The 43,993-nt window shown below is 70.6% G+C and carries 41 protein-coding genes; 18 read left to right on the top strand and 23 right to left on the bottom strand.

What is annotated here, in order from left to right; all coding sequences use genetic code 11:
- Positions 1–3 precede the first annotated feature (3 nt).
- From GUY60_RS04655 to GUY60_RS04640, 4 genes are all read left to right on the top strand, one after another.
- Positions 4–1,344: an extracellular solute-binding protein gene (locus GUY60_RS04655; RefSeq protein ID WP_161694048.1), complete on the top strand. Its 1,341-nt coding sequence runs from the start codon at positions 4–6 to the stop codon at positions 1,342–1,344.
- Positions 1,341–2,219 carry a carbohydrate ABC transporter permease gene (locus tag GUY60_RS04650; protein ID WP_161694038.1) on the top strand — a complete coding sequence of 293 codons (879 nt, stop codon included), beginning with the start codon at positions 1,341–1,343 and terminating at the stop codon, positions 2,217–2,219. The genes GUY60_RS04655 and GUY60_RS04650 overlap by 4 nt, the downstream gene beginning before the upstream one ends.
- 79 nt (positions 2,220–2,298) lie before the next feature.
- Positions 2,299–3,132 carry a carbohydrate ABC transporter permease gene (locus GUY60_RS04645; protein WP_187369929.1) on the top strand — a complete coding sequence of 278 codons (834 nt, stop codon included), beginning with the start codon at positions 2,299–2,301 and terminating at the stop codon, positions 3,130–3,132.
- A 152-nt stretch (positions 3,133–3,284) separates the two neighbouring features.
- Entirely contained in the window at positions 3,285–3,926 is a 642-nt protein-coding gene (locus GUY60_RS04640; RefSeq protein WP_188132152.1) for a helix-turn-helix domain-containing protein, read from the top strand.
- A 71-nt stretch (positions 3,927–3,997) separates the two neighbouring features.
- Here GUY60_RS04640 and GUY60_RS04635 read toward each other — a convergent pair whose 3' ends face one another.
- Positions 3,998–5,023 carry a 6-phosphofructokinase gene (locus GUY60_RS04635; RefSeq protein WP_161694034.1) on the bottom strand — a complete coding sequence of 342 codons (1,026 nt, stop codon included), beginning with the start codon at positions 5,021–5,023 and terminating at the stop codon, positions 3,998–4,000.
- Positions 5,024–5,358: 335 nt separating this feature from the next.
- Between GUY60_RS04635 and pta the strand changes: the two genes are divergently transcribed.
- The 3 genes from pta (at position 5,359) to pyk (ending at position 10,215) form a co-directional block, all read left to right on the top strand.
- Positions 5,359–7,461 carry a phosphate acetyltransferase gene (pta, locus tag GUY60_RS04630; RefSeq protein ID WP_161694032.1) on the top strand — a complete coding sequence of 701 codons (2,103 nt, stop codon included), beginning with the start codon at positions 5,359–5,361 and terminating at the stop codon, positions 7,459–7,461.
- Between the two features lie 22 nt (positions 7,462–7,483).
- Positions 7,484–8,710 (top strand): acetate kinase, encoded by a 1,227-nt coding sequence (locus tag GUY60_RS04625; RefSeq protein WP_161694030.1) that lies wholly within the window; start codon positions 7,484–7,486, stop codon positions 8,708–8,710.
- Between the two features lie 74 nt (positions 8,711–8,784).
- Entirely contained in the window at positions 8,785–10,215 is a 1,431-nt protein-coding gene (pyk, locus tag GUY60_RS04620) for a pyruvate kinase (protein ID WP_161694028.1), read from the top strand.
- 116 nt (positions 10,216–10,331) lie between these two features.
- On the opposite strand, the gene GUY60_RS04615 is transcribed toward pyk, so the two are convergent.
- From GUY60_RS04615 to GUY60_RS04600, 4 genes are all read right to left on the bottom strand, one after another.
- Positions 10,332–11,471 (bottom strand): hypothetical protein, encoded by a 1,140-nt coding sequence (locus GUY60_RS04615; RefSeq protein ID WP_246234287.1) that lies wholly within the window; start codon positions 11,469–11,471, stop codon positions 10,332–10,334.
- A 94-nt stretch (positions 11,472–11,565) separates the two neighbouring features.
- Positions 11,566–12,111 (bottom strand): DUF6114 domain-containing protein, encoded by a 546-nt coding sequence (locus GUY60_RS04610; RefSeq protein ID WP_161694024.1) that lies wholly within the window; start codon positions 12,109–12,111, stop codon positions 11,566–11,568.
- 142 nt (positions 12,112–12,253) lie between these two features.
- Entirely contained in the window at positions 12,254–12,886 is a 633-nt protein-coding gene (locus GUY60_RS04605; RefSeq protein ID WP_161694023.1) for a DUF6230 family protein, read from the bottom strand.
- Positions 12,887–13,549: 663 nt separating this feature from the next.
- On the bottom strand, positions 13,550–14,524 hold the full coding sequence (locus tag GUY60_RS04600) for a tetratricopeptide repeat protein (protein WP_161694020.1): 975 nt from the start codon (positions 14,522–14,524) through the stop codon (positions 13,550–13,552).
- A gap of 341 nt (positions 14,525–14,865) precedes the next feature.
- Here GUY60_RS04600 and GUY60_RS04595 point away from each other — a divergent pair, with 341 nt between their 5' ends.
- Positions 14,866–15,507, top strand: coding sequence for a TetR/AcrR family transcriptional regulator (locus GUY60_RS04595; protein ID WP_161694018.1), 642 nt, complete (start codon positions 14,866–14,868; stop codon positions 15,505–15,507).
- Between the two features lie 139 nt (positions 15,508–15,646).
- On the opposite strand, the gene GUY60_RS04590 is transcribed toward GUY60_RS04595, so the two are convergent.
- The 10 genes from GUY60_RS04590 to GUY60_RS04545 all read right to left on the bottom strand — a co-directional run bounded on the left by GUY60_RS04590 (position 15,647) and on the right by GUY60_RS04545 (position 26,501).
- A complete protein-coding gene (locus tag GUY60_RS04590; protein ID WP_161694016.1) occupies positions 15,647–16,723 on the bottom strand; it encodes an alpha/beta fold hydrolase in 1,077 nt (358 codons plus the stop codon).
- Between the two features lie 119 nt (positions 16,724–16,842).
- On the bottom strand, positions 16,843–18,543 hold the full coding sequence (gene icmA / locus GUY60_RS04585) for a coenzyme B12-dependent isobutyryl-CoA mutase large subunit (RefSeq protein ID WP_161694014.1): 1,701 nt from the start codon (positions 18,541–18,543) through the stop codon (positions 16,843–16,845).
- Between the two features lie 86 nt (positions 18,544–18,629).
- The gene (locus GUY60_RS04580; RefSeq protein ID WP_161694012.1) at positions 18,630–19,694 is read right to left on the bottom strand and encodes an acyl-CoA dehydrogenase family protein; all 1,065 of its coding nucleotides are present in this window, start codon (positions 19,692–19,694) and stop codon (positions 18,630–18,632) included.
- Positions 19,691–20,821 (bottom strand): CMD domain-containing protein, encoded by a 1,131-nt coding sequence (locus tag GUY60_RS39660; RefSeq protein ID WP_312866183.1) that lies wholly within the window; start codon positions 20,819–20,821, stop codon positions 19,691–19,693. Before GUY60_RS39660 ends, GUY60_RS04580 begins: the two co-directional genes overlap by 4 nt.
- On the bottom strand, positions 20,818–21,792 hold the full coding sequence (locus GUY60_RS04570) for a carbohydrate ABC transporter permease (protein WP_312866182.1): 975 nt from the start codon (positions 21,790–21,792) through the stop codon (positions 20,818–20,820). Before GUY60_RS04570 ends, GUY60_RS39660 begins: the two co-directional genes overlap by 4 nt.
- Complete coding sequence (locus tag GUY60_RS04565; protein WP_161694010.1) at positions 21,789–22,619, bottom strand: carbohydrate ABC transporter permease; 831 nt, start codon at positions 22,617–22,619, stop codon at positions 21,789–21,791. The genes GUY60_RS04570 and GUY60_RS04565 overlap by 4 nt, the downstream gene beginning before the upstream one ends.
- Positions 22,616–24,028, bottom strand: a complete 1,413-nt coding sequence (locus tag GUY60_RS04560) for an ABC transporter substrate-binding protein (protein ID WP_161694008.1) — start codon at positions 24,026–24,028, stop codon at positions 22,616–22,618. The genes GUY60_RS04565 and GUY60_RS04560 overlap by 4 nt, the downstream gene beginning before the upstream one ends.
- A gap of 267 nt (positions 24,029–24,295) precedes the next feature.
- Positions 24,296–24,634: a DUF3817 domain-containing protein gene (locus tag GUY60_RS04555; RefSeq protein ID WP_161694006.1), complete on the bottom strand. Its 339-nt coding sequence runs from the start codon at positions 24,632–24,634 to the stop codon at positions 24,296–24,298.
- 78 nt (positions 24,635–24,712) lie between these two features.
- On the bottom strand, positions 24,713–25,222 hold the full coding sequence (locus GUY60_RS04550) for a MarR family winged helix-turn-helix transcriptional regulator (protein WP_161694004.1): 510 nt from the start codon (positions 25,220–25,222) through the stop codon (positions 24,713–24,715).
- A 10-nt stretch (positions 25,223–25,232) separates the two neighbouring features.
- Positions 25,233–26,501, bottom strand: coding sequence for an MFS transporter (locus GUY60_RS04545; RefSeq protein WP_161694002.1), 1,269 nt, complete (start codon positions 26,499–26,501; stop codon positions 25,233–25,235).
- Positions 26,502–26,579: 78 nt separating this feature from the next.
- Here GUY60_RS04545 and GUY60_RS04540 point away from each other — a divergent pair, with 78 nt between their 5' ends.
- On the top strand, positions 26,580–27,569 hold the full coding sequence (locus tag GUY60_RS04540) for an ArsR/SmtB family transcription factor (RefSeq protein ID WP_161693999.1): 990 nt from the start codon (positions 26,580–26,582) through the stop codon (positions 27,567–27,569).
- 119 nt (positions 27,570–27,688) lie between these two features.
- Entirely contained in the window at positions 27,689–28,750 is a 1,062-nt protein-coding gene (locus tag GUY60_RS04535; RefSeq protein WP_161693997.1) for a glycoside hydrolase family 6 protein, read from the top strand.
- Positions 28,751–28,801: 51 nt separating this feature from the next.
- On the opposite strand, the gene GUY60_RS04530 is transcribed toward GUY60_RS04535, so the two are convergent.
- The 3 genes from GUY60_RS04530 to GUY60_RS04520 form a co-directional block, all read right to left on the bottom strand.
- The gene (locus GUY60_RS04530) at positions 28,802–30,631 is read right to left on the bottom strand and encodes a glycosyltransferase family 2 protein (protein ID WP_161693995.1); all 1,830 of its coding nucleotides are present in this window, start codon (positions 30,629–30,631) and stop codon (positions 28,802–28,804) included.
- Between the two features lie 133 nt (positions 30,632–30,764).
- A complete protein-coding gene (locus tag GUY60_RS04525) occupies positions 30,765–30,959 on the bottom strand; it encodes an acyl-CoA carboxylase subunit epsilon (RefSeq protein WP_161693993.1) in 195 nt (64 codons plus the stop codon).
- Between the two features lie 11 nt (positions 30,960–30,970).
- Positions 30,971–32,257, bottom strand: coding sequence for a cytochrome P450 (locus GUY60_RS04520; protein ID WP_161693991.1), 1,287 nt, complete (start codon positions 32,255–32,257; stop codon positions 30,971–30,973).
- 226 nt (positions 32,258–32,483) lie between these two features.
- Between GUY60_RS04520 and GUY60_RS04515 the strand changes: the two genes are divergently transcribed.
- The 4 genes from GUY60_RS04515 to GUY60_RS04500 all read left to right on the top strand — a co-directional run bounded on the left by GUY60_RS04515 (position 32,484) and on the right by GUY60_RS04500 (position 36,242).
- A complete protein-coding gene (locus GUY60_RS04515) occupies positions 32,484–33,545 on the top strand; it encodes a type III polyketide synthase (protein WP_161693989.1) in 1,062 nt (353 codons plus the stop codon).
- Positions 33,546–33,591: 46 nt separating this feature from the next.
- Positions 33,592–34,809: a cytochrome P450 gene (locus tag GUY60_RS04510; protein ID WP_161693987.1), complete on the top strand. Its 1,218-nt coding sequence runs from the start codon at positions 33,592–33,594 to the stop codon at positions 34,807–34,809.
- The gene (locus tag GUY60_RS04505) at positions 34,806–35,342 is read left to right on the top strand and encodes a cupin domain-containing protein (RefSeq protein ID WP_161693985.1); all 537 of its coding nucleotides are present in this window, start codon (positions 34,806–34,808) and stop codon (positions 35,340–35,342) included. Before GUY60_RS04510 ends, GUY60_RS04505 begins: the two co-directional genes overlap by 4 nt.
- A 102-nt stretch (positions 35,343–35,444) precedes the next feature.
- A complete protein-coding gene (locus GUY60_RS04500; RefSeq protein WP_161693983.1) occupies positions 35,445–36,242 on the top strand; it encodes a hypothetical protein in 798 nt (265 codons plus the stop codon).
- Here GUY60_RS04500 and GUY60_RS04495 read toward each other — a convergent pair.
- The 3 genes from GUY60_RS04495 to GUY60_RS04485 all read right to left on the bottom strand — a co-directional run bounded on the left by GUY60_RS04495 (position 36,222) and on the right by GUY60_RS04485 (position 38,543).
- A complete protein-coding gene (locus GUY60_RS04495) occupies positions 36,222–37,742 on the bottom strand; it encodes a DHA2 family efflux MFS transporter permease subunit (protein WP_161693981.1) in 1,521 nt (506 codons plus the stop codon). The two genes, GUY60_RS04500 and GUY60_RS04495, sit on opposite strands and share 21 nt — an antisense overlap.
- A gap of 166 nt (positions 37,743–37,908) precedes the next feature.
- Positions 37,909–38,202, bottom strand: a complete 294-nt coding sequence (locus tag GUY60_RS04490; protein ID WP_161693979.1) for an MTH1187 family thiamine-binding protein — start codon at positions 38,200–38,202, stop codon at positions 37,909–37,911.
- Positions 38,199–38,543 (bottom strand): DUF3817 domain-containing protein, encoded by a 345-nt coding sequence (locus GUY60_RS04485; protein WP_161693977.1) that lies wholly within the window; start codon positions 38,541–38,543, stop codon positions 38,199–38,201. Before GUY60_RS04485 ends, GUY60_RS04490 begins: the two co-directional genes overlap by 4 nt.
- A gap of 196 nt (positions 38,544–38,739) precedes the next feature.
- On the opposite strand from GUY60_RS04485, the gene GUY60_RS04480 reads away from it, so the two are divergent.
- The 4 genes from GUY60_RS04480 (at position 38,740) to GUY60_RS04465 (ending at position 41,451) form a co-directional block, all read left to right on the top strand.
- Complete coding sequence (locus GUY60_RS04480) at positions 38,740–39,378, top strand: AIM24 family protein (RefSeq protein WP_161693975.1); 639 nt, start codon at positions 38,740–38,742, stop codon at positions 39,376–39,378.
- Between the two features lies 1 nt (position 39,379).
- Positions 39,380–40,030 carry an AIM24 family protein gene (locus GUY60_RS04475; RefSeq protein WP_161693973.1) on the top strand — a complete coding sequence of 217 codons (651 nt, stop codon included), beginning with the start codon at positions 39,380–39,382 and terminating at the stop codon, positions 40,028–40,030.
- A gap of 23 nt (positions 40,031–40,053) precedes the next feature.
- The gene (locus GUY60_RS04470) at positions 40,054–40,800 is read left to right on the top strand and encodes an AIM24 family protein (RefSeq protein WP_161694040.1); all 747 of its coding nucleotides are present in this window, start codon (positions 40,054–40,056) and stop codon (positions 40,798–40,800) included.
- Between the two features lie 174 nt (positions 40,801–40,974).
- On the top strand, positions 40,975–41,451 hold the full coding sequence (locus GUY60_RS04465) for a MarR family winged helix-turn-helix transcriptional regulator (RefSeq protein WP_161693970.1): 477 nt from the start codon (positions 40,975–40,977) through the stop codon (positions 41,449–41,451).
- A gap of 39 nt (positions 41,452–41,490) precedes the next feature.
- Here the strand turns inward: GUY60_RS04465 and GUY60_RS04460 are convergent, their stop codons facing one another.
- Positions 41,491–42,906 (bottom strand): sensor histidine kinase, encoded by a 1,416-nt coding sequence (locus GUY60_RS04460; RefSeq protein ID WP_161693968.1) that lies wholly within the window; start codon positions 42,904–42,906, stop codon positions 41,491–41,493.
- The gene (locus GUY60_RS04455; RefSeq protein ID WP_161693966.1) at positions 42,903–43,565 is read right to left on the bottom strand and encodes a response regulator transcription factor; all 663 of its coding nucleotides are present in this window, start codon (positions 43,563–43,565) and stop codon (positions 42,903–42,905) included. The genes GUY60_RS04460 and GUY60_RS04455 overlap by 4 nt, the downstream gene beginning before the upstream one ends.
- Between the last annotated feature and the right edge of the window lie 428 nt (positions 43,566–43,993).

Genomic DNA, 43,993 nt, shown 5'->3' with positions numbered 1-43,993 from the left:
CCCGTGTTCCTCACCGCCGCCGCCGTGTTCGCCGCCGCCACGCTCACCGCCTGTGGTGGGGGCGGCGACAGCGATCCGGATGTCGTGAAGGTCTCGTACAAGCAGTCCACGGACAACCAGATCCGGGTGCCGGACAAGTACCTGGCCGAGATGAAGAAGCAGTTCGAGAACGCGCACCCGGGCAAGAAGGTGAAGCTCGTCCCGATCAAGGCGCCGGACTCGGAGTACTACACGAAGCTGCAGCAGATGCTGCGCTCCCCGAAGACCGCGCCCGACCTCGTCTACGAGGACACCTTCCTCGTCAACTCGGACATCACGAGCGGGTACTTGAAGCCCCTGGACCCGTATCTGAAGAAGTGGAAGGACTGGGGCCGGTTCTTCGACACCGCGAAGGCCGCGGCGAAGGGCGAGGACGGGAAGACGTACGGGGTGCCGGACGGCACGGACACCCGTGGGCTCTGGTTCAGCAAGGACATCTTCAAGAAGGCGGGCCTGCCCGAGGACTGGCAGCCGAAGAACTGGGCGGAGATCCTGGACGCCGCCCGCACGGTCAAGAAGAAGGTGCCGGGCGTCATCCCGCTGAACGTCTACACGGGCAAGCCCGCGGGCGAGATGGCCACGATGCAGGGCTTCGAGATGCTCCTGTACGGCACGGGCGAGGACCCGATGTACGACCCGGCGAAGAAGAAGTGGGTGGCGGGCGGCAAGGGCTTCAAGGACTCCCTGGAGTTCGTGGAGACGGTGTACGAGGAGAAGCTCGGCCCCGAGGTGTCGGACGCCCTCGACCCGAACATCGGCACGCGGACCCGCGGTGAGCTGATGCCCGAGGGCAAGCTGGCGATCAACCTGGACGGCTCGTGGCTGCCGCAGGACTGGCTGCCCGGCGCGGGCCACGCGTGGCCCCAGTGGTCGAAGGAGCTGGGGCTCGCGCACATGCCGACGCAGAACGGGCAGGCGCCCGGCAAGGTCAGCATGTCCGGCGGCTGGACCTGGGCGATCCCGTCGAAGGCGGGCAACCCCGACCTGGCCTTCGAGTTCATCAAGACGATGCAGACGAAGGCGAACGCGCAGAAGTGGTACGTCGCGAACTCGGGCATCGCGGTCCGTGAGGACGTCGCCGACGACCCGGAGTACGTGAAGGCGCAGCCCGGCATCGAGTTCTTCACCGACCTGGTGGAGTTCACGCACTACCGGCCCGCGTATCCCGCGTATCCGAAGGTGTCGACGGCGGTCCAGGAGGCCATGGAGGGCGTGACGACCGGGGACACCTCGGTCGAGGAGGCGGCGAGGACGTACGACGAGGAGCTGGACTCCGTCACGGGCGGCGAAGTGGTCAAGAAGTGAGCTCTGCCGCCTCAGGGCCGCGCCGCGCGCTGGCGCGGGCCCTGCCGGCCTCGCCCGGTGTGGTCCTGCTGCTGCTGTTCCTCGCGGGCCCGCTGGGCTACTGCGTGTATCTCGCCTTCACCGACCTGCAGTTGACGGGTCAGGCCGAGTCGTCGTTCGTGGGCCTCGACAACTTCACGAAGGCGTTCGGGGACGAGGACTTCCGACACGCGGTCTGGCTGACCCTGGTGTTCACGGTGGTGTCGTCCCTGATCGGGCAGAACACGCTCGGCCTCGGCCTCGCGGCCCTGATGCGGCGCGCGTCCAGGCCGGTGCGCACGCTGACCGGCGGGATCGTGGTGGTGGCGTGGGTGCTGCCGGAGGTGGTGGCGGGCTTTCTGCTGTACGCGTTCTTCCGCCGCGAGGGCACCCTGAACGCGGTCCTCGACTGGCTGCACCTGCCGGGCCAGAACTGGCTGTACACGCTGCCGATCCTGGCGGTGTCGTTCGCGAACGTGTGGCGCGGTACGGCGTTCTCGATGCTGGTGTACTCGGCGGCCCTGAACGAGATCCCGAAGGAGGTCACGGAGGCCGCGCAGGTCGACGGGGCGAGCGGCCTGCGGCGGATGTGGCACATCACGCTGCCGATGATCCGCCGCTCCATCGGCACGAACCTGATGCTCAACACCCTGCAGACGCTGTCGGTGTTCGGCCTGATCTGGGTGATGACCCGCGGCGGCCCCGGCGGCCGCAGCCAGACCCTGCCCCTCTACATGTACGAACAGGCCTTCCAGAACAGCATGATCGGGTACGCGACGGCGGTGGCGCTGCTGCTGCTCGTGGTGGGCTCCCTCTTCTCCCTCGTCTACATGCGCCTGCTGCGCACGGAGGTCTGAATTGTCCGGCTCCGTCACGCGCACGCCGCCCGTCAAGCGCACGCTGCCCGTCAAACGCACGCGGTCCGCCGAGCGCACCCTGTCCGCCTCCGCCCGCCGCCGGGGCCACCGCCTCTCCGCGGACGTGGCGCTGCTCGCGGTGGCGGCGGCGTTCGTCCTGCCGCTCGCCTGGGTGCTGTTCTCGGCCGTGGACGCGGAGGCCGACCTGCGGGTGAAGTTCCCCGAGGAGCCCACGTTCGCGAACTTCGACGCGGTCCTCGTCCCCGACGTGACATTCACCCCGCTCCTCAACAGCCTGCTGCTGTGTGGCGGGGCGACGCTCCTGACGGTGAGCTGCGCGGCCCTCGCGGCGTACCCGCTGTCCCGCTACCGCTCCCGTACGGGCCGCGCCTTCCTGGCGACGATCCTCTTCGCGACGTGTCTGCCGATCACCGCGATCATGGTGCCGGTGTACGCGCTGTTCGTGCAGGTCGAGCTGATCGACACGATGCACGGCACGATCCTGTTCTTCGCGGCGTCCCAACTCCCGTTCGCCGTATGGCTGATGAAGAACTTCATGGACGGTGTCCCCAGAGAACTCGAGGAGGCCGCGTGGACGGACGGCGCCTCCCCGTTCCAGTCCCTGCTCCGCGTGGTCCTGCCCCTGATGGGCCCAGGCATCGCGGTGGTGACCGTGTACTCGTTCGTCATGATGTGGGGCAATTTCTTCGTCCCCTTCATGCTCCTGCTCAGCCCCGACCAGATGCCCGCCTCGGTCAGCATCAACGACTTCTTCGGCAACCGCGGCACGGTGGTCTACGGCCAGCTGGCGGCGTTCTCGGTCATCTACTCGACCCCGGTCCTGCTCCTGTACATCCTGATCGCACGGCGGCTCGGCGGGGGGTTCGCCCTGGGGGGCGCGGTCAAAGGCTGACTCTTTTGGACGTTTCTACCAGCTGGTCTCGACCGGTGATCCTGGGCGAACACACCGTAGGCGACCCCCCAGTAGCCCTCTAGCGTGTCCGGGTGCACCAGAGTCAGACCACCGGCGCCACGCCGCCCTTCGACAACCTTGCCGCCCGCCGGATGCGGGAGGCCTTGGGGATGGCGCACGGACATGTTGCGTACAGCCTGCGGGCCAGTTACGGCCTCGCGTACGTGACGCCGGACACCGTCGCCGCCTGGGAGCGCGGGCAGCTCGCGCCGAGTTCGGCCGAAGTTACCGCGCTCGCGGGGGCGTTGTGGTGCGCGCCGAGTGAACTGCTCGGCGCCGCGCAGACGTTGCGCGAGCATCGGCTCGCCCATGGCCTCGCCACGCAGGACTTCGCGCGGGCGGTCGGCGTGGAGCACGCCGCGTATGTCCGGATGGAGGAGAGCGGCGCGTGGCAGGGCAATGAGCGGCAGTCGGAGGCCCTCGCCGAGCTGCTCCGGCTCGGCGCGCGGGACTTCACGGCGGTGACGGGCCGCAAGGACCGGCTGGCCGAACTGCTGCGCAGCGCGGTGACGGCCCGCTGGGAGGGGTACGTACGGCCGGTGCTGAAGCTGGTCCCGCTGGAGCGCGCGACCGTGGAGGACGTACTGGACCGGCTGTACGGCGAGTACCACACGCGGATGGTGGCGACGCTGAGCTGGGGCGGGACGGAGAGCGGCGCGGGCCACTCCGGGCGGGAGTTCCTGGAGGGGATCGTGGACGAGTTCTGGGAGCTGGTCGGGCCGGCCGGGGACTGACGACCCGACCGACGAACCGGCCGCCCCCGACCGCCGCTGAACTCAGCTTCCCGTAGGGGGACTCGGGGCGGTCAGAAGACCGACTCCGCCTCGTGCATCCGCGACTCCGGCACCGTCTTCAGCGCCGTGACCGCCTCCGCCAGCGGGACCATCTCGACGTCCGTGCCGCGCAGCGCCGTCATGTGCCCGAACTCGCCCCGGTGCACGGCCTCCACCGCATGCCAGCCGAAGCGGGTGGCGAGCACCCGGTCGTACGCGGTGGGCGTGCCGCCGCGCTGGACGTGGCCGAGGATGACCGGCTTGGCCTCCTTGCCGAGGCGGCGCTCCAGCTCGTACGCGAGGGCGGTGCCGATGCCCTGGAAGCGCTCGTGGCCGAACTGGTCGATCGCGCCGTGCCCGTAGTCCATCGTGCCCTCGGCGGGGTGCGCGCCCTCGGCGACGCAGACGACGGCGAACTTCTTGCCGCGCGCGAAGCGCTCCTCGACCATCTTGACCAGGTCGGCGGGGTCGAACGGCCGCTCCGGCAGGCAGATTCCGTGCGCACCGGCCGCCATCCCGGACTCCAGGGCGATCCAGCCCGCGTGCCGGCCCATCACCTCGACGACCATCACGCGCTGGTGCGACTCGGCGGTGGTCTTGAGGCGGTCCATGGCCTCGGTGGCGACGCCGACGGCGGTGTCGAAGCCGAAGGTGCGGTCGGTGGCGGAGATGTCGTTGTCGATGGTCTTCGGCACGCCCACCACCGGCACCCCGGCGTCGGACAGCATGCGGGCGGCCGTCAGGGTACCCTCGCCGCCGATCGGGATGAGCGCGTCGAAGCCGCTCTTCTCGATGAGCTCCTTGGCGTTGTCGCAGGCGGCGCGGAAGCGGTCGCGCTCCAGGCGGGAGGAGCCGAGGATGGTGCCGCCCCGGGCCAGGATGCCGCTGACCGCGTTCAGGTCGAGCTCCCGGTAGTGGCCGTCGAGAAGCCCCGCGTACCCGTCCTCGAAGCCGATGACCTGGTCGCCGTGCGCGGCGACGGCGCGGTGCACGACCGACCGGATCACTGCGTTCAGGCCGGGGCAGTCGCCGCCTGCGGTGAGAACTCCGATACGCATCGCGCTGTTTCTCCTGCTCGCTAGTCCTGGGGCCTGCCCGGCGGGGCAGCCCCTGCGCTTGAGCCGGGTTCCGATTGTTCCACGGGCATCCGGGGCACGCCCCTTCCCGTACTCCACCGGAAGCGGCGCCTCCCAGACCCTTGCGAACGCCCTGACCCGGCCCTTTCCCGGACCCCCTGCCCGGCGGGCGCCCTATCCACCCGCAGGGGTATTGTCAAGAGGGCAACCACACCATATCGGGTATTTTTGTAGGGGCTTGTCTCGGTCTCTCCGTACGTGTCTTCGTACGTCCCGGGTCAAGGCGCACAAGCGAGCGAGGGAACGGAGAGCAACGCGTGACGCGCAGCGTGTACGTGACCGGGATCGACCGTGGCGACGGCCGCCAGGTCGTGGAGCTGGGAGTCATGGAACTCCTGACCCGACAGGTCGACCGGGTGGGGGTCTTCCGGCCGCTGGTCCACGACGGACCCGACCGACTTTTCGACTTGTTGCGGGCCCGCTACAGGCTCAGCCAGGACCCGGCCTCCGGGTACGGCATGGACTACCACGAGGCGTCCGCGCTCCAGGCGGAGCGCGGCACCGACGAGTTGGTGTCCCACCTGGTCGACCGCTTCCACGAGGTGGCCAGGGAGTACGAGGTGGTGCTCGTCCTCGGCACCGACTTCGCCGACACCCAGCTCCCCGACGAACTGTCCCTGAACGCCCGCCTGGCCAACGAGTTCGGCGCCTGGGTGCTGCCCGTCGTGGGCGGGCGCGGGCAGAGTGCCGAGTCGGTGCGCGCCGAGGCCCGCAACGCGTACCGCGCCTATGAGGTGTTGGGCTGCGAGGTCCTCGCGATGGCGGTGAACCGGGTCGCCCCGGCCGACCGGGACGCCATCTCGGAAGGGCTCACCGCCCAGCTCCCGGTGCCCTGTTACGTACTGCCGGACCTCCCCGCACTCTCCGCGCCGACCGTCGCGCAGATCACGCACGCCCTCGGCGGAACGGTTCTGCTCGGTGACGACTCGGGCCTCGCCAGGGACGCGCTCGACTTCGTCTTCGGCGGGGCGATGCTGCCGAACTTCCTGGGCGCCCTGACGCCGGGCTGCCTGGTGGTGACCCCGGGCGACCGGGCCGACCTGGTGGTGGGGGCGCTCGCCGCGCACAGCGCCGGTACGCCTCCCATAGCGGGCGTGCTGCTGACCCTGAACGAGCGGCCCAGCGAGGAGATCCTGCGGCTCGCGTCCCGGCTCGCGCCGGGCACGCCGGTGGTCTCGGTGGCCGGGAACTCCTTCCCCACGGCGACCGAACTCTTCGCGCTCGAAGGCAAGTTGAACGCCGCGACCCCGCGTAAGGCGGAGACCGCGCTCGGCCTCTTCGAGCGGCACGTCGACACCTCCGAGCTGCTCAACCGCCTCGAGGTGTCCCGCAGCAGCCGGGTCACGCCGATGATGTTCGAGCACAAGCTGATCGAGCAGGCCCGCGCCGACCGCCGCCGGGTGGTGCTCCCGGAGGGCTCCGAGGAGCGGGTGCTGCGCGCCGCCGACGTACTCCTCCGGCGCGGAGTGTGCGATCTGACGCTGCTCGGCGATGTGGAGGCGATCCGCAAGAAGGCCGCCGACCTCGGCATCGACCTGTCCGACTCGCAGTTGATCGACCCGCAGACCTCGGAGCTGCGGGAGAAGTTCGCCGAGCAGTACGCGGCGCTGCGCGCCCACAAGGGCGTCACCGTGGAGCTGGCGCACGACGTGGTCGCGGACGTCAACTACTTCGGCACGCTGATGGTGCAGGACGGTCTCGCCGACGGCATGGTGTCCGGTTCGGTGCACTCCACGGCGGCGACGATCCGCCCGGCCTTCGAGATCATCAAGACGAAGCCTGGGGGCACCTCCCGGCCGGAGGCTGGGGGAGCGAAGATCGTCTCCTCGGTGTTCTTCATGTGCCTCGCCGACCAGGTCCTCGTGTACGGCGACTGCGCGGTCAACCCGGACCCGAACGCCGAGCAACTCGCCGACATCGCCGTCCAGTCGGCCACCACGGCCGAGCGGTTCGGCGTGCTGCCGAAGGTCGCGATGCTGTCGTACTCGACGGGTACGTCCGGCTCGGGCGCCGATGTGGACAAGGTGCGGGAGGCCACGCTGCTCGCGCGCGGGCAGCGCCCGGACCTGAAGATCGAAGGCCCGATCCAGTACGACGCCGCCGTGGAGCCCTCGGTGGCGCGCACCAAGCTGCCGGAGTCGGAGGTCGCGGGCCGGGCCACCGTGCTGATCTTCCCGGACCTGAACACCGGCAACAACACGTACAAGGCCGTGCAGCGTTCGGCCGGCGCCATCGCGGTCGGGCCGGTCCTTCAGGGTCTGCGCAAGCCGGTCAACGACCTGTCGCGGGGCGCGCTCGTGCAGGACATCGTGAACACCGTCGCCATCACGGCGATCCAGGCCCAGACGCCCACCAACTGATCCCCGATCGAAAGCAATACCTGTGACAGCGACTCGTGTTCTCGTCCTGAACTCCGGCTCCTCGTCGGTGAAGTACCAGCTCCTCGACATGCGCGACAACGCACGGCTCGCCGTGGGTCTCGTCGAGCGCATCGGTGAGGAGACCTCCCGGCTCAAGCACACGCCGCTCGCCACGGACGGCGCGGCCCGCGAGCAGAACCGGCCGATCGCCGATCACGAGGAGGCCCTGAAGGCGGTCGCCGCCGAGCTGGCGCACGACGGACTCGGCCTGGATTCCCCCGAGTTGGCGGCGATCGGGCACCGGGTGGTGCACGGCGGCAAGCAGTTCACCGAGCCGACGGTGATCGACGACGCGGTCCTGAAGGAGGTGGAGCGGCTCATCCCGGTGGCGCCGCTGCACAACCCGGCCAACCTGACCGGTATCCGTACGGCCATGTCGCTGCGGCCCGACCTGCCGCAGGTTGCGGTCTTCGACACGGCGTTCCACACGACGATGCCGGAGTCGGCGGCGCGCTACGCGATCGACGTGCAGACCGCCGACCAGCACCGCATCCGCCGCTACGGCTTCCACGGCACGTCGCACGCGTACGTGTCGCGCAAGACCGCCGAACTCCTCGGCAAGCGGCCGGAGGACGTCAACGTCATCGTGCTCCACCTGGGCAACGGCGCCTCGGCCTCGGCGGTGCGCGGCGGGGTCTGCGTGGACACCTCGATGGGGCTCACGCCGCTCGAGGGTCTGGTGATGGGGACGCGTTCCGGCGACATCGACCCGGCGGTCATCTTCCATCTGATGCGGGTGGGCGAGATGTCGGCGGACGAGGTCGACGTACTCCTGAACAAGAGGAGCGGCCTGATCGGGCTGTGCGGCGACAACGACATGCGGGAGATCCGCCGTCGTATCGACGAGGGCGACGAGGAGGCGCGGCTCGCCTTCGAGATCTACGTGCACCGGCTGAAGAAGTACATCGGCGCCTACTACGCGGTGCTCGGCCGGGTGGACGCGGTGGCGTTCACGGCCGGGGTCGGGGAGAACGCGGCTCCGGTGCGGGAGGCTGCGGTGGCGGGCCTGGAGGAACTGGGCCTGGCGGTCGACGGCGAGCTCAACTCGGTGCGTTCCGACGAGGCCCGGATCGTCTCTCCGGAGTACGCCCGGGTCGCGGTGGCGGTGGTGCCCACCGACGAGGAGCTGGAGATCGCCCGGCAGACCTACGCGCTCGTGGCAAACCGGGCGGGCGAACGCAACGACTGAGCGCCGGTCCGCCCATTTGTAGATTCCGCCAGATGGAATATTCCTTAGCGAAACAAAACGATAGGATCCGTCTCATGCGCCGTTCCAAAATCGTCTGCACACTGGGCCCCGCCGTCGACTCGTACGAGCAACTGAAAGCTCTCATCGAGGCCGGTATGAACGTGGCCCGCTTCAACTTCAGCCACGGTTCGCACGCAGAGCACCAGGAGCGTTACGACCGTGTCCGCCGGGCCGCCGAGGACACCGGCCGTGCCATCGGTGTGCTCGCCGACCTCCAGGGCCCGAAGATCCGTCTGGAGACCTTCGCCGAGGGTCCCGTCGAGCTGGTGCGCGGTGACGAGTTCACCATCACCACCGAGGACGTCCCGGGCGACAAGTCCATCTGCGGCACCACGTACAAGGGCCTGACCGGAGATGTCTCCAAGGGCGACCAGGTCCTGATCAACGACGGCAACGTCGAGCTCAAGGTGACCGACGTCGACGGCCCCCGGGTCAAGACCATCGTCATCGAGGGCGGTGTCATCTCCGACCACAAGGGCATCAACCTGCCCGGCGCGGCGGTGAACGTGCCGGCCCTGTCCGAGAAGGACATCGAGGACCTGCGCTTCGCCCTGCGGATGGGCTGCGACCTGGTCGCCCTGTCGTTCGTGCGGGACGCCGACGACGTGAAGGACGTCCACAAGGTGATGGACGAGGAGGGCCGCCGGGTCCCCGTCATCGCCAAGGTCGAGAAGCCGCAGGCGGTCGCCAACATGGCGGGCGTCGTCGCCGCCTTCGACGCGGTCATGGTGGCCCGTGGCGACCTGGCCGTCGAGTATCCGCTCGAGAAGGTCCCGATGGTGCAGAAGCGCCTCGTGGAGATGTGCCGGCGCAACGCCAAGCCGGTGATCGTGGCGACCCAGATGATGGAGTCGATGATCACCAACTCCCGCCCCACGCGCGCCGAGGCCTCCGACGTGGCCAACGCGATCCTGGACGGCGCGGACGCGGTCATGCTCTCCGCCGAGTCCTCGGTGGGCGCGTACCCGATCGAGACGGTCAAGACCATGTCGAAGATCGTCCAGGCCGCCGAGGAGGAGCTGCTCTCCAAGGGCCTGCAGCCGCTCGTACCGGGCAAGAAGCCGCGTACGCAGGGTGGTGCGGTGGCCCGCGCCGCCTGCGAGATCGCCGACTTCCTGGACGCGAAGCTCCTGGTCGCCTTCACCAAGTCCGGTGACACCGCGCGCCGGCTCTCCCGGTACCGCGCCGCGCAGCCGATCCTCGCCTTCACCAGCGAGCAGGAGACCTGCAACCAGCTCTCGCTGAGCTGGGGCGTGGAGTCCCGCCTGGTCCCGCACGTCGACAACACCGACGCGATGGTGGACCTGGTCGACGCGGAGCTGCTGAAGCTCAAGCGGTTCAACGCCGGCGACACCATGATCATCACCGCCGGTTCGCCCCCCGGCGTCCCCGGCACCACCAACATGGTCCGGGTGCACCACCTGGGCGGCGGCGAGCGCGACTGACGTCCGTCCGTCCGTCCGATACGCAAGCGCCAAGGGCGCCCCCTTCGTGAAGGGGGCGCCCTTGGCGTTCGTGCGGCTCCCGGTGGAACTGGGGGCACCGGTCGGAGTTCAGCCGCTCAGGGCGTGATCTCCTGGTTGAAGCCGGGCACGGTGAGAGTGCCGCCGAACTGGCCCGCCTGGACCACCTCGACGTTGGTGAAGTAGATCGTCGGGATGTTCAGCGGCGGCGGGTGCTCCGGGTCGAACGTGATCGGGATGAGCCCGAAGAGGTGTCCGGAGATCTTCTCGGTGTACATGATCGTTTCGCCGTTGCGGATCGTGGACGTGGCGCCCTTGGCCGACCTGATGTGGTACGTCTCGCCGCCCGGACCCTCGACGGTCTGGTGCAGGTCGCCGATGTCCGTGCCCTTGCTGATCACGTACTTCAGGACCTGCTTGGTCTTGCCGCTGGGCGTCTTCAGGTTGACGACGCCCTGGTAGTCGGCGCCCTTGAGGAGCAGCGAGCTGGCCTCAAGGTGCCACGGGTCTTCCGGGATCGGGGCGGGCGGCGTCTCACTGTCGCCGTCGACCTTCTTCTCCACGACACACGGGAACGGCTTCTTCCCGTCGGCGTCCGGGGCGAGCGGGTCGGCGGAGGGATTCAGCCTGTCGGCGTCTTCCTTCGCCTTCTCGGCTGCTTCCTCGGCCTTCTCCGCCGCGTCCTTCGCGCCGTCCGTGACCTTGTCGGCCGCGTCCTCGACACCGTCGACGGTGTCCTTCACCGGGTCGGTGGCATCGCTCTTGGTGTCGTCCGACGCGGACGGCTCGGGTGCCGGGGACTCCGACTCCTGGTCGTCCGGGGTGAAGACGTCCTTGATCTTGTCGCCCACGCCCAGCGGGTCGAGCGGGTTCTCCGTCTCGGTGGGGGACGGCTCGGGCTCCGGCTCGTCGGCGGTGTCGCCCGAGTCGCCGGTGGCAGGCGTCGCGTCGGAGTCGTCGCCCGCCGACGGCTTCTCGGCCGCTTCCTCGGCGTCCTTCTTCTCCTCGGCGGCCTTCTCCTCGGCGGCCTTCTCCTTGGCCGCCTTCTCCTTCGCGGCCTGCTCCTTCTCGGCCTTCTCCTCGGCCTCCGCGTCCTTGTCCGGCGCCGTGACGCACGGACCGTCCCGGAACGGGTTGTCCGGCTGCGGCTTGGCGTGCGCCAGGGTCGGGGTGAGCCCCATGCCCATGAGGATGCTGGTGGGCATGGCGGCGATGGCTATCGCCTTGCCCGCGGGCATGTTCAGCCTCGTGATCAGAGGCTTCTTCGGGGCAGCGTGCCGCGGCCCCGTTCTCGCACGGGGCCCAGCCTCGGTGCCCTCGTACTGCACCTCGTCACCCGGCACGGTGCCTCCCGTTCGTCTGGTTCATCGAGCCCGTTCCTGTCAGGTCGTCACGCGCACCGTTCACAGCGGGCTCGTCGCGGTCGTCCGCGTCGGACCCTTCGGACGTACGGTCCCGTCGCTCGGCCCGGCCGCTCTCGTCCCCGGCCGGAGCCCAGGCGATGCCGAGCGCACCGCCGAGCAGCGCGAACAGGAACCCGACGAGGAATCCACCGATGTTGGACACCACGAGCGAGACCAGGGCGAGCAGGATCGCGGCGACGCCGGCGAAGATCCGCGAGTGCGACTGGAACCACATGGTGAGGCCGAGCACGACCAGGAGCACGCCGATGATCAGCGAACCGGCACCCGCCGTCGTGGCCATGGCCAGCGTCAGGTTGCCGAGCTTGATGTTGGCGTACGGCAGGTAGGCGATCGGCAGGCCGCCGAAGATGGTGAGGAGGCCCGCCCAGAAGGGCCGGCCACCCCGCCAGACCCGGAACTTCTCCCGGTGGACCTTGAGGAAGTGGTCGTTCGGCCCCGATGACACGGCGCTCATGGGACAACAGCTCCTTGGAACCGGCGGTACGTGAATCAGTGCAGATCTGTGGTGGCGGGCGGGGAGACCGGAGCTCCACGCCCGCCGAGCCAGCTGCCCGACGGCCACCCCGTACGGAGGGCCGCAGGACTCGGGCGAGTGCTTAGAAGCACTCCTTCTTGCCCTGGTGCAGCTTCATGCTGAGACCGCTCAGCTTGAAGGTGCCTGCGCTGGTCGCCCAGGCCGTCTGCTTGATGTTGCTGAGAATGGCGCGGTCGGCTTCCTGCGCGAACCCGTTCGGGTCCGCGATCTCCTTGCCGCCCTTCATGCCGGGGCCCTTGGTGGACTGACCCGCGGCCACACCGATGTTGAGACCCCGGAACTCGGCGTCGGCGTCGAGCTGAGCGACGTCGATGTAGAGGTTCTCGGCCTCGACCGGAGTGTCTCCGCCGCCCGCCTTGAGCTGCAGCGTGACGTCACCGATGACCGGGACGTGCGAGACCACCGACTGGCACATGTTGGTGATCTCCGCGGTCTTGAACGCGGAGACGGAGACGGGGTGGTGGGCCTTCTTGCCCTCCATGTCGACACCGACGTCGACACCGCCGTACTGCACCAGACCCTTGCCGTCGAGCTGGTCGGCCGACACCTTGAACGACTGACCCGACACACTGAACGATGCCGCGAGCGCACCCTGCGAGAGGGCGACGCCTATCGCGGCAGTCGCCGCGACGCTCGGCACCATGACCACGGCGAACCGCTTCCAACGGGTTCCGCCACGAGCCACGGATTCCATGACTTTCCTCCTTCTCGGACGTACATCTCCTGGCCCTGACTGCCCTTGGCGGCTCAGCCGGGCAGGGATGGGAGAAGTGCTACGTCCTCGGGAAGGAGAGCGCCCGTACTCCAGGCGCGTACCGCGTCCGAATCACTGACGATCACCCCCGAGCGACAACCACTGGTCGCGCCTGCACGCAACCGCTCGGACAGGCCCCGCCGTTCGGCGAAGACCCCCCTGTCCTTGACCGTCGGCGGCGCCTCCGGCCACTCGGTGGGGACCACGAACCCTGCGCCCCGAGCTGGTTGTCGGGAGTACGGGAATGGACCGAGCGTGGCCGATCGTGGTGCATTCGGAGCGCCCGCACAAGGGGGTTCGTTACTCGCTGGTAACGGCTGGATAACCACGACGCGACGGGCTGACATCGGGCGGCCACACTCGGTGCGGTCAACCCCCCGCACAGACCGGGAAATTGACCGACGGAACCGGACAGATCACCGGCCTTGGCTTACTCCAAGTAACAGCGGCCGCGATTACCAAGTTTTGGTAAAGCGCGGCCGCTGAATCGCTCTGTCGCCAAATTTTCACAACGCCACTGCGGGTCTTCCCGTTTAGGACCAGGTCACCAACTGACGGGCGCCGGGCGGCCGTCACAGCTCGTGAAGCACCCGCCGTACGGGATCAGAACAGCGCGCGGGCCAGTGCCGAGCGCGCCGAGGCGACCCGCGGGTCGTCGGCCCCGACCACCTCGAAGAGTTCGAGCAGCCGCACCCGGGCGGCGTTGCGGTCGTCGCCCGCGGTGCGCTTGACCGCGTCGACGAGCCGGCCGAAGGCGTCGTCGACATGACCGCCGACCAGGTCGAGGTCGGCCGCGGCGATCTGCGCCGCGACATCGGCGGGCCGTTCGGCGGCGTCCTTGCGCACCTGCTGCGGGTCCAGGCCGTTGACCCGCTGGAGCAGTTCGGCCTGGGCGAGGCCGAGCTCGGCCTCGGTGTTGCCGGGGTCGTCGGCGAGGACATTGCGGTACGCCTGCACCGCGCCGCCCAGGTCGCCCGCGTCAAGGGCCTGCGCGGCCGCTTCGAGGAGGGCGTCGTGCGGTCCGGCGGGCTCCTCGGCCGGGGCTGCGGCGTCGTCCGGCGTCGCGCTCGGGTCGACGGCGATCCCGGTGATGCCGAAGCGCTCCTCGCCGACCTGGATCAGCTGGTCGAGGGTCTCGCGGATCTGGGCCTCGGGGGCGGCGCCCTGGAAAAGCGGCAGGGCCTGACCGGCGACCACCGCGAAGACGGCCGGGATCCCCTGGATCCCGAACTGCTGCATCAGCATCTGGTTGGCGTCGACGTCGACCTTGGCGAGCAGGAAGCGGCCGTTGTACTCGACGGCGAGGCGTTCGAGCAGCGGGCCGAGCTGCTTGCAGGGCTCGCACCACTCGGCCCAGAAGTCGATGACGACGGGTACTTCGGCGGAGCGCTGAAGCACCTCGTTCTCAAAACCCGCCTCGTCGACGTCGATGACGAGACTCGCGGGCGATACGGCTTGACCGCCGCCGTTCTTCGCGGATTCGGCGCGCGCCTGCTCCGCCTTGGCCTTGGCCTCCTGGGCCGCCTTCACCGCGGCGAGGTCGACGACTCCGCTCATGGACATGTTCCGTGGCTGCATGCGTACATCCTCCCCCTTCCGCGCGCGCCTGTGAAAAGTCCGGCCGAATCCGTGGGACCGCGGCCCGTCCGCAGGCCCCCCGCCGGATGCGAGGCGTACGGACAGGTCACGGTCGAGGGGTTGCCCCCAAAGGTCCGAGGAGGGACCGTTTCCCTGCGTGGCCAGGGTCCCCACCCCAGCCTGTGGTTGCCGCTCGAAGGTCCCCGTCAGGTTCCTACGAGCTTTCGCTACGACTCGTAGCGTATATCCCGACCGGGGCCCGCGTCCGGTGATCACCGGTGATCTGCCTCACGGAATCGCCGCGGGGTACGGGTGACTTACCGGCGGGTATGGTCGGCCGCATGCGCCGCACACCCCCATGCGCCGGGCGGAAGGGACGCCCCCGGAGCGCCGAGGCCGACACCGCGATCCTGGAGGCGACCCGTGCCGCCCTCGTGGACCTCGGCTGGTCGAAGCTGACGATGAGCGATGTCGCCGCGCGCGCGGGCGTCGCCAAGACGACCCTGTACCGGCGCTGGGCGGGCAAGAACGAACTCGTCGTGGACGCGGTGGCCATACTCTTCGACGAGCTCGAACTGCCGGACCGGGGCAGCCTCGCCGAGGACGCGCAGGGCGTGGTGCTGCAGTTCGCCGCCCTGCTCGAACGGCCGGAGGCGCGTACGGCGTTGATGGCCGTGGTCGCCGAGTCGACCCGCGACGAGGCACTCCGGACGCGCATCCGGCACGCGATCGTGGACCGCCAGAAACGCCTCGTCCTGGAGGGCCGCAGACGCGCCCAGGAACGCGGCGAACTCCCCCGCGAGGCCGACGAGTCAGCGGCCTCCCGCACCGCCGACCTCATCTTCGACGTGGTGGCGGGCGCGGTGGTCCACCGCTCCCTGGTGAGCGCGGAACCGGTGGACGAGGAGTGGGCACGCAGCTTTACCGTGCTGCTGCTGGGGGGGTTGGCCGCGGCGTCCCGTCCCGCACCGTCGGCTGGGTGACTGCCGATCGCCCTCCGGGCTCGTCCTCAAACGCCGGACGGGCTGAATTTTCCGGGCCAGGGCTCATATTTGAGCCCCTCCGGCGATTGAGGAGGCCCGTCCGGCGAGGACTTTCGGGAAGGGGCGGGTAGGGGAAAAATCAGCCCTGCCAGGCGCAGCTGCCCAACGAGGCCTCGCCCGACTCGACCAGCCGCTCCGCCTCCCGCGCAGGCACCAGCGCACTGTGCGAGTCACGGCACACCACCGTCCGGTCCCCGTACCCCGCAAGATCCGCGAGGATCTGGTCCCAGTGCCGGTACTGGACGTCGTGCCCCGTGTCCGCATAGCGCCGTACGACCTCACGCCCCGGCAGGGCGTCCCGCCAGACGGCGAGGGTCGACGGCGGCACCGTCGTGTCCTTCTCCCCCGCGTACAGGTAGGCCGGCGCCTTCAGCCGCGACAGGTCGGGCCCGGGACGTTCGCAGTAGAGCCGCTGTTCGTGCACCTGCGGAGCCACATCGGCTTGCTGGCCACGCTGGTTGAAGGTCCGCGCACCCTCTTCGTACGCGGTGTCCGCGAAGCCGGGGATGGACTTGACCGGGCTGTCGTCGGGGAACGCCCACCACTTGCGCGGGTCCTTGACGGAGTCCTTCAGGGCCGCGCCGAGCGCGTCGTCGGACAGGGCGCAGTACGCGGGCTTCGCGCCGTACGGGGGCAGCGCGGCGGCGAGGTGGAGCGCGCGGACGCGTTCGGGGGCGCGTGCGGCGAGCTCGGCCGCGTACGGGCCGCCGCCGGAGATGGCGATGACGGAGACCTTCTCGACGCCGATCCGGTCGAGCACGGCGAGGGCGTCCTCGGCGAAGTCGGCCTTGCCGAGCCCGGGGTCGAACTCGGTGTCACCGAAGCCGTTGCGCTCCACGGATATGAGGCGCAGGCCCATCTCGTCGCGGGTGGACCCGAAGAAGTCGGTCATGTGCTGGGCGCGGGCGGAGGTGCCCGTACCGCCGATGAACAGCACCGGGCGGCCGTCGCGCGGCCCCGCGTCGGTGAAGTGCGCCGTGCGCCCGGAGGGCAGCTTCGCCGCGTGCACGTCGGGGCCGAGCGAGTCGAACTCGTCCTGTACCTCGGGCAGTCGGGGCGTGTCGGCGACGACGGCGCCCGAGCCTCCGACGAGGAGCGTGCCGAGCACGGCGAGGGCGGTGGCGGCGAGCGCGGTACGGCGGCGGGGTGGTCTCAAGGTGTCCTCCGGGGCGGGTGCGTGTATCGCGAACGCACCTACCCCGGCAGACGATCCGGAACCCCGGCTTCAGAACCTCTCAGAACCCGTCGGGACTCCTCAGAACCCGTAGGGGCTCCTCAGAACCCGGCGGGTTCCGTGTACACCCCCCACTCGTCCCGCAGCACGTCGCAGATCTCGCCGAGGGTCGCCTCCGCGCGGACCGCGTCCAGCATCGGGCCGATCATGTTGCTGCCGTCGCGGGCGGCGGCGAGCATCGCGTCGAGCGCGGCCCGCACCTTCGCGTCGTCCCGCTGGTCCTTGCGTCCCGCGAGGGCCCGTACCTGCTCGCGCTCCACCTCGTGGCTGACCCGCAGGATCTCCAGGTCGCCGGTGACGGACGGGGTGTGGACGTTGACGCCGACGACCCGCTTCTCGCCCTTCTCCAGGGACTGCTGGTACCGGAAGGCCGACTCGGCGATCTCGCCGGTGAACCAGCCGTCCTCGATGCCGCGCAGGATGCCCGAGGTGATCGGGCCGATCGGGTGCTGCCCGTCCGGGTGGGCGCGGCGGCCGCGCTCCTTGATCTGGTCGAAGATCTTCTCCGCGTCGGCCTCGATACGGTCGGTGAGCTGCTCCACGTACCACGAACCGCCCAGCGGGTCCGCGACGTTGGCGACGCCGGTCTCCTCCATGAGGACCTGCTGCGTCCGCAGCGCGATCTCGGCGGCCTGCTCGGACGGGAGCGCCAGGGTCTCGTCGAGGGCGTTGGTGTGCAGCGAGTTGGTGCCGCCGAGCACCGCCGAGAGCGCCTCGACCGCGGTGCGTACGACGTTGTTGTACGGCTGCTGCGCGGTCAGCGAGACCCCTGCGGTCTGGGTGTGGAAGCGGAGCCACTGCGCCTTGTCGGAGCGCGCCCCGTACACGTCCCGCATCCAGCGGGCCCAAATGCGCCGGGCCGCGCGGAACTTGGCGATCTCCTCGAAGAAGTCGAGGTGAGCGTCGAAGAAGAAGGAGAGGCCGGGGGCGAAGACGTCGACGTCGAGGCCGCGACTCAACCCCAGTTCCACATAGCCGAATCCGTCGGCGAGGGTGTATGCGAGCTCCTGCGCGGCCGTCGAACCGGCCTCGCGGATGTGGTAGCCGGAGACCGACAGCGGCTTGTAGGCGGGGATGTCGCGGGCGCAGTGCTCCATCAGGTCGCCGATCAGGCGGAGATGGGGCTCGGGCTCGAAAAGCCACTCCTTCTGCGCGATGTACTCCTTGAAGATGTCGGTCTGCAGCGTGCCGTTGAGCGCGGCCGGGTCGACGCCCTGGCGCTCGGCGGCGACCAGGTACATGCAGAAGACCGGCACGGCCGGCCCGGAGATCGTCATGGAGGTGGTGACATCGCCGAGCGGGATGTCCTGGAAGAGCACCTCCATGTCGGCGGCCGAGTCGATGGCGACTCCGCAGTGGCCCACCTCGCCGAGCGAGCGCGGGTCGTCGGAGTCGCGCCCCATGAGGGTGGGCATGTCGAAGGCGACGCTCAGTCCGCCGCCGCCGTTGGCGAGGATCATCTTGTAGCGCTCGTTGGTCTGCTCGGCGTTGCCGAACCCCGCGAACTGGCGGATCGTCCAGGTGCGGCCCCGGTACCCGGTCGCGTGCAGCCCTCGGGTGTACGGGTACTCACCGGGCCAGCCGATGCGCTCGAACCCGTCGTACGTGTCCCCGGGCCGTGGCCCGTAGACCGGCTCGACCGGGTCTCCGGAGAGCGTGGTGAAGTCTGCGTCCCGCTTGCGGGCCGAGTCGTACCGGGCCTGCCAGCGGCGGCGGCCCTCGTCGATGGCGTCAGCGTCCATGATTTCAATTTACTAGGACGTCCTAGTAAATGTCGATGGCCGACGGGTACCCGTCACTGCGGGCACCCGGGCGGAACCCGCTGTGATCAGGCCCTGAGCGCCGCCAGATGCGCGCTGCGCACCTCCGCCGTCTGGCCCTGGACCACCAGGAACAGGCCCTCGCGGGCGAGACGCTGCGCCGGGGCCGACAGGCTGAAGGCCCGGCCGCCGCCGATCACGATGGCCGCCGTCGTGGCCGCCCGCATCAGGTCGTACGCCCGCGTCTTCACCGCGAGCCGGTCGTCGAGCCGCTCCCCCGCCGGTACGTCGTCGACCAGGGCGTACGCGTCCGCGCGCACCGCGTCCAGGCGCGCCCGCAGCACGCCCGCGGTGTCCTTCGCCTCGCCGTCCCCGGAGGCGTCGAGCAGGTCGAGGGCGGCACGGGTGACGCCGAGTACGGCCGGGTTGGTGTTGGTGTTCTTGGGGCGGTCGGCGGTGGCCCAGTCCTCGTACGGCTGCCGGATCACCACGTCATCGGCCGGGACGGTGAGCCCGTCGAGGACCAGGCCGACGGTGCGGGCGCCGGTGAGCGCGGCCAGCTGGAGGGGTGCGGTCGGCGTGAGCCCGGCCTGCTCGCGGGGTTCGGCGAGCGCGAAGACGACCTCGCCGTCCTCGGTGGCGCCGCCGAGCAGGAACACGTCGTTGAGGCCCCAGCCGGTGTACCAGGGCACCCGCCCGTCGAAGCGCACCCCTCCGTCGGGCAGCCGGGTCGCCCGTACCGGCAGCTTCGGGAACGCCCGCAGGTGCGAGAAGGCGATCCCGGCGAGCGCGCTCCCCTCGGACAGCGGCCGCAGCCACCGCTCGCGCGCCGCTTCCGCGCCCGCCACCAGGGTGCGTACGGGTGTGTGGTGCTGGGCCTGGATGAAGAAGGTGGAGCAGCACGCGCCCGCGAGGATCTCCGCGACCTCACGGCCGACGGCGGCGGGCGCCTCCGAACCTCCGTACGCGGCGGGTGCGTTGACGCCGAGCACACCGGACGCCTTGACGGCGGCGATGGCCTCCGGGGTGACGCCCGTACGGTCGTGGGCCTCCGCCGCGGGCGCGAGGACGTCGTCGGCGAGGCGCCGGGCGGCCTCGACCAGGGGGTGATTCACGGGGTCGGTGGTGCTCAAGCGACGTACTCCTCGCGTTCCTCGGGTGCCGGGGCGGGTGCGCCCAGGGTCAGCATCAGACGGTTGGCCCAGGCGAACACGGCCACAACATGGATCAGGTCGAGGATCTCGGTGTCGTCGAGGCCTGCCACCTCCCGCAACTCCCGTACGGGCAGCGGCCGGCCGGTGCGTGCGGTGAGGGCCACCGCGAAGTCGACGATCGCCTGGCGGCGCGGTGTGTCGCCGCGCAGGTCGCCGCCGAGGATCGCCTCGGCCGGCCCGGCGTCCTTGTTGAGCTGGGCGAAGCGGCGGGCGTGCACCGAGGCGCAGTACACACAGCCGTTGACGCGGGACACGGCGAGCGCGGCGATCTCGCGGTCGCGCCGGTCGAGGCCGCGCGGCGCGTACATGATCGCGTTGTAGAGCCGGGACCGCTCGCGCAGCGCCTCGACGTCGTGGACGAGCGCCAGGTAGTACGCCGAGGTCTTCGCGGTCGGCAGCGACTCCTCCAGGACGGCGAGCTGCTCGGGCGTCCCGTCTTCGAGGCGCAGGGTCTCCACCCAGGCGTCCCAGTCGAGCGTGCCGAGCGTGAACTCCCGCTCCAGGACCGGTACTTCGTACGCGGGCAACTCGCCGCTCTCCGCCGCGAGCCCGGCGAGCGCGCGCAGGCCGGCCGCGAGCCGCGTCTGGTACGTGACGAAGGCGGCCAGCTGGGAGGCGGAGACGATGTCGCGGGGTGCGAACCCGGCCGCGGCCAGTTCCGCGATGTGCTCGGGCCCGGCGGAGGACGGGGCGAGGACGAGGCGGCGGGCGTGCGCGCGCAGCGCGTCGAAGCCCGTGGGGAGCGCGCCACCGGCGCGCAGGCCCCGGTAGTGCGCGGCGAGCGCGGGCGCACCTTCCAACTCCGCTACATGGGCCGCCAGTTCGGACCGCGCGGCGCGCGACAGACCGGAGCTGGCGGCGAGCAGCACGTCATGCGCGGCCTGCGTATGGGCGTACGCCTTGTCGCGCGCACCCCGCAGGGCACGTACGGCATCGGGCGCGCCGGTGACGCTGTCGATCACATCGTGGGACACGGAGGGCACGGCGGGGCCTTTCTCGTGGAGCTCGTCACTCTCGTAACTCTCGTACGGCTGCCGGGGGTTCACGACAGCGCGCTCTCGCTTGACCTGTACGCGCGCAGGTACAGCCGCGCGCCCGCGACGAGCAGGATCGCCACGCACACCGCGAGCGCGGAGGCGAGGCCCAGGTCCTGGTCGGCGAAGGCGAGCTTGCGAATGGCGAGGGGGACGGTGGTGGAGGAGTCCATCGGCCCGCCCGCCGCGAGGAGATACGGCAGGTCGAAGTCGTACGCGGTCCAGATGGTGCGCATCAGCATCGCGACGATCAGGGCGGGCGCGATCCACGGCAGGGTGACGTGCCGGAAGATCCCGAACCGGCCTGCCCCGTCGAGCGACGCGGCCTCCTTCAGCTCGCCCGGCAGGGTCTGCAGGCGGGCCAGGACGACGATGACGACGAACGGCACGTACTTCCAGCAGTTGACGGCGACGAGCGCGCCGAGCACCGTCGCCGGGTCCGCGAAGGGGTTGGCGAGCGACTCCGACAGGCCGAGCTCGCGCAGCGCGTAACCGGCCACTCCGGATGTGTCGTTGAACAGGAACCGGAAGACGAGCGCCGCCACCACCGCGGGCACCACGTACGGGAAGAGGACCAGGCCGCGCGCGAGGCTCTGGCCGCGCAGACCGGCGTTGAGCAGCAGCGCCACGGCGACGCCGAGCACGGCCTGGATGACGACGTTGGCCGCGACCCACAGCACGCTGCGCCCGAACGCGCCGCGCACCGCCGGGTCCTCCCAGAGGCGCCGGTAGTTGTCGGGGCCGAGGAAGGTGTGCTCGCGGGTGAGGAAGTCGATACGGAAGAAGCTGTCGAAGACCGAGGCGAGGAACGGGTAGACGGCGAAGACGAGGAGCAGGAGCAGCGCGGGCAGCAGCATCAGGGTGCCGAGCGCCCGGTCGGAGAACCCGCGCCGCACCTTCTTCGCAGGGACCGACTTCCTTGCGGGAGGCCGCACTTGAGTCGTTGCGGTCACTTCACGGCTGGTCACTTCACTGCTGGTCACTTCACGGCCCCCTGTCCGACACCGCCGACGAGGAATTTCTGTACGAGGACGAACAGCACGAGCACCGGGGTGACGATGACGAGCGCGGCGGCCATGAGCACGCCCCAGGAGTAGACGCTCGTCTGGTCCATCAGGAGCGAGAGGCCCTGGCTGACCGTGAACTTCTCCGGGTCGGCGAGCAGCGTCGAGGCGAACAGGTACTCGCTCCACGCCGCGTTGAACGTGAACACGGAGGTGGCGATCACCCCGGGCACGGCCTGCGGCAGCACCACCCGCACGAACGCCCCGAACCGGGTGCAGCCGTCCACCATGGCGGCCTCCTCCAACTCGACGGTCAGCCCGTGGAAGTAGGAGCGCAGGGTCCAGAGCGCGAACGGGAGCAGCGTCGCGGTGTAGAGGACGACGAGCGCGCCGAGGTTGTTCGCCAGACCGAATCTGGCGACGACCTGCGCGACCGGAACGAGCACCAGGATCGGCGGCACCAGGTACGCGAACAGCGACAGCTCCCCGACCCACCGCAGGCCCGGGATGCGGAACCGGACGAGGGCGTACGCGGCGCACACCCCGAGCAGCACGGTGAGCGCGGTCGCACCCACGGAGACGAGCAGCGAGTTCCGCAGATAGGCGCTGAACTGCGAGATCTCGAACAGGGTGCGGAAGTTGTCGAAGGTCAGCTCGCCCGGCCAGAAGCTCGGCGGGTACGCGATGATCTCCGCGTCGGGCTTGAGCGCGGTCAGCACGATCCACAGCAGCGGCAGATCGGCGACGGCCACGACAAGCGCCAGGCACAGGTACAGGGGTGCTCTGCGGAAGTTCCGGAGTCTCACGCGTCCGCCCTCCACTTCGGGTTGGCGGCCCGCCAGTCACGTCCGGCCCACTCCAGCTGGTCCACGGCCCGGCGCCAGGCCCGCTCCGGGTCCTCGCCGCGCAGCAGGATCGACTGCACCATCACGGCGTCCGCGGGCGGTGGCGCCCACGCCTTCCCGGCCCAGGGGCACGGCCGCGCCTGCCTGCCCGCGTACCGCCCGTTCACCACGGACCCCATGGCCATGTCGGGGCTCATCGCGTCCGGTACGAGATCGAGGATGGTGCGCACCCAGTCGCCGTGCCTGACGAGGTACGGGTCGTCGGACTCCCCGATTCCGGCGCGCAGTCGGTCCTTGACCGACTTCAGCGGCGGTACGAGGTGTCCTGGCACGGTGAGCGCGAACTTCAGGGCGTTGGTGCCGGTGGTGAGCGCCTTGAGGAAGGCGGTGGCCTCGCGGCGGTGCGCGGTGCGGGCGAAGACGCTGTACTGGTTCTTGCCGCCGTACGCGAGCCGCCCGGTGCGGAACGGGCCCGCGGGCACCGGGAGCACTCCGGTCACCTCGGCGACCTTCGGGTTCTGCGCGGCGAGGTTCACCCCGAGCCGCCCGGCCATGGTGGCGAAGGCGGCCCGCCCGGATATGTAGGTGTTCATCAGGTCCGGGTAGTTGGTGTTGAACATGCCCTTGCGCCCGTACCGCATGATCGCGACGTGCCGCTTCACCCCGTCGAGCACCTCGTCCTCGCCGAAAAGCACCCGGCCGTCGGCCCCGTAGTAGTCCCAGCCGGACTGGTACACGTACGGGGCGAGGAACTGGGTGGTCATGCCGGGGGTGTTGCCGGCGCCGGAGGAGATCCCGTCGATGCCGCCCTGGCCGTGCAACTCCCGTACGGCGCCGAGGAATTGCTCGTATGTCTCCGGGGGCGCGATGCCCGCCCTGTCGAGCAGGTCCTTGCGGTAATAGAGGACGGAGGCGTTGGCCTGGAAGGGCATCGCGTAGTCCTCGCCGCGGTACGTGATGCGGCTGCCCGGCAGGAAGTCGTCCTCGCCGACCTCCTCGATCATGCCGGTCAGCGGCAGCAGATAGCCCTTCACGGCCCAGTCGAGGATGTTCGACGCGGGCGGCGCGAACACCCCGATGTCGGTGCCGGTCTGCATCGCGGACTGCAGGTACTGGAGCTGGTTCTCGTCCGAGTAGAGCGTCAACTTGACGGTGACGCCCGGGTGTTCACGCTCGAACTCACGGATCACGGAGCGGTAGAACGCGAGCGACTTCGGGTCGGACTCGGTCGTGTAGAACGGCACGACCTTGCCGGAGCCGGAGTCAGGACCGGAGCCGCAGGCGGTGAGCAGCGCGGAGCCGGACACTGCGGCGGACGCGGCCGCGCCGAAGCGGAGCAGGGCGCGCCGCGGCGGATGCGCGGAGGGCATGGGGACATCCCTGGGATGCGGGGTGACGGAGGGGACAGCGGCTGGAGCTGGTCGCTCAACAGCCGGTGCTGGTGCTCCGCCGCAGATCGAGGTAGCGGCGCGCGGTGAGGTGCAGCAGCCGTGCGGTGCGCATGCCTCTCCCCCCGCCCTCGATCGCTCGTTCGCCCTCGGTGACGGCGAAAGTAGATGGCCGTCACATCCGGTGTCAAAGCAGAAGACGCGCAAGTCCGCGATGCGGACGTGCGCGTCTCAACTTCGGGGTGGCTGTTACGCCTTGACGGCTCCGGGCGCCGGGTCGGTCACCTTGTCGGCGAGCTCGGCGGAGATCTTGCGCTCGACGAAGAACGCGGCCGTCGGGATGGTGCCCGCGATCAGCACCCACAGCTGCTTGCCGACCGGCCACTTCGCCTTGGAGCCGAGGTCGAAGGCGAAGACCAGGTACACGACGTACAGCCAGCCGTGCGCGATGCTGACGACCTTCGTGAAGTCCGCGGCCCCGTCCAGGCCCAGGGCGTACTTGCCGATCATGCCGAGGGTCAGCAGGACCAGGAGGACACCGGTGATGTAGGCCAGGGCGCGGTAGCGGGTCAGCACGGATCGCTTCATGCGTACGAGCGTAACCGCCCGTTTTGCGCGATCTTCAGCCGACCCCGTGCAGGCGGGTACGGGGGCTCAGCAGGGGGCTCAGCTGTCCTCGAAGTCCCGCGCCGCGACCCGCAGCGGCCGCAGCATCGCGAAGATCTCCGCGCACTCCTCCGCGTCGTACGTACCGAGCCCGAAGTCCATCGCCATCAGGTCGCGGGTGGCCGCGTCGACCACCTCGCGGCCCTTGTCGGTGATGGAGGCGAGGGTGCCGCGGCCGTCGTTGGGGTTGGGTCGTTTGTCGACGAGGCCGGAGCGGACCAGGCGGTCCACGGTGTTCGTCACGGAGGTGGGGTGCACCATAAGGCGCTCGCCGATCTTCGACATCGGCAGCTCGCCCGCCTTGGAGAAGGTGAGCAGCACCAGCGCCTCGTACCGCGCGAAGGTGAGTCCGTACGGCTTGACGACCGCGTCGACCTCGGCGAGGAGGATCTGATGGGCGCGCATGATCGAGGTGATCGCGCCCATGGACGGCACGGATCCCCAGCGCTGCTTCCAGAGTTCATCGGCTCGCGCGATGGGGTCGAAGGAGAGACTGAGCGGCTTCGGCACGCACCCGACCTTACCGGGCGGTCACATGCTGGTCAGCCCCGTCTCGCGGTACGGTCGACGGCCTCCGCCCGCGCCGCACTTCGACGACCAGGGCGAGCGCGCAGAGCGTGCCGAGCACACCGGCCCCGGCCACCACGTACGCCACCGGGAAGAACTCGGCGGCGAGCCCGGCGAGCGCCATGCCGACGCCCTGGACCGTCATGAGCCCGGCCGTCATCAGGGTCATGGCGCTGCCCTTGAGGTCCTCGGGCACCGCCTCCACGAACCACTGGTCGAGCCCCATCACGTACGCGCCCGCCGCACCGGCGAGCAGCAGCAGCGTCGCGGTGAGGGCTACGCCCGGCGTGCTCGCGTACCCGAGCAGCGGCAGGAGTCCGGCGCCGCCGAGCGGCAGGACGAGCCGGGCGCGGGTGTACGGGGTGAGGCGGGCGCCCGCGTACAGCTCGGCGGCGATATGGCCGACGGGCATCGCGCACATCAGCAGCCCGAGCGCGACAGGCCCGGCGCCGATCCGCTCGGCGTAGGGCGCGGCCAGCGCCTCGGGGGCGACGACGAAACCGGCCGGCACCCAGAACAGCAGCATCAGCGCACGCAGCCGCCGGTCGCCGAAGACCCGGCGGGCCGCGGCCATCGACTCGCGCGGCAGACCGCCGCCACCGGAGCCGGCCCGCGCGGGCCGGTGCGCGGTGCCGAAGCGGAGCAGCGCGGCGGAGCAGAGGAACGTGCCGAGCGTGACGGCGATGGCGCCGCGCGGCGACACCGCGGCGAGCAGCACACCACCGGCACCGAACCCGGCGAGCAGCGCGCTCTGCGAGACGATCCGCAGCAACGAGCGCCCCAGGACGAACAGTTCGCCCTCGCCGAGGATGTCGGTGAGCGCCGCCATCCGCGTACCCGTGAACACCGGCGCGACCGCGGCCACCGCACAGCGCAGCGCGAGCAGCCAGCCGACCGGTGTGCCGGGCAGCACCATGACGGCCACGCAGGCGGCGCAGACCAGATCGCAGCCGACGAGCACGCGCCGGGCCGGGTAGCGGTCGGCGACGGCGGCGAAGAGGGTGCCGCCCACGAGGTACGGCAGGAAGCCGAGGGCGAAGGTGAGGGCGCTGAGCAGCGGGGAACCGGTGAGGTCGTAGACGAGCACGGTCAGCGCGAGCTCGCTCACCACCACCCCGAGCAGCGAAAGCAGATGCGCCGCGAACACGGCACGGAACTCCGGTACGGCGAACACGGCGGCATAGCGGGGGCGGCGGCCGGGACCGGCGGTTGGCGAGGACATGCGCAGCAGGTTGCCGCCGACCCGGCCGCCCCTCCAGACTTTCGGCTCACACCGAATCCGGCGGTTGAGGGGAGAGCGATGGCGCTGCGGCTGCGGTTCGGCGAGAGCGATCTGCTGCGCTGCCGCTTCGCGCTCTCCCCGCTGTGGGAGACGCAGCAGGCGGTACGCACCCTCGCCCGCCCCGAGCACCACGGCTACCACCTGCCCTGGCTGCGCCGTACCCGGCGGGCGGCGGCCGGTCTCGACCTCGCGCCGCTGTGGCTGCTCATGCCGCAGCACGGGCACGGTGCCGACCTGCTCTGCCCGCCGCCGCTCGGCCCGACCGCGTCGTTCGAGGAGGAGCTGGCCGGGGTGCGGGCCACCGATCCGGAGGTGGCCCGGCGGGACATCGCCAAGTCGCTCGCGGACCAGCCGGGCGGCCTCGAATCGGCGCGGGGCAGGGCGATGCTGGCGGACCCGGAACGTGCCGTGCGGGAGCTGGCCGAGCTGATCGACCGCGCCTGGCGGGCCCTGGTCGAGCCGGACTGGCCACGGCTGCGCGCGCTCCTGGAGGCCGATGTCGCGTACCACTCGCGGCGCCTCGCCCAGGTCGGGTTCGGGCGCCTGCTCGGCGAGTTGAGCCCCCGGCTGAGCTGGGCGGACTCCACGCTGACGATCACGAACACCTGGGGCGACCACTCCCGCGTCCTGGACGGCAGCGGCGTCGTCCTGATGCCGTCCGTCTTCACCTGGCCGGAGACGGTCGGCGGGTACGACGAGCCCTGGCAGCCCGCCGTGATCTACCCGGCACGTGGCATCGGCGGACTCTGGACGGAGCCCGCGGACCGCACCCCGGACGCACTGGCCCGCCTGCTCGGCCGGGCCCGCGCCGACGTGCTGTGCGCGCTCACCGAACCGGCCGCCACGACGGCCCTCGCCCACCGCCTCGGCCTCGCCCCGTCCTCGGTCTCCGCACACCTGTCGGCGCTGCGCGGGGCGGGCCTCCTCACCTCCCGGCGCCAGGGCCACCAGGTCCTGTACGAGCGCACCCCGCTGGGCATCGCCCTGGCGACCGGCGAGACGGCCTGACCCCGGCGGCCTGACGGTGGCCGTTGTAGTGGCGGCGTCGGTGCGGCAGCCGCTACAACCTGTGACCGTTATGTCACGATTGCCCGGTCCTGTAGTGCGCCGTAGTCCAAGGGGGCACGATGCCCGCCCACACCGCCCGCACCGACAACAACCACCGCCGCGGCCCGTGCCGCACACGCCGTGGGCTCGCCCGCTCCGCGGCCGCGCTCGCCGTGCTCGGGCTCGCCCTCGCCTGCTCCCCCGAGGCGGAGTCCCCGCACACCAAGGGCGCGGCCCTGGTCCGAGACCCCGCGAAGCCGTCGAACTCCGACTTCTGGGTGGACCCGAACAGTCCCGCCGCCCAGCAGGTCGCCAAATGGCGCCAGGAGGGCCGCGACGCGGACGCCGAAGTGCTCCGGCGGATCGCCGACCAGCCGATGGCGGCCTGGCCCGCGGGCGACGACCCCGGCCCGGCCATCAAGACCGCGACCCAGGGCGCCGCCAGGACGAACCGCACCGCCGTCCTCGTCGCGTACAACATTCCGAACCGCGACTGCGGCCAGCACTCCGCGGGCGGCGCGAACAGCGCGGACGCCTACCGGCAGTGGATCGGCGCCTTCGCGGACAACATCGAGGACAGCAAGGCGCTGGTGATCCTTGAGCCGGACGCCGTCCCGCACGTCGTGGACGGCTGCACCCCGGCCGAGTACCACGACGAGCGCTACCAGTTGATGTCCGAGGCGATCGACCGGCTCAAGAAGCAGCCGAACGTCAAGGTGTACATCGACGCCGGGCACTCCGCCTGGGTCAAGGACCACGGCAGGCTCGCGCAGGCCCTGCGGAAGGCGGGCATGGACCGCGCCGACGGTTTCGCCCTGAACGTCTCCAACTTCCAGACGGACGCGGAGACCAAGGCGTACGGCAAGGAGTTGTCGAAGGTCCTGAACGGCAAGCACTTCGTGATGGACACCGGGCGCAACGGCAACGGCGCGATGTCCGGCGGCGGCGCCGACGGCTGGTGCAACCCGCCGGGCCGCGCCCTCGGCAACCGGCCCAGCACCAGGACCGGCGACCCGCTCGTCGACGCCTTCCTCTGGATCAAGCGGCCCGGTGAGTCCGACGGCGAGTGCCGGGGCGGCCCGCCGGCCGGGCGCTGGTGGCCGGAGTACGCCCTCGGCCTGGCCCGCAACTCGAAGGCGTAGCTCCGTCAGACGTGCGTACCGCTCGTTCCCGCACGGCCGTCGCCGTGGATCTCAGCTGCCTCCCGTGGTGCTGCTGGAGATCCTGGTGGCGGCCGTGGCGGCCGTCGTCGGGTGGGACTCCACGGGCGCCGTGACCGGTGTGGTGGCGACGGCGAGCACCGGTTCGGCGACCGCCTCGCGCACCGTCGACCGCTCGACCGCCCGGCGCCGCCGGTACTCGCCGACGGCCCAGACGGACACCGGGGCGAGCGAGATGACGAGGCCGAGCACCGACCACGTACGCATCGCCACATGGCTGTGGCCGAGCACGAACGACGCGACCAGGGACACCGCGACCAGCGCCGCCCAGGCCAGATGCACCCGGAAGGTGAGAAGCCGGTCGGGACTCGCGCCGTCGCCCTTGGGCGTCACCACGAACCGGCAGGGGCGCCGCAGCACCGCCGCGCCGAGGGACTTGGCGTAGATCGGCGCGGAGAGCGCGGACATCGCCATCCCGGCGAGGCCGCCGGAGCCCTCGGGCTCGTGCGGGGAGACGTTGTGCCGCCGGTTCCACAGGTACAGGCCCACCTGGAGGGCGGCGGCGTCGCTGTAGAGCATCAGCCAGATCGACGCGGCGACCTGGGTGCCGGAGGCGCCGAACCACAGGAACAGGAAGCAACTGAGAATGCCGAGCGCCCAGTTCACGGCGGTCATCGGGTAGTAGACGAGCATCAGCGAGTAGTTGAAGAACCGCCCGGGAGGCATCCGGAAGGGCGCCCGCCAGTACTGCTTGATGACTGTCTCGTACGTGCCGCGCGACCAGCGGAGCTGCTGGGTGAAGAAGTCGGTCCAGGAGGCCGGTCCCTCGCCGACGGCCAGGACGTCCGGGGTGTACACGGAGCGCCAGTACCGGCCGGTGCGCGGGTTCTTGCGCCGGTGCAGCTCGAAGCCGGTGGCCATGTCCTCGGTGATCGAGTCGTAGAGCCCGCCGACCTGCTTGACGGCGGATATTCGCACGGCGTTGTTGGTGCCGACGAACATCGGGGCGCGGTAGCGGTTGCCCGCCCGCTGGATCAGCGCGTGGAAGAGGAACTGCTGGGACTCGGCGGCCTTGGTGACCGGGGAGTCGTAGTTCCCGTACACCTGGGGTCCGACGACGAACGCGATGTCCGGGTCCCGGAAGTAACCCATCATCCGCTCGAGGAAGTTGGGGAGCGGGACGTGGTCGGTGTCGACCGAGGCGAAGAACTCGTACTTGTCGCCGTGCTTGGCGAGCCAGGCGTTGTAGTTGCCGTGCTTGGTCCTGGCCTTGTGCGTGCCGGTGGGGCGGTTCCACTCGGGGACGCCCTTGCGGCTGAAGTGCCGCACGCCGAGCTCGGCGCAGAGCGCCTTGACCTGCGGGTCGTCGCCCTCGTCGAGCAGCCATACGTCGACGAGTCCGTCGTGGCGTATCGCGGTCGCGCCTTCGAGGGTGGCCCTGACCATGGCTATGGGTTCCTTGCCGGGCACGTACGTGGTGAGGAACGCGACGCGGGTGCCGGGCTCGGGGCGCACGGGCACGGGGTCGCGGGCGACCAGCGTGGCGTGCGCGATGGATATGACGTTGATCAGCATGAACAGCTCGATCGCGCCGATCGCGAGCAGCATCGTGACGTCGAGCCAGACGAGCCAGCGCTCGCCGCCCTCGCGCTGCGTCCAGTGCGTCGGCCAGACCAGGTAGACCATCAGCAGCCCGGTGAGTACCGGGGCGAGGATCATCAGCAGGACGGCGCGTATTCGGTGCGGCTCGCCGGAGAGGAGCTTCGTGTACTGCACCCGGTAACCGCCGTGGCCGCCGGCTGGCTCGGTGAGCGGCCCGGCGAGTGTGCTGTGGGTGTCGTAGTCATAGCCCTCCGGCCGCACAGCGCCTCCAGGTCTCGATGATCTGGCGATGGCAGGTTCGGGTACGAACAAGCCAATACCCCTACGAAAAGGGAGATTTCCCGGCGTGTCGAACGGGGCGCGTCCGTGTGAGCGGTTTAAGGGGCGAGGGGCTTCAGCGGGGAGGGGACGCCCTGCGGGCACGCCAGGAGTGCGCCGGGAGATGCGGCGGCTGGTGGTCCCACCCGGCGCGACGGGACCGCGGGTCCGGCTCGCTCAGCGTGTGCGAACCGCGCACCAGCGCCATGAAGACCGCGGTGAAGGCGGCCAGTTCCAGGTGGTTCGGTCTGCCTCGTACGACCTTGATCATGTGGTGGTGTATCACCAGGAGACCGGCAACGCCTTGGGGCCGCGGATCAGCCCGCCCGTCTGCCACTCGATCCGTTCCGGCGGCACCGCGAGCGCGAGTGCGGGGTAGCGGTCGAGCAGGGTGGCGAGGATGATCTCGGACTCCATCCGCGCCAGCATCGAACCCACGCAGTGGTGGGGGCCGTTCCCGAAGGCCATGTGCGCGATCGGCCCCCGGTCGAAGTCCAGTACGTCCGGGTCGGGGAAGGCCTCGGGGTCGCGGTTGGCCGCGAGGTACGACGAGTAGACCGCCTCGCCGGCCCGGACCACGACACCGGCGATCTCGACGTCCTGCGTGGCGATCCGCGGCAGGCCCACTCCGCTGCGGTGCGGGATGTAGCGCAGCAACTCGTCGACGGCCTGCGGCACCAGGTCCGGTTCGGCGCGCAGCCGTTCCAGCTGCCGGGGATGGGTGAGCAGCGCGTACACCATGTTGGCGCTGTTGTTGCGTACGGCGTGCGCACCGCTCACGAGGATGGCGGTGGCCAGCGAGACGGCCTCCGGCTCCGTGATCTCACCGGCGTCGGAGGCCGCGGCGAGGACTCCGGCCAGGTCGTCGCGGGGCTGCTCGCGGCGTCGGGCGAGCAGGTCGACGACGCAGTCGCGGACCGTCGACCTGGCGTCGCTGCTCCGCTCGGGGGCCGGACCGGGAGTCATGATCAGGTTCGCCCAGGACGTCATGTCCTCGCGCATGTCCTGGTCCATCCCGAGCAGGTCGGCGACGGCCGCGAGCGGGAAGGGGCCGTGCAGGTGCTCCACCAGGTCCGCCGGTGAACCGTGCCGCTCCATCTCGTCGAGGAGGTCGTCGACGGTGCGCTGCGCGGCGGGCCTGAGCTTGCCCATGCTCTTGCCGGTGAACGCCCGCGCCACCACCCGGCGCATGTTGTTCAGGCGTGGCGGGTCCGCGTAGTTGAGGGACGCCTGCTGGGAGGCGATCGCGTGCGGCGAGGAGCTGGTGACCGTACGCCCGACCAGCTCCGCCCTGCTGAAGCGCGGGTCGGTCGTCGCCGCCTTGACGTCGTCGTAGCGCGCCATCAGCCAGGCGCTGCCCTCGCCGAACGGCAACTGGACGCGAGTGGCCCGCCCGTCCCGTAGCCGGTCGTGCAGGAAGGGGTCGAAGTCGAGGCCCTGGAGGTCGTCGAGACCCCAGTGGTGGACCGCCTCGTCCGGAGTCGGCCCCGTCCCGTCCAGAACCCGTTCCGTGTCGTCCGTGGCCCGTTCCGTGTCGGGGCCGAGGGGCGCGCGCGGCTCTGAGGTCATGCTTGATCTCCCTGCTTCGATGTCGGCTTCCCTGTCGCTCCCCCGGTCGCCCCCGGCGATCGATTCCGCCGGACGCGGGCTGCGACATGCCTTCCCTGTCGCCACTCGACTCGCCGCCCGCGCCGCCCAGCGTCACCGGATCGGCCCCGTCCACCGGCGGATCAGTCCCGCGCGCGCATTGCGCACAGGTCCGTGAGGCTGTGTCCGAACAGGAAGGAGAGCCGCCGTGGCGACTCTGTGCAGACCGTCGGTGTCAGTGCCCGAACATGTGATCACCATGGAGCAGACGCTCGACCTGGCCCGCTCCGTGCATTCCGCCCATCCGCAGCTCGACCTGGCCCTGCGGCTGATCGAGAACACCGGCGTCGCGAAGCGGCACCTGGTGCGCCCGATCGACGAGATCCTCAAGCACCCCGGCTTCGAACAGCGCAACGCCATCTACGAAGCCGAGGCCAAGGCACGGGTACCGGAGGTGGTACGTCAGGCGCTGGCCGACGCGGAACTGCGGCCCACGGACATCGACCTGATCGTCTACGTGTCCTGCACCGGCTTCATGATGCCGTCCCTGACCGCGTGGATGATCAACGCGCTTGGGTTCCGCACCGACACCAGGCAGCTGCCCATCGCCCAGCTGGGCTGCGCGGCGGGCGGCGCCGCGGTGAACCGTGCGCATGACTTCTGCACGGCGTACCCGGAGGCGAACGCGCTGATCGTCGCCTGCGAGTTCTGCTCCCTGTGCTACCAGCCGAGCGACCTGGAGGTCGGAAACCTGCTGTCCAACGGCCTGTTCGGCGACGGAGTGGCCGCGGCCGCCGTCCGGGGCCGCGGCGGCCACGGCATCCAACTGCGGCGCAACGGCTCGTACATCATTCCCCAGACGGAGGAGTGGATCGCGTACGAGGTCAAGGCGACCGGGTTCCACTTCAGGCTCGACCGGCGCGTTCCCGGGACCATGGAGCCGCTCGCTCCGGTGCTGAAGCAGCTGGCCCACGCCCATGGATGGGACGCCGCCGCCTTGGACTTCTACATCATCCATGCCGGTGGCCCGCGGATCCTCGACGACCTCAGCAAGTACCTCGGAGTGGCCTCCGAAGCATTCCGCTTCAGCCGGGCCACACTCACCGAGTACGGCAACATCGCGAGCGCCGTCGTCCTGGACGCGTTGCGCCGCCTCTTCGACGAGAACGAGACCCACGACACCGCGCGAGGCCTCCTCGCAGGGTTCGGACCGGGCATCACCGCCGAAGTCGCACTGGGCAACTGGAGCACAGGACGAGAGGCCTCCTAGACGAGACCACTCAGGCGTAAGACCGCGTCAGGAGGAATCGGAAAGCATGCTGAGGGACGGCCCCGAGACCGCGCAGCCACCCATCACGCACTGGCCGGCACTGAATCTGGACGGGGTCGACTTCGACCCCGTTCTCACCGAGCTGATGCGGGCGGGGCCGGTGACCCGCATCAAGCTCCCCAACGGAAGCGGGTGGGCCTGGCTGGTCTGCCGGTACGACGACGTGCGGACGGTGACCAACGACCCGCGCTTCAGCCGCAAGCTGGTCGTCGAGCACGATGTCACCCGCCTGGCACCCCACTTCATCCCCGCCCCCGGCGCGGTCGGCTTCGAGGACCCGCCCGACCACACCCGACTGCGTCGCGCCGTCGCCGGTGCCTTCACCGCCGCCGGTGTGGAACGCCTCCGTACCCGGGCACAGGGCATCCTCGACGGACTCGTCGACGGGATCCTGCGCGACGGACCGCCGGTGGACCTGACCGAGCGTCTGCTCGCGCCCTTTCCGCTCGCCGTCGTGTGCGAGCTGATGGGCGTTCCCGAGGCCGACCGCGCCGCGGTGCACGAGTGGACCACCCTGATCCTCTCCTCGACCCAGGGCGCGGAGCGCAGCGAGCAGGCCAAGGCGGACATGCTGGCCTACCTCGGCGCGCGGCTGCGCGAGGGGAGCACAACCGGCGGTGACACCGTCATCGGGCTGCTCGTCAAGGCCATCGAAGCCGGCGAGGTCACCGCGGAGGAGGCCACTGGCCTCGCGCTGCTCATCCAGATCGGCGGCGAAGCGGTCACCAACAACGTGGGCAACATGGTCTACATCCTGCTCACCCGGCCCGACCTCCTCGAACGACTGCGGAGCACACCCGAGTTGCGGCCTTCGGCACTCAACGAACTCCTGCGCTACATCCCGCACCGCAACGCCGTCGGGCTCTCCCGTGTCGCCCTGGAGGACGTCACGGTCGCCGGCCAGCTCATCCGCGCGGGCGAGGCGGTCTACGTCTCCTATCTCGCCGCCAACCGCGACGCGGACGTCTTCCCCGACCCCGACGAGCTCCGGCTCGACCGCAGCCCCAACCCGCACGTCTCCTTCGGCTACGGCCCGCACTACTGCCCCGGAGCGGTGCTCGCCCGGCTCGAGTCCGAACTGCTCGTGGACGCACTGCTCGACCGGTTCCCGGAGGTGCGGTTCAGCGTCTCCACGGACGAGCTGCGCTGGCGTCCCGGAGCGCTCATCCGGGGGCCCGAAGGTCTCCCGGTGACCTGGTCATGACCGCGCACCTCGCCCGTTCGGGTCTGCTCGTGCCGCCCGGCCACGGCCGCACCCTGATCACCACCGCCCAGCAGGTCACGTTCAAGGTCACCGGGGAGCACTCCCAGGTGACCTCCAGCTTCGAGGTCGTCGTACCGCCCGGCTTCGACGTCGGGGCGCACCTGCACACACGGAGCGAGGAACTCTTCTACGTACTCGAAGGCGAGCTCGACGTGATGGCGTTCGAGCCGCGCGTCCGCAGCGGGGACGACTGGCGGCAGTGGCAGGCGCTCGACGGCCGCCGGGTCGTCCGGGCGACCCCCGGGACCGTCATCGTGGTTCCGCCCGGCTGCCCGCACGCCTTCGCCAATCCGACGGGCGCACCGGCCAGAATGTTCTTCCAGGCCTCACCCCCGCCGGATCACGAGCGGTACTTCGAGGAACTCCTCGCCCTGCTCGACGCCGGTACGTCACCGGACCCCGCGGCGATCCAGGAGCTGCGGGCCCGCTACGACATCGAGCAGCTCACTCCGCTGCGCCACGACGTGTCCTGACCTGCCTGACCTGGCCTTGTACGGCCTGACCTTGTCCGGCCTGGCCTGGCTCCGGGACACACCCCCACTCCGACCCTCCGCCCCTCATTCTCGGGAGATCTCATGCTGCGCACCCGGCGCACGCTGGGCACCGCTCTGCGTGCCCTGCCCACCTCGGTCCTCGTCGTGGCCTCCGTGGCCATGGCTCCGGCCCCTGCCGCCGCTCCACTGCCCGCCCACTGGTGCTCCGTCAACGGTGTGGAGGCCCCGCCCGGGGAGAGGGTGGAGGGAACGCCGGGCCCCGACACGATCATGTGCGAGGGCGACGTGCAGAACGCCATCGTCTGGGGAGGCGGCGGCGACGACAGGATCCGGGTCAAGGGCCTGGTCGTCGACTCGTCGGTGCTCGGCGGCGACGGCGACGACACGATCCAGGTCAACAACCTCTACCCCCGCACCGCCGACGCGATGGTCCGCGGCGGCGGTGGCGACGACAGCATCATCACCGCGGTGGTCGTGGGCACCGCCGAGCACGGCGCCACCGTCCACGGCGACCACGGGAACGACGAGATCACCACGGGCACCGTGCAGGGCCAGCCCGGCCCGTACCAGCGCGGCGGCGGCCAGGTGTTCGGCAACGACGGCAACGACGTCATCCGCCCCAGCTCGGTCGACCTCGGCGGCCGGGTCGTCGGCGGCAGCGAGAACGACCTCATCGAGCCCAAGTCGGTGGGCGCCGAGTCCTCCGGGACCATCCAGGGCGGACCGGGCAACGACGTGGTCCGGGCACCGGGCGACGAGGTCCTGACCATCGGCCCCGGCTGGGCGATGGTCGACGGCGGTCCGGGGACCGACGAGTGCAAGGTGAAGCACGCGTCGACGGGCGACCGTATCCGCAGCTCAGTCGCGGGCTGCCCCTGAGGGACCGCGGCCCCGGTGGGCGCCGTGGGCGCGCTCCACGGCCAGTCCGCCGGGCAGCATGAAGAACGTCAGGACGGCTCCGGCGGCGAAGATCCCCGCCGCTGCCGTGAAGACGGTGTGATAGCTCTCCACGGCGGCCCGCGCCACGACTTCGGGCGTGGGCCGCCGGTCCGCCAGATATGCGGCGGCGGTGCCCGCGGCGAGGGTGCTCATGAGCGCCGTGCCGACCGAACCGCCGATCTGCCGCAGGGCGTTGACCGTGGCCGAGCCGACACCGGCGTCCCGTGGGTCGATGCCCGCGGTGCCGAGGTTCATGGCAGCCGCGGTGATCAGGCCCATCCCGAGGCCGGTGGCGATCTGGCCCGGCACGATGTCGACGACGTACGCGCGCTCCGGCGAGAGGCCGGTCATCCACCCCATGCCGAACGCCGCGAGCAGCATGCCGCCGCTGACCCGCGCGCGGGCGCCGAGCCCGCTGAACAGGGCCGTGCCGCTGCCGATCGCGCTGATCACGATGGACCCGGACATGGGCATGAAGGCGAGGCCGGTCCTGGCGGGGCTGTAGCCGCGGTTGTGCTGCAGGTAGTACGCGAGGAACAAGAAGCACCCGAACATGCCCAGGCCGGTGATGAACACGGCCACAAGCGCCGTCCCCCGGACCCGGTCGAGCACGATGCGCAGGGGCAGCAGCGGGTGCCGTGCCCTGCTCTGCCACCACACGAACACCGCGACGAGTACGGCACCGGCCGCGAGGAAGCCCCAGCTGTTAGGTGACGTCCAGCCGTGGACGCCGGCCTGCGCGAGCCCGTACACAAGGCAGAAGAGACCGGACGAGGCCAGGGCGGCGCCGGGCAGATCGAGCCGGGGCGGGGCGGTGGGCCGTTGCCGTCCGAGCAGCAGCGCGCCGCCGGTGACGGCGACGGCCGCGAAGAGGACGTTGACGTAGAGCGTCGAACGCCAGCCCAGATGCTCGGTGAGCAGGCCGCCCAGGAGCAGCCCCACCGCACCGCCCGAGGCGGCGAGGGACCCGAACACGCCGAAGGCGCGGCCGCGTTCGGGTCCGACGAAGGTCGTCGTGAGCAGGGCGAGGGCGGCGGGTGCGAGCAGGGCCGCGCACACGCCCTGCAGGGCGCGGGCCGTCACGAGCATCTCGAAGGAGGCCGCGGCGCCGCCGAGCGCGGAGGCCGTGGCGAACCCGATGTGGCCGACGAGGAAGGCACGCCGTCGCCCGAACAGGTCGGCCACCCGCCCACCGAGCAGCAGCAGGGTGCCGAAGGCCATGGCGTACGAGGTGACCACCCACTGGCGGCCGGTGTCGGAGAAGCCGAGGTCGGCCTGTGCGGAGGGCAGGGCGATGTTCACGACGGTGGCGTCGAGGACGACCATGAGCTGGGTGAGGCCGATGACCGCGAGGATCTTCCAGCGGCGCGGATCGGGGGTCGGTGCGGCCTCTGCGGGCCCGCGACCGGTCCGGGTTCCGCCCGTGGGCTCCGTTGCCATGGTGCGACTCCCTGAGGTGCGCGGGATCTGCCTGAGACCCATCTGACCTGCTGCGGGGTCGGGGCGCATCCGGGGGACCGCGCGCCGGGCCGGCTCCTCGACCGCCGCCGGCACGCACGAGAGCCCCCGCGGGGCGGGGGCTCTCAGGGCTGTTCGGCCGGCGCGGCTAGTCGGAGAGGTGGCGCTCCACCGTCTCGACCTTCGACGTCATGCCGTCCGTCACGCCGGGGCGGATGTCCGCCTTGAGGACGACGGAGACGCGCGGGGCGCGCGCCTCGACGGCGGCCACGGCGCGCTTCACGACGTCCATCACCTCGTCCCACTCGCCCTCGATCGAGGTGAACATGGCGTCCGTACGGTTCGGCAGACCGGATTCACGGACGACGCGGACCGCGTCGGCGACGTACTCCCCCACGTCCTCGCCGACGCCGAGCGGCGTCACGGAGAAGGCGACGATCATGCGGTGACCGAGCCTTCCTGGCGGGCGCGGGAGGCGATCACGGCGGCCTCGGCCTCGCGCTTCAGCATCTTCTCGGCGAAGAAGCCGCCGGTGGGCAGCACGGAGAGGACGAAGTAGAGCGCGGCCCGCTTGACGTCCCACTTGGTGCGGTTCCAGGCGTCCAGCCAGAACAGCACGTACAGGACGAACAGGATGCCGTGGATCGCGCCCATCACCGGGACCGCGTTGAAGTCCGTGGTGCGCTTGAGCACCGAGCAGACCAGCAGCAGCAGGAACGAGATGGCCTCCGGCGCGGAGACCAGGCGCAGGCGGCGGAGGGCGGAGGCGGTCTTGAGTTCCACGGGTCACCTTCGTCGGGGGGCGAATGCGGTAAGGGCGATCTTGTGAACGTACGCACAAGCTCGATCCATTGTGGCAGCCACACTTTGCCGGATCTTTATCAGGGTCGGGGTCAGGGTCGAGGTCAGGGGCGGATCAGGGAGGAGTCCGGTCCGAAGCCCCTGTTCGCACCCGCCTCCGGCCGACTAAATTCGGGGCGTGGCTCAGTTCCGACTCCAAAGCAGCAAGGTTCTCGCCGTCTCCCTCACGGGCGACGGCGTGAAAGCGAAGAACGGCTCGATGGTCGCGTACGACGGCCAGATGGCGTTCAAGAAGATGTCCGGCGGCGGCGAGGGCATACGCGGCATGGTGACCCGGCGGCTCACCGGTGAGCAGATGACAGTGATGGAGGTGAAGGGGCACGGCACCTGCTTCTTCGCCGACCGCGCGAGCGAGATCAACCTGGTCCAGCTGCACAACGACACCCTGTACGTCGAGTCCAGCAACCTGCTGTGCACCGACGGCGGCCTGCGCACCGGCACCAGCTTCACCGGGCTGCGCGGCGCCTCGCAGGGCAACGGCCTGTTCACCACGACCGTCGAGGGCAGCGGGCAGGCGGCGATCATGTCGGACGGTCCGGCCGTGGTGCTGCGGGTCTCGCCGCAGTACCCGCTGAACGTCGACCCGGGGGCGTACATCGCGCACCAGGGCAGGGTCAGCCAGAGCTTCCAGTCGGGTGTGAACTTCCGCACCCTGATCGGCGAGGGTTCCGGCGAGTCCTTCCAGATCCGCTTCGAGGGCGACGGTCTCGTGTACGTCCAGCCCAGCGAGCGCAACACCGTGGGCGGGGAGGTCTGAGATGCCGTTCCGAGAGGTCAACTCCAGGGTGGTCGAGGCCACCGTCACGCCGGGGCAGCGGCTGTTCAGCCAGCGCGGGGCGATGCTGGCGTACAAGGGCGAGGTGTCCTTCACTCCCAATACGCAGGGCGGCCAGGGCGGGCTGATGTCGATGGTCGGCCGCCGGGTCGCGGGCGAGGCGACGCCGCTGATGACGGTCGAGGGCAGCGGCACGGTGCTGTTCGGGCACGGCGGTCACCACATCGAGGTGATCAACCTCGCCGGGGACACGCTGTACGTGGAGGCGGACCGGCTGCTCGCCTTCGACGGGACGCTCGAGCAGGGCACGATGTTCATGGGCGCGCAGGGCGGGGTCATGGGCATGGTGCGCGGCCAGGTCACCGGACAGGGCCTGTTCACCACCACCCTGAAGGGGCACGGCGCGGTCGCCGTGATGGCGCACGGCGGGGTCATCGAGATCCCGATCACCCCGCAGGGGCCGGTGCACGTCGACCCGCAGGCGTATGTCGCCCACCACGGCGACGTACGCAACAAGCTGTCCACGGCGCTCGGTTGGCGCGACATGGTGGGGCGCGGCTCGGGCGAGGCGTTCCAGCTGGAGCTGTCCGGGAGCGGCGCGGTGTACGTCCAGGCATCGGAGGAGAAGCTGTGAGCACGCCCGTGGTCCTCGACCCGATGACGCTGCCGAGCGACGACAACGTCAACCCGTACACCTTCTGCGTGGAGTTGAAGGGGAGCTCCTGGTTCTTGCAGCGGGGCAAGATGATCGCCTATTACGGGTCGATCGACTTCCAGGGCATCGGGCACGGCCGCCTCGACCGCCTGGTGCGTACGTCGTTCCACTCGCCCTTGCACGCGAGCGACTGGGTGGTCGCGGAGGGCAGCGGCAAGATGCTGCTCGCCGACCGCGCCTTCGACGTGAACTCCTTCGATCTCGACGAGGGCAACCTGACGATCCGCTCCGGCAATCTGCTCGCTTTTCAGCCAACTCTCGCGCTGAAGCAGTCCATTGTCCCGGGCTTCCTGACGCTCATCGGCACGGGCAAGTTCGTGGCCGCGAGCAACGGCCCGGTGGAGTTCCTGGAGCCGCCGATCCGGGTGGATCCGCAGGCGCTCGTGGGCTGGGCCGACTGCCCTTCCCCGTGCCACCACTACGACCACGGGTACATGACCGGGGTGATGGGCGGCCTGAGGCAGCTGACCGGGCTCGGTGGGGCGTCCGGCGAGGAGCACCAGTTCGAGTTCGTCGGCGCCGGTACGGTCCTGCTGCAGTCGTCCGAGGCGCTGATGCCGGAGCAGGCGACGGGCGCGACTCCGCAGCAGGCGGGTGTGCCCGGCGGCGGGGCGGCCGGGCAGGGCGGCCAGGGGGCACCGAGGCTTCCCGGCCAGCTCGGGGACCTGCAACGGCGCTTCGGGCTGTGAACGGTAGTCTGCGGAGTGTGACGGCTTCGAACAGCGGCACGAAGCGCCCCGCCCCGGCGCGAAGCACTGACCCTGCCGGGGACCGGCGGTCGCGGAGCGGGCGAGCCCCCGCCGTGGGCGCCGTCACACTCCCCGCACTCGTTCACCTTTCAACTTTTTAGGTAGAATCGATACATGGAGACTGAGACGGCCACCCACTGGCTGACCGAAGACGAGCAGTGCGCCTGGCGCACGCACCTGGAGGTCAACAGGCTGCTCACGTACCAGCTCGAGAAGGACCTGCAGCCCTTCGGCCTGACCATGAACGACTACGAGATCCTGGTCAATCTCTCCGAGTCCGACGATCTGCGGATGCGGATGAGCGACCTGGCGACGGCCACCCTGCAGTCCAAGAGCCGCCTCTCGCACCAGATCACCCGCATGGAGAACGCGGGTCTGGTGCGGCGTGAGCACTGCGAGTCCGACCGCCGTGGGCTGTTCGCGGTCCTGACCGAGGACGGCCTGGAGACGATGCGGAAGGTCGCCCCGCACCATGTCGAGTCCGTGCGCAAGCACTTCATCGACATGATGGACCCGGAGGCGCTGAAGCAGTTGCGGGCGACGCTCACCCCGGTCGCGGAGCGGCTGCGGGCACAGCGCGGCAAGCAGTAGCACGGGCAGGCAGTAGCCCCTCGGGCCCCTTCGGGAGGCTCAGCGATCCGACGGCAGCCGGACCTGGAACAGCGCCCCGCCGTCCGCCGACTCCCCGACGGTCAGCGTGCCGCCGTGCCGCCGTGCCACGTCGCGGGCGATGGCGAGGCCGAGCCCGGCACCGCCGTCGTCCCGGCTGCGGGCGTCGTCGAGCCGTACGAACCGCTCGAAGATCCGCTCCCGTTCGGCCGGCGGCACCCCGTCGCCGTCGTCCGCGACGGTGAGCTCCGCGAAGCCGCCCTCGGCACGCACCGCGACCGAGATCCGGGAGCGCGCGTGCCGCTGCGCGTTGTCCAGGAGGTTGCCGAGCACCCGCCCCAACTGCGAGCGGGAGCCGTCGACTTCGATGCCGTCGGCGGCCGTCACCGTCACCGGGACGCGGTCCCCGGCACGCTGCGAGACCTCCTCGCGCACCAGCGCGCCCAGGTCGAGCCGGGCGTCGCCGGCCCGCTCCCCCGCGTCGAGCCGGGCGAGCAGCAGCAGGTCGGCGGCGAGCTGCTGGAGCCGCACCGTGTCCGCGACGGCGCCGTCCACGTCAAGCAACTCCGGGTGGGCGGCGCCCACTTCGAGCTGGGTGCGGAGCGAGGCGATCGGGCTGCGCAGCTCGTGCGAGGCGTCCGCGACGAACCGCCGCTGCCGCTCCACGCTCGCCTCCAGGGCGGTCAGGGTCTCGTTGGTGGTACGGGCGAGCCGCGCCACCTCGTCGTGCGCGTCCGGCTCGGGGACCCGCCGCGAGAGGTCCTCGGACGCGGTGATCGCCGCCATCTCGGCCCGGATGCCCTCGACCGGACGCAGCGCGCGCCGGGTCACCAGCCAGGTCACACCGCCCACCACGAGCAGCAGTACCGGCAGGCCGATCAGCATGGCCGTCGCCGCCGTACGCACCGCGCCGTGCTGGGCGTCCAGGGGTGCGCCCGCGTACACCAGGACCGTCTCGTCCCGGAAGTCCGTCACCTCGACCTCGGCGAAGCGGTACTCGGCCTGCTCGCCGTCGACCGTGGCCCGGCCGGAGCTGTGCCAGGTGATCTCGCCGAGTTCGCCGGGCTCGGGGTCGTCGTCATCGCCCTCGTTGTCCCGCTCGGCGGCCGGGTTCCCGACCGGCTTCACCCCTGGCACTCCGGTGCCGTGGATCGCCGTCAGGTCCTCGGAGACCGCGAGCACCCGGCCGTCCCGGTCGACGACCTGCACCGGGTGCTCCTCGCCGTCCGGCAGGTCGAGATCCTCGTACGGGGTGCGGGTGGCGATCTGCGAGGCGACCTGGCGGGCGGCGTTGTCGGCCTCGTTGTCGGCCTGGTCGCTCAGGTTGCTGCGCAGCGAGAGCAGCACGGCGACGCCCGCCGCGATCAGCGCGACGGCCACGACGAGGGTGGCGCCGAGCGTGGCCTTCGCCCGGATCGACCCGAACATCCGGCTCACTTCGACTCCAGCCGGTACCCGGCGCCGCGCACCGTCTTGATCAGTGCGGCGCCCAGTTTGCGGCGCAGGGCGCTGATGTACACCTCGACGATGTTGGGGTCGCCCTCGTACGCGAAGTCCCAGACGTGCTCCAGGATCTCCGACTTGGAGACGATCGCGCCGGCCCGGGTCGCGAGCTGCTCCAGGACCGCGAACTCCTTCGCGGTGAGCGTCACTTCGGTCTCGCCCCGGTGCACGCGGCGGGCGGCCGTGTCGACCTTGATCTCGCCGAGGGTGATCACGGGCGAGCCGCCGTTGCCGCCACGCCTGCGGAGCAGGGCCTTGATCCTGGCGACCAGGACGACGTACGAGAAGGGCTTCGTCAGGTAGTCGTCGGCGCCGGTGTCCAGGCCCTCGGCCTCGTCGTACTCGCCGTCCTTGGCGGTCAGCATCAGGATCGGCACGTCGTGTCCGGCGGCGCGCAGGGCGCCGCAGACCCGGTAGCCGTTCATGCCGGGCAGCATGATGTCGAGTACGACCAGGTCGTACACCCCCTCGCTCGCCCGGTGCAGCCCTTCCAGGCCGTCGTGGACGACATCCACGGCGTACCCCTCGGCGCCCAGGCCCTTGGCCAGGGACACGGCGAGGCGCTTCTCGTCCTCCACGATCAACAAACGCATGGCCCCAGGGTCGCAAACCCTTCCTGAACCGAAGCTGAAGACCGCTTCAGGCGGCTTCAGCGTGGCTTCAGGTGCCGTCGGCCAGATTGGTCCCCGTCGACACCGCACCGGCGCCGCCCTCAAGTCCAAGGCCGGCACGGCGGTCTCGGCGGACCTGGACGGCGACGACGGCACCCGTGCGTGGAGCCGACGCGTGCTCCAGCCAGCACCTGGCGTACCTGAACGCCCATGAGCGCCTCGACAAGGCCACCGCGGACCCGGCGGCGCGGCAGGCCGGCGAGCAACTGGCCGAGGCGCAGACGCACTTCGACACCGTCGAGCGGAGGTCTTCGGTGAGGGCACCACCACGTACGCGGTCCGCGTGGACGCGGGCAGCGGGAAGGTGCTCGGCGCGGAGACGGAGACCGCGAACCAGGACTAGGGCGCCT

This window comes from Streptomyces boluensis (assembly GCF_009908195.1).
GTDB classification, from domain to species: Bacteria; Actinomycetota; Actinomycetes; order Streptomycetales; family Streptomycetaceae; genus Streptomyces; species Streptomyces boluensis.
This window is presented reverse-complemented; position numbering and strand designations above follow the sequence as displayed.

Coding starts and splice junctions, on each gene's coding strand:
- GUY60_RS04595 (WP_161694018.1), top strand. CDS start 14,866: ATGCGCCGCACACCCCCATGCGCCGGGCGGAAGGGACGCCCCCGGAGC.
- GUY60_RS04505 (WP_161693985.1), top strand. CDS start 34,806: ATGACCGCGCACCTCGCCCGTTCGGGTCTGCTCGTGCCGCCCGGCCAC.
- GUY60_RS04540 (WP_161693999.1), top strand. CDS start 26,580: ATGGCGCTGCGGCTGCGGTTCGGCGAGAGCGATCTGCTGCGCTGCCGC.
- GUY60_RS04545 (WP_161694002.1), bottom strand. CDS start 26,501: ATGTCCTCGCCAACCGCCGGTCCCGGCCGCCGCCCCCGCTATGCCGCC.
- GUY60_RS04600 (WP_161694020.1), bottom strand. CDS start 14,524: ATGCAGCCACGGAACATGTCCATGAGCGGAGTCGTCGACCTCGCCGCG.
- GUY60_RS04490 (WP_161693979.1), bottom strand. CDS start 38,202: ATGATCGTCGCCTTCTCCGTGACGCCGCTCGGCGTCGGCGAGGACGTG.
- GUY60_RS04635 (WP_161694034.1), bottom strand. CDS start 5,023: ATGCGTATCGGAGTTCTCACCGCAGGCGGCGACTGCCCCGGCCTGAAC.
- GUY60_RS04500 (WP_161693983.1), top strand. CDS start 35,445: ATGCTGCGCACCCGGCGCACGCTGGGCACCGCTCTGCGTGCCCTGCCC.
- GUY60_RS04495 (WP_161693981.1), bottom strand. CDS start 37,742: ATGGCAACGGAGCCCACGGGCGGAACCCGGACCGGTCGCGGGCCCGCA.
- GUY60_RS04555 (WP_161694006.1), bottom strand. CDS start 24,634: ATGAAGCGATCCGTGCTGACCCGCTACCGCGCCCTGGCCTACATCACC.
- pyk (WP_161694028.1), top strand. CDS start 8,785: ATGCGCCGTTCCAAAATCGTCTGCACACTGGGCCCCGCCGTCGACTCG.
- GUY60_RS04605 (WP_161694023.1), bottom strand. CDS start 12,886: ATGGAATCCGTGGCTCGTGGCGGAACCCGTTGGAAGCGGTTCGCCGTG.
- GUY60_RS04610 (WP_161694024.1), bottom strand. CDS start 12,111: ATGAGCGCCGTGTCATCGGGGCCGAACGACCACTTCCTCAAGGTCCAC.
- icmA (WP_161694014.1), bottom strand. CDS start 18,543: ATGGACGCTGACGCCATCGACGAGGGCCGCCGCCGCTGGCAGGCCCGG.
- GUY60_RS04525 (WP_161693993.1), bottom strand. CDS start 30,959: ATGATCAAGGTCGTACGAGGCAGACCGAACCACCTGGAACTGGCCGCC.
- GUY60_RS04455 (WP_161693966.1), bottom strand. CDS start 43,565: ATGCGTTTGTTGATCGTGGAGGACGAGAAGCGCCTCGCCGTGTCCCTG.
- GUY60_RS04560 (WP_161694008.1), bottom strand. CDS start 24,028: ATGCCCTCCGCGCATCCGCCGCGGCGCGCCCTGCTCCGCTTCGGCGCG.
- GUY60_RS04535 (WP_161693997.1), top strand. CDS start 27,689: ATGCCCGCCCACACCGCCCGCACCGACAACAACCACCGCCGCGGCCCG.
- GUY60_RS04465 (WP_161693970.1), top strand. CDS start 40,975: ATGGAGACTGAGACGGCCACCCACTGGCTGACCGAAGACGAGCAGTGC.
- GUY60_RS04470 (WP_161694040.1), top strand. CDS start 40,054: ATGACGCTGCCGAGCGACGACAACGTCAACCCGTACACCTTCTGCGTG.
- GUY60_RS04475 (WP_161693973.1), top strand. CDS start 39,380: ATGCCGTTCCGAGAGGTCAACTCCAGGGTGGTCGAGGCCACCGTCACG.
- GUY60_RS04520 (WP_161693991.1), bottom strand. CDS start 32,257: ATGACCTCAGAGCCGCGCGCGCCCCTCGGCCCCGACACGGAACGGGCC.
- GUY60_RS04615 (WP_246234287.1), bottom strand. CDS start 11,471: ATGCCCGCGGGCAAGGCGATAGCCATCGCCGCCATGCCCACCAGCATC.
- GUY60_RS04510 (WP_161693987.1), top strand. CDS start 33,592: ATGCTGAGGGACGGCCCCGAGACCGCGCAGCCACCCATCACGCACTGG.
- GUY60_RS04640 (WP_188132152.1), top strand. CDS start 3,285: ATGCGGGAGGCCTTGGGGATGGCGCACGGACATGTTGCGTACAGCCTG.